Annotated in this window: 63 protein-coding genes (1 of these 63 running past the window's edge); 29 read left to right on the forward strand and 34 right to left on the reverse strand. The window is 64.3% G+C overall.

Translation table 11 applies throughout. The features are described 5' to 3' along the window. The coding region (locus tag B5D62_RS31475; RefSeq protein WP_139374197.1) for a tyrosine-type recombinase/integrase at positions 1–1215 on the forward strand (1215 nt) is incomplete at its 5' end. Here the strand turns inward: B5D62_RS31475 and B5D62_RS31480 are convergent. Then, the gene (locus B5D62_RS31480; RefSeq protein WP_085938065.1) at positions 1151–1366 is read right to left on the reverse strand and encodes a helix-turn-helix transcriptional regulator; all 216 of its coding nucleotides are present in this window, start codon (positions 1364–1366) and stop codon (positions 1151–1153) included. The genes B5D62_RS31475 and B5D62_RS31480 overlap by 65 nt on opposite strands. Positions 1367–1672: 306 nt before the next feature. Beyond that, positions 1673–1909, reverse strand: a complete 237-nt coding sequence (locus tag B5D62_RS31485) for a helix-turn-helix domain-containing protein (RefSeq protein WP_085938066.1) — start codon at positions 1907–1909, stop codon at positions 1673–1675. Between the two features lie 238 nt (positions 1910–2147). On the opposite strand from B5D62_RS31485, the gene B5D62_RS31490 reads away from it, so the two are divergent. The 22 genes from B5D62_RS31490 to B5D62_RS31595 all read left to right on the forward strand — a co-directional run bounded on the left by B5D62_RS31490 (position 2148) and on the right by B5D62_RS31595 (position 20085). Next, entirely contained in the window at positions 2148–2411 is a 264-nt protein-coding gene (locus B5D62_RS31490; protein WP_085938067.1) for a DNA -binding domain-containing protein, read from the forward strand. Positions 2412–2515: 104 nt separating this feature from the next. Continuing rightward, positions 2516–2794, forward strand: coding sequence for a transcriptional regulator domain-containing protein (locus B5D62_RS34445; protein WP_419188829.1), 279 nt, complete (start codon positions 2516–2518; stop codon positions 2792–2794). Further along, positions 2721–3296, forward strand: coding sequence for a DUF2285 domain-containing protein (locus tag B5D62_RS31500; protein ID WP_085938068.1), 576 nt, complete (start codon positions 2721–2723; stop codon positions 3294–3296). The genes B5D62_RS34445 and B5D62_RS31500 overlap by 74 nt, the downstream gene beginning before the upstream one ends. 114 nt (positions 3297–3410) lie before the next feature. Next, on the forward strand, positions 3411–3692 hold the full coding sequence (locus B5D62_RS31505; RefSeq protein WP_085938069.1) for a helix-turn-helix transcriptional regulator: 282 nt from the start codon (positions 3411–3413) through the stop codon (positions 3690–3692). Then, positions 3692–4579 (forward strand): replication initiator protein A, encoded by an 888-nt coding sequence (locus B5D62_RS31510; protein WP_085938070.1) that lies wholly within the window; start codon positions 3692–3694, stop codon positions 4577–4579. Before B5D62_RS31505 ends, B5D62_RS31510 begins: the two co-directional genes overlap by 1 nt. 32 nt (positions 4580–4611) lie before the next feature. Next, complete coding sequence (locus B5D62_RS31515) at positions 4612–6849, forward strand: type IA DNA topoisomerase (protein ID WP_231715016.1); 2238 nt, start codon at positions 4612–4614, stop codon at positions 6847–6849. Further along, positions 6846–7412 carry a hypothetical protein gene (locus B5D62_RS31520; RefSeq protein WP_085938072.1) on the forward strand — a complete coding sequence of 189 codons (567 nt, stop codon included), beginning with the start codon at positions 6846–6848 and terminating at the stop codon, positions 7410–7412. Before B5D62_RS31515 ends, B5D62_RS31520 begins: the two co-directional genes overlap by 4 nt. Positions 7413–7424: 12 nt before the next feature. Continuing rightward, positions 7425–8018, forward strand: a complete 594-nt coding sequence (locus B5D62_RS31525; protein ID WP_085938073.1) for a hypothetical protein — start codon at positions 7425–7427, stop codon at positions 8016–8018. Beyond that, entirely contained in the window at positions 8018–8665 is a 648-nt protein-coding gene (locus B5D62_RS31530; RefSeq protein WP_085938074.1) for a lytic transglycosylase domain-containing protein, read from the forward strand. The genes B5D62_RS31525 and B5D62_RS31530 overlap by 1 nt, the downstream gene beginning before the upstream one ends. Before the next feature lie 72 nt (positions 8666–8737). After that, positions 8738–9091, forward strand: a complete 354-nt coding sequence (locus B5D62_RS31535; RefSeq protein WP_085938075.1) for a TrbC/VirB2 family protein — start codon at positions 8738–8740, stop codon at positions 9089–9091. Beyond that, on the forward strand, positions 9088–9435 hold the full coding sequence (locus tag B5D62_RS31540) for a VirB3 family type IV secretion system protein (RefSeq protein ID WP_170921250.1): 348 nt from the start codon (positions 9088–9090) through the stop codon (positions 9433–9435). Before B5D62_RS31535 ends, B5D62_RS31540 begins: the two co-directional genes overlap by 4 nt. Beyond that, entirely contained in the window at positions 9428–11950 is a 2523-nt protein-coding gene (locus B5D62_RS31545; protein WP_139374198.1) for a VirB4 family type IV secretion/conjugal transfer ATPase, read from the forward strand. The genes B5D62_RS31540 and B5D62_RS31545 overlap by 8 nt, the downstream gene beginning before the upstream one ends. After that, complete coding sequence (locus tag B5D62_RS31550) at positions 11947–12456, forward strand: hypothetical protein (protein ID WP_085938078.1); 510 nt, start codon at positions 11947–11949, stop codon at positions 12454–12456. The genes B5D62_RS31545 and B5D62_RS31550 overlap by 4 nt, the downstream gene beginning before the upstream one ends. An 11-nt stretch (positions 12457–12467) precedes the next feature. Then, positions 12468–13187, forward strand: a complete 720-nt coding sequence (locus B5D62_RS31555; protein WP_085938079.1) for a type IV secretion system protein — start codon at positions 12468–12470, stop codon at positions 13185–13187. Between the two features lie 8 nt (positions 13188–13195). Beyond that, complete coding sequence (locus B5D62_RS31560) at positions 13196–14146, forward strand: TrbL/VirB6 family protein (RefSeq protein WP_170921251.1); 951 nt, start codon at positions 13196–13198, stop codon at positions 14144–14146. Next, positions 14143–14511, forward strand: coding sequence for a hypothetical protein (locus tag B5D62_RS31565; RefSeq protein WP_085938081.1), 369 nt, complete (start codon positions 14143–14145; stop codon positions 14509–14511). Before B5D62_RS31560 ends, B5D62_RS31565 begins: the two co-directional genes overlap by 4 nt. Further along, a complete protein-coding gene (locus B5D62_RS31570; RefSeq protein ID WP_085938082.1) occupies positions 14504–15199 on the forward strand; it encodes a VirB8 family type IV secretion system protein in 696 nt (231 codons plus the stop codon). The genes B5D62_RS31565 and B5D62_RS31570 overlap by 8 nt, the downstream gene beginning before the upstream one ends. Then, positions 15196–16038 (forward strand): TrbG/VirB9 family P-type conjugative transfer protein, encoded by an 843-nt coding sequence (locus tag B5D62_RS31575; protein WP_085938083.1) that lies wholly within the window; start codon positions 15196–15198, stop codon positions 16036–16038. The genes B5D62_RS31570 and B5D62_RS31575 overlap by 4 nt, the downstream gene beginning before the upstream one ends. Then, positions 16035–17345 (forward strand): type IV secretion system protein VirB10, encoded by a 1311-nt coding sequence (gene virB10 / locus B5D62_RS31580; protein ID WP_085938084.1) that lies wholly within the window; start codon positions 16035–16037, stop codon positions 17343–17345. Before B5D62_RS31575 ends, virB10 begins: the two co-directional genes overlap by 4 nt. A gap of 10 nt (positions 17346–17355) precedes the next feature. Further along, on the forward strand, positions 17356–18435 hold the full coding sequence (virB11, locus tag B5D62_RS31585) for a P-type DNA transfer ATPase VirB11 (protein WP_218191402.1): 1080 nt from the start codon (positions 17356–17358) through the stop codon (positions 18433–18435). A gap of 248 nt (positions 18436–18683) precedes the next feature. Next, complete coding sequence (locus tag B5D62_RS31590) at positions 18684–19079, forward strand: hypothetical protein (protein WP_085938085.1); 396 nt, start codon at positions 18684–18686, stop codon at positions 19077–19079. Positions 19080–19089: 10 nt separating this feature from the next. Continuing rightward, positions 19090–20085 (forward strand): hypothetical protein, encoded by a 996-nt coding sequence (locus B5D62_RS31595; RefSeq protein ID WP_139374199.1) that lies wholly within the window; start codon positions 19090–19092, stop codon positions 20083–20085. On the opposite strand, the gene B5D62_RS31600 is transcribed toward B5D62_RS31595, so the two are convergent. From B5D62_RS31600 to B5D62_RS31610, 3 genes are all read right to left on the reverse strand, one after another. Continuing rightward, positions 20082–20432 (reverse strand): hypothetical protein, encoded by a 351-nt coding sequence (locus B5D62_RS31600; RefSeq protein ID WP_085938087.1) that lies wholly within the window; start codon positions 20430–20432, stop codon positions 20082–20084. The genes B5D62_RS31595 and B5D62_RS31600 overlap by 4 nt on opposite strands. A 159-nt stretch (positions 20433–20591) precedes the next feature. Next, positions 20592–20900 carry a BrnA antitoxin family protein gene (locus B5D62_RS31605; RefSeq protein ID WP_085938088.1) on the reverse strand — a complete coding sequence of 103 codons (309 nt, stop codon included), beginning with the start codon at positions 20898–20900 and terminating at the stop codon, positions 20592–20594. Next, positions 20860–21132 carry a BrnT family toxin gene (locus tag B5D62_RS31610; protein ID WP_085938089.1) on the reverse strand — a complete coding sequence of 91 codons (273 nt, stop codon included), beginning with the start codon at positions 21130–21132 and terminating at the stop codon, positions 20860–20862. Before B5D62_RS31610 ends, B5D62_RS31605 begins: the two co-directional genes overlap by 41 nt. A 205-nt stretch (positions 21133–21337) precedes the next feature. Here B5D62_RS31610 and B5D62_RS31620 point away from each other — a divergent pair, with 205 nt between their 5' ends. Both B5D62_RS31620 and B5D62_RS31625 read left to right on the forward strand, forming a co-directional pair. Then, entirely contained in the window at positions 21338–22993 is a 1656-nt protein-coding gene (locus B5D62_RS31620; RefSeq protein WP_085938091.1) for a type IV secretion system DNA-binding domain-containing protein, read from the forward strand. Next, the gene (locus tag B5D62_RS31625) at positions 22990–23373 is read left to right on the forward strand and encodes a hypothetical protein (RefSeq protein ID WP_085938092.1); all 384 of its coding nucleotides are present in this window, start codon (positions 22990–22992) and stop codon (positions 23371–23373) included. Before B5D62_RS31620 ends, B5D62_RS31625 begins: the two co-directional genes overlap by 4 nt. 51 nt (positions 23374–23424) lie before the next feature. Here the strand turns inward: B5D62_RS31625 and B5D62_RS31630 are convergent, their stop codons facing one another. The 8 genes from B5D62_RS31630 to B5D62_RS31665 form a co-directional block, all read right to left on the reverse strand. Next, entirely contained in the window at positions 23425–23787 is a 363-nt protein-coding gene (locus B5D62_RS31630) for a hypothetical protein (protein ID WP_218191403.1), read from the reverse strand. A gap of 83 nt (positions 23788–23870) precedes the next feature. Then, a complete protein-coding gene (locus B5D62_RS31635) occupies positions 23871–24983 on the reverse strand; it encodes an ABC transporter permease (protein ID WP_085938094.1) in 1113 nt (370 codons plus the stop codon). Position 24984: 1 nt separating this feature from the next. Further along, positions 24985–27762 (reverse strand): ribosome-associated ATPase/putative transporter RbbA, encoded by a 2778-nt coding sequence (gene rbbA / locus B5D62_RS31640; protein ID WP_085938095.1) that lies wholly within the window; start codon positions 27760–27762, stop codon positions 24985–24987. Continuing rightward, entirely contained in the window at positions 27759–28829 is a 1071-nt protein-coding gene (locus B5D62_RS31645) for an HlyD family secretion protein (RefSeq protein WP_085938096.1), read from the reverse strand. The genes rbbA and B5D62_RS31645 overlap by 4 nt, the downstream gene beginning before the upstream one ends. Positions 28830–29087: 258 nt before the next feature. After that, positions 29088–29714 carry a PqiC family protein gene (locus B5D62_RS31650; protein ID WP_085938097.1) on the reverse strand — a complete coding sequence of 209 codons (627 nt, stop codon included), beginning with the start codon at positions 29712–29714 and terminating at the stop codon, positions 29088–29090. Continuing rightward, positions 29711–30682 carry an MlaD family protein gene (locus tag B5D62_RS31655; protein WP_085938098.1) on the reverse strand — a complete coding sequence of 324 codons (972 nt, stop codon included), beginning with the start codon at positions 30680–30682 and terminating at the stop codon, positions 29711–29713. The genes B5D62_RS31650 and B5D62_RS31655 overlap by 4 nt, the downstream gene beginning before the upstream one ends. Beyond that, positions 30679–31491 (reverse strand): ABC transporter ATP-binding protein, encoded by an 813-nt coding sequence (locus B5D62_RS31660; RefSeq protein WP_231715012.1) that lies wholly within the window; start codon positions 31489–31491, stop codon positions 30679–30681. Before B5D62_RS31660 ends, B5D62_RS31655 begins: the two co-directional genes overlap by 4 nt. Next, on the reverse strand, positions 31481–32572 hold the full coding sequence (locus B5D62_RS31665; RefSeq protein ID WP_231715013.1) for an MlaE family ABC transporter permease: 1092 nt from the start codon (positions 32570–32572) through the stop codon (positions 31481–31483). Before B5D62_RS31665 ends, B5D62_RS31660 begins: the two co-directional genes overlap by 11 nt. Before the next feature lie 278 nt (positions 32573–32850). Between B5D62_RS31665 and B5D62_RS31670 the strand changes: the two genes are divergently transcribed. Continuing rightward, positions 32851–33513: a TetR/AcrR family transcriptional regulator gene (locus B5D62_RS31670; protein WP_085938101.1), complete on the forward strand. Its 663-nt coding sequence runs from the start codon at positions 32851–32853 to the stop codon at positions 33511–33513. A 209-nt stretch (positions 33514–33722) separates the two neighbouring features. Here the strand turns inward: B5D62_RS31670 and mobQ are convergent, their stop codons facing one another. From mobQ to B5D62_RS31700, 7 genes are all read right to left on the reverse strand, one after another. Further along, positions 33723–38558 carry a MobQ family relaxase gene (gene mobQ / locus B5D62_RS31675; RefSeq protein ID WP_085938102.1) on the reverse strand — a complete coding sequence of 1612 codons (4836 nt, stop codon included), beginning with the start codon at positions 38556–38558 and terminating at the stop codon, positions 33723–33725. Between the two features lie 883 nt (positions 38559–39441). Beyond that, entirely contained in the window at positions 39442–39747 is a 306-nt protein-coding gene (locus tag B5D62_RS31680) for a hypothetical protein (RefSeq protein WP_085938103.1), read from the reverse strand. A gap of 101 nt (positions 39748–39848) precedes the next feature. Continuing rightward, the gene (locus B5D62_RS31685) at positions 39849–41342 is read right to left on the reverse strand and encodes a DUF4942 domain-containing protein (protein ID WP_139374200.1); all 1494 of its coding nucleotides are present in this window, start codon (positions 41340–41342) and stop codon (positions 39849–39851) included. Between the two features lie 40 nt (positions 41343–41382). Next, a complete protein-coding gene (locus B5D62_RS33160; protein ID WP_139374201.1) occupies positions 41383–41712 on the reverse strand; it encodes a hypothetical protein in 330 nt (109 codons plus the stop codon). A gap of 542 nt (positions 41713–42254) precedes the next feature. After that, positions 42255–42734 carry a GNAT family N-acetyltransferase gene (locus tag B5D62_RS31690; RefSeq protein WP_085938105.1) on the reverse strand — a complete coding sequence of 160 codons (480 nt, stop codon included), beginning with the start codon at positions 42732–42734 and terminating at the stop codon, positions 42255–42257. A gap of 27 nt (positions 42735–42761) precedes the next feature. Then, positions 42762–43100, reverse strand: a complete 339-nt coding sequence (locus tag B5D62_RS31695) for a hypothetical protein (protein WP_085938106.1) — start codon at positions 43098–43100, stop codon at positions 42762–42764. A 363-nt stretch (positions 43101–43463) separates the two neighbouring features. Continuing rightward, positions 43464–44210, reverse strand: coding sequence for an enoyl-CoA hydratase-related protein (locus B5D62_RS31700; RefSeq protein ID WP_085938107.1), 747 nt, complete (start codon positions 44208–44210; stop codon positions 43464–43466). A 93-nt stretch (positions 44211–44303) separates the two neighbouring features. Between B5D62_RS31700 and B5D62_RS31705 the strand changes: the two genes are divergently transcribed. Together B5D62_RS31705 and B5D62_RS31710 are read left to right on the forward strand one after the other, a co-directional pair. Further along, complete coding sequence (locus tag B5D62_RS31705) at positions 44304–45137, forward strand: LysR family transcriptional regulator (RefSeq protein WP_085938108.1); 834 nt, start codon at positions 44304–44306, stop codon at positions 45135–45137. A 959-nt stretch (positions 45138–46096) separates the two neighbouring features. Then, entirely contained in the window at positions 46097–46810 is a 714-nt protein-coding gene (locus B5D62_RS31710) for a DNA helicase (protein WP_085938109.1), read from the forward strand. 140 nt (positions 46811–46950) lie between these two features. Here B5D62_RS31710 and B5D62_RS31715 read toward each other — a convergent pair whose 3' ends face one another. The 12 genes from B5D62_RS31715 to B5D62_RS31770 all read right to left on the reverse strand — a co-directional run bounded on the left by B5D62_RS31715 (position 46951) and on the right by B5D62_RS31770 (position 53184). Then, positions 46951–47178, reverse strand: a complete 228-nt coding sequence (locus B5D62_RS31715) for a hypothetical protein (protein WP_085938110.1) — start codon at positions 47176–47178, stop codon at positions 46951–46953. Then, on the reverse strand, positions 47178–47366 hold the full coding sequence (locus tag B5D62_RS31720; protein ID WP_085938111.1) for a hypothetical protein: 189 nt from the start codon (positions 47364–47366) through the stop codon (positions 47178–47180). Before B5D62_RS31720 ends, B5D62_RS31715 begins: the two co-directional genes overlap by 1 nt. After that, complete coding sequence (locus tag B5D62_RS31725) at positions 47363–47572, reverse strand: hypothetical protein (protein ID WP_085938112.1); 210 nt, start codon at positions 47570–47572, stop codon at positions 47363–47365. Before B5D62_RS31725 ends, B5D62_RS31720 begins: the two co-directional genes overlap by 4 nt. Then, positions 47569–47826 carry a hypothetical protein gene (locus B5D62_RS31730; protein ID WP_085938113.1) on the reverse strand — a complete coding sequence of 86 codons (258 nt, stop codon included), beginning with the start codon at positions 47824–47826 and terminating at the stop codon, positions 47569–47571. The genes B5D62_RS31725 and B5D62_RS31730 overlap by 4 nt, the downstream gene beginning before the upstream one ends. A gap of 75 nt (positions 47827–47901) precedes the next feature. Then, positions 47902–49434: a ParB/RepB/Spo0J family partition protein gene (locus tag B5D62_RS31735; protein ID WP_085938114.1), complete on the reverse strand. Its 1533-nt coding sequence runs from the start codon at positions 49432–49434 to the stop codon at positions 47902–47904. A gap of 71 nt (positions 49435–49505) precedes the next feature. After that, positions 49506–49895: a hypothetical protein gene (locus B5D62_RS31740; RefSeq protein ID WP_085938115.1), complete on the reverse strand. Its 390-nt coding sequence runs from the start codon at positions 49893–49895 to the stop codon at positions 49506–49508. A 209-nt stretch (positions 49896–50104) separates the two neighbouring features. After that, on the reverse strand, positions 50105–50980 hold the full coding sequence (locus B5D62_RS31745; RefSeq protein WP_085938116.1) for an ArdC family protein: 876 nt from the start codon (positions 50978–50980) through the stop codon (positions 50105–50107). 91 nt (positions 50981–51071) lie between these two features. Continuing rightward, complete coding sequence (locus tag B5D62_RS31750; RefSeq protein ID WP_085938117.1) at positions 51072–51419, reverse strand: DUF3768 domain-containing protein; 348 nt, start codon at positions 51417–51419, stop codon at positions 51072–51074. 203 nt (positions 51420–51622) lie between these two features. Continuing rightward, positions 51623–51880, reverse strand: a complete 258-nt coding sequence (locus B5D62_RS31755; RefSeq protein ID WP_085938118.1) for a hypothetical protein — start codon at positions 51878–51880, stop codon at positions 51623–51625. A gap of 212 nt (positions 51881–52092) precedes the next feature. Continuing rightward, positions 52093–52401, reverse strand: coding sequence for an SDR family NAD(P)-dependent oxidoreductase (locus tag B5D62_RS31760; RefSeq protein ID WP_218191404.1), 309 nt, complete (start codon positions 52399–52401; stop codon positions 52093–52095). Continuing rightward, positions 52398–52667, reverse strand: a complete 270-nt coding sequence (locus B5D62_RS31765) for a hypothetical protein (protein WP_139374202.1) — start codon at positions 52665–52667, stop codon at positions 52398–52400. The genes B5D62_RS31760 and B5D62_RS31765 overlap by 4 nt, the downstream gene beginning before the upstream one ends. Positions 52668–52893: 226 nt before the next feature. After that, positions 52894–53184, reverse strand: a complete 291-nt coding sequence (locus B5D62_RS31770) for a DUF1330 domain-containing protein (RefSeq protein WP_085938120.1) — start codon at positions 53182–53184, stop codon at positions 52894–52896. 65 nt (positions 53185–53249) lie between these two features. On the opposite strand from B5D62_RS31770, the gene B5D62_RS31775 reads away from it, so the two are divergent. Then, a complete protein-coding gene (locus B5D62_RS31775; protein ID WP_085938121.1) occupies positions 53250–53717 on the forward strand; it encodes a MarR family winged helix-turn-helix transcriptional regulator in 468 nt (155 codons plus the stop codon). A 131-nt stretch (positions 53718–53848) separates the two neighbouring features. Here the strand turns inward: B5D62_RS31775 and B5D62_RS31780 are convergent, their stop codons facing one another. Beyond that, on the reverse strand, positions 53849–54067 hold the full coding sequence (locus tag B5D62_RS31780) for a hypothetical protein (protein WP_085938122.1): 219 nt from the start codon (positions 54065–54067) through the stop codon (positions 53849–53851). A 107-nt stretch (positions 54068–54174) separates the two neighbouring features. Further along, a protein-coding gene (locus B5D62_RS31785; protein WP_085938123.1) for an alpha/beta fold hydrolase crosses the window boundary here: on the reverse strand, positions 54175–54416 show its 3' end. Its footprint extends 658 nt past the window's final position; the window shows 242 of its 900 coding nt (coding positions 659–900); its start codon lies beyond the right edge, outside the window — the gene reads right to left on this strand; it ends in the stop codon at positions 54175–54177.

A 54416-nucleotide genomic window follows, 5' to 3' on the forward strand; every position in this document is an offset into this window, starting at 1 on the left:
CTGGTGAAGCCAAGCGGCTCGCGACTCTGGAACCAGGCGTACCGGTTCGGCGGGAAGCAGAAGAAGCTGTCCCACGGCGCCTATCCGTCGGTATCCCTTGCCACGGCGCGTCTGCTCCGCGACGAGGCCAGGAAGCTGTTGGCCTCAGGAGTTGACCCTGGGGCCAACAAGAAGGCTGCGAAACTGACCGCCGTCATCTCAGTCAACAACACCTTCGGGCGCATTGCCGAGGAGTATCTACAGCGCATCGAGGACGAGGGGGCTGCCGAGTCCACCGTTAAGAAGAACCGATGGATGCTTGTCGATCTTGCCGGTCCCGATCTTGGTACCCGACCAATCGCGGATATCACCCCGGCGGAAATTCTCGTGTTGCTCCAACGGATCGAACGCAGTGGGCGCCGAGAGACGGCGCGGCGGTTGCGCGGCTTGATCGGTACTGTCTTCCGGCTCGGTGTCTCGACGTTGCGAGCCGAGAACGATCCCACTCATTTGCTGCGCGGTGCCTTGAAGGCACCCAAGGTTCAGCATCGGGCCGCCATAACCGATGAAAAGCAACTTGGTGCTCTTCTGGCGGCCATAGACGCTTATGACGGTTGGTCGACGCTTCGGTGCGCCCTTCAGTTCACGGCGTTGACATTCGCGCGCCCCGGCGAGGTCCGCGGCGCAACGTGGGCAGAGATCGACCTGGAGGGAGCGATCTGGCGCATCGACGGCGCTCGCACCAAAGTGCGCCGGCCCCATGACGTGCCGCTGTCGCGGCAGGCGCTCGATGTGCTGCGCGATGTGAAAGAGATCGCGCCCAAGAGCCTGCTTGTGTTCCCCGCTATCCGCTCCAATGCACGCCCTCTCTCGGAAAACGCCATGAACGCCGCGCTGAGGCGCATGGGCTTTACGCAGGATGAGATGACCGCACACGGTTTCCGGGCGGCGGCGAGCTCGATATTGAATGAACGGGGTTTCCGGCCCGACGTCATTGAGGCCGCGCTCGGGCATCAGGATCAGAACGAAATCCGGCGTACCTACAATCGAGCGAGTTATTGGTCCGAGCGGATTGAGTTGATGCAGGCGTGGGCCAACTGTCTCGATCAATTGAAGCAAACGCCTGACGAAAAAACGTCAGTGGTAGGCTGGATGGACCAGCGCAGTGGCCTCAGCGGACGTCACCGACCTCTTCCGTCGGTCGCCACGTCACGGGGTTTGCGACCCAGCGATTGACGTCGGATTCCCTCCAGCCGGCGGCGTTGATGCTGATCCTGATCTGCGGCGGAAACGTACCGTCGGCGATCTTGCGATAGATGGTGGATCGGGACAGGCCCGTCCGGACGAGGAGAGTGTTCAGGCGGACGATACGGTCTGGTGCGGGCATGACGGTCCTGGCTCCTAGTGGGTGTTTATGACTGCGCCTGAGCCAGACAAAACAAGTGCTTACATGCGCGCAAGTGGGTTTAGGGTGTCATCGTAGTCTGCCGTACAGGCGGCGGAAAACAGGCGGGAATAAAGTCCGATGCCCGGCTGCTCCAAGGTCGGCGCCGTACTGAAGGCAAGTTCCTGATAATTTTCGCTGATGTTGGCACTCGATGGCGGAAGGTTAAGAGGTCTTGCCCGTGCGTCAGATTCAAGACGTCTCGAGCTAACTCAAGAACGAAACTCTGCAGGCACCAATGCCTGTAAGTCAGTTGCGAGACTTCGATTTGTGGCCTGACGGCATTTTCAGCAGGTCGGCTGGCTCGACCTTGAGTGCGTCTGCAAGGCGACCAATGACGTTGAGGCTGGCGTAGAATTCGCCCTTTTCGAGCTGACTCATGTAGCTGCGGCTAACGCTTGCCTGATGAGCTAGCTCTTCCTGAGATAACCCCTTTGCATTGCGCAATCGCCGCAAGTTGGCGGCGAACACGTCCCGCAAATCCATGTCGACAGCGAAGCCGACGGCTCGATATATGGCACCTCGATATATTGAACAAAATGAGCGATCCGGCCATTATTCGGCGCTGTTAGAGGAAGTCTGGCGGAGGCGTCTTTGGCAAGCGTCACAGCAGCAGCTTTAATGTGAGGCGCCGGATGGTGGCTTGAGTGGCCGCTATCACGATCTGACTTCCACACGAATGCGGAGGCACCAGAGCTCTGCGCTGGATTGAACGGAAACCTCCATGACCAAAGTTTCGTTCGACGATGTTCCACCCAAAAGTTCGACCGTCACTTCCTATGACGAGCGACATGCTGGAACGTATCTCCGCTTGCTGGACGCGGAGTCCGCCGGCGCCGATTGGCGTGAAGTCGTAATGGTTCTATTCGGCCTGGATCCTGTGAACGAGCCGGAGCGGTCGCGCCTCATTTACGATGGTCATCTCGCGCGCGCGCGGTGGATGCGTGATTCGGGCTTCAAGCACCTGCTTCGCCCCCAAGGGCATTGAACCCAAACGATTGATTTGGGGTGTCGTGCAATGCAAATTAGTGACTACCGAAGGTAGTGTTCCTGGTATAGATACGGAGCATATGTTGCGTGCTTGAGGAGCGTATGGCGGGGGAACCTGATTGGCGCGATGCCAGCGCCTACGATCTGAGCCAGCTTGACCGCCTTGCCATCGCCTGGGAATTCCTGCGCCGCAATCCCCGCTATAGAGACGACTATGAGAAGTTGATGGCCGAGCTCGACCTCGAGGCCCGTGCGGCCTTGGCTGAGCGCTGGGGGTTATCCTTTTGTAGTGGATCCGGACCTCAGTATGGCGAAGGCAGAAATAGTATGGCGGCCGGAGGTCGTCGGCATCAGCGTGGTCCTGGTCAATGCCCCCGCTGACTTTGTCGCCACGACGTTAGCCGGCAAGGTTCTGACACGCCGCGTCGCAGGGGAGAGGCTCGCCAGCAACCGTCGCCATCTCCATATCGAAGATGCCGGCGGCAGTCACCATGTCTGGCTGATAGAAGCATCTTCCGGTGCGTCACTGGCAGCGCTAGTGCCTTTGGATGACACGGCATCGTTGCGAATTGCGGGCCTCAGGCGCTTCCATCGTCTCATAGACGGGCAAAAATCGGGGCGCATGCCATCGGCCTGGCAACTGACGCCAAGGCTACGACGCAGATTGGTTCTGATGATCCGGGCCTTGGATGCCCTACCTGCCAAGGCCTCCTACCGCGATATGGCATTGGTGTTCTATGGGCCGGCCGCTGTCTCCAGAGATCCGTGGAAGACATCCTCGCTGCGCGGCCAGACCATCCGATTGGTCAAGGACGCAATCTCGATCAGAGATGGCGGCTATCGGCAATTGCTAAAGGGAGGCACCGGAACCGGGAGGGGGTGACGTTTCCGTTGTTGCGCCAGTCCGTCATCCCCGCTGCCGAATGTTGTTCGCCATCGTGATCGCCAACGCGCTGCTGATCTCTCCAGTAGCCCGGAGCATCATGGAGTATCTCCCATGGCCGATCCGATGGCGGGCTTGCCGCCGCGCTACTTGCGCACATCTGAGGCTGCCCGCTTTCTAAGCCTTTCTGACCGTACACTGGAGAAGCACCGCACGTACGGCACTGGCCCGAAGTATCGAAAGATCGGCGGCCGGGTCGTCTACACCGTCGAGGATTTGCAGACCTGGGCCAACCAAGGCACGCGCAGCTCGACCTCTGAAATTCTGACGACACCGGTACTGCCGGCAAAGCGTCATGCGGCACCCCCGCCCGCATTGAACAGGGGCCGCCCGTGATGGATGCGGTCTCCAGCATCCACCGTCGACCCGAGCGGAGTGCCGGGCGCGGCGAGCTCGATCTGTTCAGAGCACTGCCGGGCCTATTCGCGGTGCGCGATTCCCAGGAGCTGATGAGCTTTCCGTTCTTCTCGCTCGCAAAATCGAAGCGCGTAGTGCCGATCGACTATCAGACTAGTTCGGTCGTCATCCGCGTTGAAGCCGTTCCCGAACATGGCATGGCGACCATCTGGGATGCGGACGTCCTGATCTGGGCGGCATCGCAGATCGTTGAGGCTCGGGATGCCGGCCTCAAGACATCGCGTCTTATGGCGGCCACTCCTTACGAAATTCTCACGTTCGTACGCCGCGGTACAAGCACACGGGACTACACGCGCCTGAGAGCGGCTCTCGATCGGTTGCAATCCACCACCATCGTGACCTCGATACGACAACCACTCGAACGCCGACGCCACCGCTTCTCGTGGATCAACGAATGGAAGGAGATGGCCGACGCGCAAGGCCGGCCCCGCGGGCTCGAGTTGATCTTGCCTGATTGGTTCTATGCGGGTGTGATGGATGCATCGCTGGTGCTCACAATCGATCGAGCCTACTTCGATTTGACGGGCGGGCTGGAGCGCTGGCTTTACCGGTTGGTCCGGAAGCACGGCGGGCGACAGCCAGCTGGCTGGAGCTTCGATGTCGTATATCTCCACGCCAAATCCGGCAGCCTCTCTCCCCTAAAGCACTTCGCCTACGATCTGCGCGAAATTGTGCGCGGACAGCGTCTGCCCGGCTACCGCCTTGTCATGCAAAGGGGCCGCGATGGCGAACGTCTTCAGTTTGCGCCCGTTCGATCGGGAATGAGTTCTTATCGCCGGGCACATCTGCCTGGGGACAAGCTGTGAGCGCCCTCGTGCCATCGGGTACCACGACTGTCGTGCCATCGGGGACCCGACCTTCGTGCGATCGGGGACCGAATCCCGCCAAATTATACGGCGCTCCAAGGGTTTACGACGCTCCTAACTTAACTAACCAGGATTCCTTCGGAATCCGTCTAACGGAGCGCCACGACGGCTTATATGGGGGTAAACCTCTCCGAAGCGTCCGATCGGGCGAGGCCGCTCAAGGAGAGCGCCGCAAGCTCCTCATCATCGAATCGCCCGGGAAGCGCCGACGCCTTGCAGCCATCCTCGGTAGGGGGTGGTTGGTCGAGGCGACCGCGGGGCACGTCCGGGACTTGCCGAGCGAGGGAATGAGCGTCGAGGGGCCGCCCGACTTCATCCCGTCCTATCAGGTGATCCCGCGCAAGCACGACACACTGCGTCGGCTGTCGCGCCTCGTTGTCGGCGCCGAGGTCTACCTGGCAACAGACCCGGATCGGGAAGGCGAAAGCATCGCCTGGCACGTTGCCGACGTGCTGGGCCTGCAGGCGCCGAAGCGCGTCCGCTTCACCGAACTATCGGAGGCGACCGTCAAGGCCGCTGTCGCGAAGCCCGAGCGCATCGATATGGCGCTGGTCGAGGCGCAGGAAGTGCGCCGCGTCTGGGACCGGCTCGTTGGCTACACAGTGAGCCCGGCACTGTCCCGTCGCTACGGCGGGTCATGGTCGGCGGGACGGGTGCAGAGCCCGGCCGTTCGCCTCGTCGTCGAGCGCGAGCGCGAGATCCGCGACTTCCAGGCCGCGACCTACTTCAACGTTCGGCTGTATGGGCAGAGCGCAGAAGGGACCTGGTGGCTCGATCTCGTCGGCGACGGCACGCAACCGGACGGCCGATTGACGACACGGGCTGTCGCCGATCGCCTCGCCGTGCTGGAGAGCGTCGCCGTCACGCACTGCGCCGACGAGGTGGAGCGCGAGAATCCGCCGCCGCCGTTCACCACGTCGAGCCTTCAGCAGGCGGCCAGCGTCGAACTGAAGTTCGCGCCCGAGAAGACGATGGAGCTGGCCCAAGCGCTCTATGAGCACGGCCACATCACCTACCATCGGACCGACAACCCCAACCTGGGCGACGGGGTCCTTGGCGCCGTCACCGAAGTAGCGGAGGCGCTGGGTTTTCGCTGCGTGGGCACGTTGCGCCAGTTTCCAGTGCCGCGCTCGGCGCAGCGTGGGCACCTGGGCATCGCTCCCAGCGCCTGGGAGCGGCACGCCGCCGGCGAAACGGCGGATGAGCGCAAGCTCTACGCCATGATCTGGCGCCGCGCGCTCGCCTCGCAGCTCGAGGCCGCGGCCTATCTGGTGCGACGCGTCGAGGCCTCCGGCGTCGATCTGGGGAAGCGGGCGGTGCAGTTCGTCGGCCGCCGCCGCGTCCTCCAGTCGCCCGGTTGGCGGGCGCTCATGCTGCCCGGGGTCGAGGCGTTGTACGACGCCGAAGACCCGGAAACACCGCAAGCGGCAGAACGCGACTCCGACAATGCGCTGCCGCTGGTGAAGAAGGGCGGTTGGCTGCGCGTCGGTCGCGGCGAAGTGGAGGAGAAGAAGACCCGCGCGCCGCAGCGCTATTCGGAAGCCTCGTTGATCCGCCGCCTGGAGCGGGAAGGGGTTGGCCGTCCCGCGACCTATGCCGAGATCCTGCGGCGCATTCGGAATGCCGAGTATGTCGAGCTGAAGCGGCGTCGCCTGCATGCGACGCCGCGCGGCGAACAATTGATCGACGCCCTGGCGGGACGGTTCGGCTTCGTCGACCTGGCTTATACGCGCGAGGTCGAGGAACAGTTGGACGGTATCGCTGCCGGCGAGAAGCAGCGTAATGCCGTGCTCGGCGCCTTCTACGACCGGCTGATGGATGAAGTGAGCGGCTTCGACTTCGGATGTCCGGTCTGCCGCAAGCGCCCGCTGCGCCACATGGTCGGCGCCGATCGCGAGACCGGCGCGACCTATGACTATTGGGTGTGCCTCGGCGAGCGCAAAGGCGATTGCGATGGCGCGTTCGCCGACAAGGACGGCTCGCCGGACATCGATCGTCCATTGGAGCGCCGGGCTTCGGCCCCGGCACCATCGTCCGGCACGCCCTGCCCCAAATGCGGCGCGGCGAAGCTGCGCCTGATTCCTGGCGGCGTGAGCGCCGGAGGCAAGCGTTACGGCGCGTTCTGGCGCTGCGATGCGCCGCGCTGCGGCGAGAAGTTCTGGGACAAGCCGAACACACGGGCCAATGCGCCGAAGGAGGTTGTCAAATGACTCGCAATCGATCGGCGGCGCTTTGCGCGTCGCTGCTAGCATCGGCCCTTGCGAGCGGGCCGTGCTTCGCTCAATCGGCAGCACAGGCCGCATCGGCGGCACCGCCGCAGGCGGTCGTGCCGGCAGCCCCTGCGGCGCCGGCATCGTTCCAGGCGCCGCGTATCGCCCTCGATCGCGGTGCCACGAGTTGCGTCGGCCTGATGCAAGACGCGCTCAAGCTCACGGTCGAACCGGAGCATCAGGAGCTGTCGTCCTGGCATCCGACGCAACCGGACTCGCGCACCTTTTGGTCGGTCCAGGTCGATCGCGGCGGCGCGCGCGGGTCGTTCGTCGGCGTCACGCCGACGGAGGATCGTCACTGCGACGCTGAAACGGTCCGCGTCAGCTACCTCAAGCAGGACTGCAAGGCAGTCATTGCGGCGCAAGGCAAGTCGGCAGCGGCAGCGATGCCGATGGGCGAGGCGACGATCATCCAGCGCGACGTGAATGGACGGCTCGCGATGTTCCTGCCGGGCGGCCAGGGCTGCGTTCTGGTCGAAATGGCGACGCTTTACGGCCGCTGAATGGAGGGGGCGATGACACACGACAATAACGATCACAACGATCTCGAGCCCGTTCACGATGCCGGCGTCATGCCGATGCCGCACGTCGAGGAAAAGGCGCGGACGGAAATCGACGGGGCGGTGTTGGCGATCGTGCGGGCTTCGCGGCAGATCGCGGAAGCCGCCGAAATGGTCGTCGAAGATGCGAAGCGCAGCCTCAAAGCGGCGCACGATCTGAGGGAAGCGCACGCCGCCCAGACAGCGGCGCCGGCGCTCCCGCCGCCGGCCCCGCCGCCGCAACCGGCCGTGGCGGCTCAAGCGTCAGTTCGTCCGCAGGCCGCGCTAAGCGCGCCGCGCCGCGTCCAGGCGCCGGTCGAACCGGCGTTCCCGGCCGCGAGCGCCGTCTCCGTCATCGGACGCGCATCGGCCATTCCGCCCTGGGCGGTCGCGGCGGGGATCGGCTTCGTTGCTCTGCTGGGGCTCGGTGCTTTTGCTGTCGATCGCTTCACGTCCTCGCGGTCGCAGGACGTGTTGATGTCGGCGCCGCCGCCGGCTGCGGCAGCGCCGTTGCGGCTGCCGTCGCAGGACCAGATCCCGGATCGCTACCTGCCGCAGGAGCGCCGTTGATGGACGCGGCCGCCTTCTTGGCGCTGGCCGTAACCTGCGCGCCGCAGGTGGCGCCCGATACGTTGACCGCGATCGCGCGGCACGAGTCGGCGCTGAGCCCCTGGCTGGTACATGACAACACCAGCGGCGAGAGCCTGGCGCCACGCGACGCGGAAGCGGCGATTGCCGAAGCGCGTCGGCGCATCGCAGCCGGGCGCAGCGTCGATATGGGGCTGATGCAGATCAACTCCGGCAATCTCGGCTGGCTGGGATTGACGGTCGAGGCCGTCTTCGAGCCCTGCGCCAATGTCGCCGCCGGCGGGCGCGTCCTGATGAAGGCCTATGAAGCGGCGGCCGAGAAGGTAGGGCCGGGTCCGGAGGCGCTGCGGGCAGCGCTCAGTCTCTACAACACTGGCGATCGGCAAGCCGGCTTCCGCAACGGCTATGTCGGCCAGGTCGAGAACAAGGCGACGGCTTACGTCGTGCCGCCACTGACGCGGCAGGGCGCCGAAGCGAGCGCGGTCGTTCCGGTTCGGGTCGTCAAGGCGGCGCCGGCGCAAGCGCAAGCGCGTCCGTCCGAATCGTCCGCCGATCCGTTCGGCGCCGGCCGCAAGGCCGATCCATTCAATCAATCCGCGGCGAGCGTGTTGTTCGCGCGCGGCCAGTAGCCGGAGCCGGGGCAGCTCCAGGGACCACAGTGGCAGTCAAAAGGGGAATGTGAAGAGAACGGAGATAGAGAAGTGAATTCCTCTACGATCAAGGCCCGCGTGGCCCTTTGGAAGAGCCGCGTCCTGCGTTGGATGAACGCTCGGCCGCGCCTCAAGCGTGCCGGCGCCATCGCCGCGCAAACGACGTTGCTGGTTACAGGCTTCGCCATGCCCAGCATGGCGCAGGACCTGAACAACATCGCGCAGTCGATCTTGAACGAGCTCAACAGCACGTTCCTGCAGATGGTCGCCGGCATCGTCATCGTCGGCGTCGCGCTCATGTGGATGTTCGGCATGATGCGCATGGGCACCGCGGCCATCATCTTCGCTGGCGTCGGCGTGGCCGCGTCGGCGACCACGATTGCCGGGAAAATGTTCGGCTCGTGACCACGCCGGGGAAAGAGCCTCTGTTCCTGGCGATCACCCGACCAGCGCTCTACGGCGGCGTTCCGAGCGAGGCCGCCGTCGCGTGCCTGATGCTGGGGGTCGTCGGCAGCATGATCGTCGCAGGAACGATGATCCTGTTCTTCCCGATCTCCGTGGTCTTTTACGGGATCGCGCGCTTGGTCTCGGCGCGCGATCCCCTGATCTTCGCGGTGTTCTTCGCGTGGCTGCGCTCGCAGCCCCGCGGCCGCGTCTTCGGTCTCCATACCAGCACGAAGTGGTGGGGCGGCGTCTCGATGTCGCCGCTCAGCGCCGATATCAACGAAAGGAAACCCGGCCGTGGTTGACCTCTCCAACACTCCCATGGGCCGGCTGCTGAAAAGGCTGCCGGCCCTCAAGCAGGGGCGCGGCCTCGGCAAGCCGGTGAACGGCTCGGCCGTGAACGGCAAGGCGCTGAACGGCAAGCGGCCGGACTTCGCCCATGAAGTCCGGCGCGGCTCGCTGATCGAACGGACGGAGCTCCGGCCCGAGGCCTTCATTCCCTACGTCCGGCATGCCGATGAACAGACGGTCGTCCTCGAGTCGGGCGCCTTGCTGCGCATGTGGGTGGTCGAGGGCGCCGCCTTCGAGACCATCGAGCAACAGGTCCTCGACAACTACCACAATGCGCTCAACGAGGTCTGGCGCTCGCTGGATGACGATCGCGTCGGCATCTGGCACCACGTCGTGCGGTCGCTCGAGCGACCGCCGGCGGTGCGCGGCGTCGGCACGCCCTTCGGCCGCGCGCTCGAGGCGCGCTACGTCGCGCGGCTCTCCAAGGCCGGCCTGCGGCGCAACGAGCTGCTGCTGTCGCTAGTCGTCCTGCCCAAGCGCCTGGCGAAGCTCGGCCTGGCGGCCGCCTTCAAGAAGGTGCCGAAGGCCTTGAGCGTCGATCCGGCCGATCTCGAGCGGATGGAAGAGCTGGCGGCGCGTGTCAGCGCCGGCCTGCGAATCTATGGCCCCACGGCACTGCGCGCCTATGAAGAAGGCGGCGTCGTCTATTCGGGCGTCGGCGAGGCGCTGCACCTGGTGCTGAACGGCGAGCGGGCGCGCGTGCCGGTCCCGATGGGCGATCTCGGCCGCTCACTGCTGACGGTGCGGCCGATCTTCGGCCCGGAGGCGATCGAGCTGCGCGGCATAGCCGAGCGCCGCTATGCCGGCATGCTGTCGGTCGGCGAATATCCCTCCGAGACCTGGCCCGGCATGCTGGCCGGTCTTCTGTCCGCTCCCTTCGATTTCGTCCTGACGCAGAGCTTCGTGCGGCTCTCCAAGACCGCCGCGCGGACCTTGATGGGCCGCAAGCAGAATCAGTTCCGCACCTCCGGCGACAAGGCGCTGTCGCAGACCGAAGCGCTGTCGCAGGCGATGTCGGAGCTCGAGAACAATCGCTTTGCGATCGGACAACATCACCTCTCGCTGCTGGTCTACGGCGACACGCCGGAGCTGATGCGCCAGGCGATGGCCGATGGCCGCCGGGCGCTCAGCGATGGCGGCTTCCTGCCCAAGCGCGAGGATCTGTCTCTGATCCCGACCTTCTTCGCGCAACTGCCGGGCAACATGGCCTTTCGGGTACGCAAGGCGGAAGGGATCACCAGCCGCAACTTCGCGGCGCTCGCGCCGCTCTACAGCTATCCGCGTGGCCGCCGGCAGGGCCTTCATTGGGGCGCGCCGGTCGCGGAGCTCAAGACCGCTTCGGGCGGTCGCTATGCCTTCTCCTTCCATGTCCGGGACGTCGGCCACACGCTGATCGTCGGCATGTCGGGCTCGGGCAAGTCGGTTCTGCTGAACTTCGGCATGGCCGGCCTGCTGCGGCTCGGCACCAAGATCGTCATGTTCGACAAGGACCGGAGCTCGGAGCTTTTCGTCGGCATGATGGGCGGGCAATACAGCTCCGTCCGCGTCGGCCTGTCGTCGGGCGCGGCGCCGTTGAAGGCGATGGCCGAATACACGCCACGCTATGCCGCCTTCCTGCGCGGCCTGATCGCGCGTCTGGTCATGGGACCGAGCGGCGAACTGTCGCCGGTCGAGGCCGATGAGATCGAGCGCGGCATTGCGTCGATCGCGCTGATGCCGCGTGAGCAACGGACCATGGCCGCCCTGGCGGGCCAGTTGGGCCGCGAGCTGCGCCGGCGCCTGGCGCGCTGGATAGCGGGCGGCGAGCTCGGCTGGGTCCTCGATGCGGAGGAAGACCAGATCGCCGCCGGCTTCGATGACGACGCCATTCCCATGGTCGGCATCGACATCACCGAGCTTCTGCGCTCCGACGAGGCGCGCGAACCGCTGCTGATGTACCTGTTCGAGAAGCTGGATGCGACGGTCGGCACGCGGCGCATGGCCTGGGTCATCGAGGAGTTCCACGCCGCGCTGCATGATGCCTCGATCCGCCGCAAGGTGGACGATGCGCTGCGCACCTGGCGTAAGCGCAACGGCATGGCGATCCTGGTCACACAGTCGCCGTCCGATGCCGCGCATTCGGAGATCGCGGCGTCGCTCTTGCAGCAGACCGCCACCAAGATCTCGCTGCCGAACCCGGCCGCCAGTTGGGAAGACTACGAGCGGTTCAAGTTCACACGTCGGGAATACGACGTGATTTCGCACCTGAGCCCGCTGTCGCGGCGGTTCCTGGTCAAGCAGGTCGATCCCGACGACAGCGGCAAGATCGTAAGCGGCATCGTCTGCGAGCTGGATCTCCACGGCATGAAGGAAGAGCTGGCGATCCTCTCGCCCTCGGCCGAGGCCGGCGACTTCAGCCTATGGGACGCGGTCAAGCACCTGCCGATCGACTCGCGCTGGGATGCGTTCAAACGGCGGAGGCGGACATGACCCGCAACGTCGTCAAGCAGGCGTTCATGCTGCTGCTCGCCAGCATCTTCATGGCCGTCGTCGCCTGGCCGACTGCCTATCGCTACGGATGGGGCACCGCGATCCTCGGGCTCGAGGTGGCGCCGGCCGGGCAGGAGCTGCAGGCGGTTGGCACCTTCATCCGCGAGAAGGCCTCGATCTGGTGGATCGCGGCCAACAGTCATCCGCCGCAGTCGGTCGCCGAATGGATCTTGCTCGTCGCGCTCTCGGCGTTCGCGGCCTTTGCGTTGTTGATCGTCATCGCCAAGGTCGCGCTCGTTGCCCTGGCCGCGGCCTTCGCCTTCGGCGCCGGCGTTGGCGTTCTCGCCAGCGGCCGCGCGCCCCTGGCGGATCGGCAACATGCGCTTCGGCGCCTGGCGCAGCTCCTGCGCCTGCAAGCGCGCTTCTGGTTGTCGGAAATCCTGCTCGTCATCGCAGGCGTGGTCGCGCTGGAAGCGGCCGCGCTTGCCTTGCGGGTCCATAGCTGAAGGAGGCAAGGATGGTCGTCGCTAAATTCTTCCGGCCAGCGCGTGGCACCGCCCTCGCGCTCGTCATGGCGCTGGCGCTCCATGGGGCGCCGGCGCGGGCGCAGGTCCCGGTGGAGGACGCCGCTGCCTATGCGCAGCTGGTCCAGCAGCTGCAGCAGCTTCAGCAGCAACTCCAGCAGTTGCAGCAGCTCTATAACCAGGCGCAGGCGACCTATTCGGCGATCACGGGCGGCCGGGCGATGGATGTCATCGCGCCGACGCTCAACACCATCCGCACGTCGGTTCCCGATGACTACGCCAACAACATGGTGTTGCCGAGCGCCTTGCAGGCATTCGGCGACATCGCCAATGGCGCGGCCTCGGTGATCCGGCAGGGCATGCAGATCACGACCTTCCCCGGCAACGACTTCTACAACAAGGAAGTCGTGCGCCATGGCGATCGCATCGCCGGCGAACTGGCGGCGGCGCAAGCGATCTACAACACCGCCGTGCAGCGGCGCGCCAATCTCGACGTGCTGCGCCAGAAGCTTGCCAGCACGACCGATCAAGCCACGGTCCTGCAGCTCAATGCCCGCATCGCCTCGGAGACCACGCAAGGCATCAACGATCTGAACCAGATCAATGCCATGCAGATGATGCAGCGGTCGAACGGCGATATCGACCAGCAACGCGCGCTTGAGGCGGAGAAGTCGACACGAGACACGGCCATCCAAGGCCTGCGCGGCAAATGAGGCAGACGATGAAGCGGACGGTTCCCCTCCTGGTCGGAGCTCTTGCGGGCGGGCTGCTCTGGGCGCCCGCCGCCTGGGCGCAGACGACAACCGGCTCGAGCACGGTCTTCGGACGGCTGCTAGCCTCGCTTCTGTCGGCGGTGAACTCGGCGATCGCCGGGCCGATCGGCAACCTCGTGACCTATGTCGGCACGGCGGGGGCCACCTTCGCGGTGGTCTATGTCGCCGTGACGGGCATTCGCGCCATGCTGGGCTTGATGGCCGCGGGCCAGTTCTTTCCGGCCGCGATAAAGGTCGGGCTGGTCGGGCTCGTGATCGGCCCCTCGGCCTATTACCAGAAGTGGGTCGTCAACGCCTGGCTGATCGGCAACGGCGGCGTTCCTGACTCGATTGCTGCCGTGGTCGGCGGGACGTTCGGCGCGAGCGCGCTGGACGCCCTCTGGGGCCAGGTCGTCGACCAGATCGGGGCGCTTTGGGACCTGGTGACGATCCTCAATCCTGCACAGGCCGTCGTCCTGGGCTTCGCCATCATTGGCCTGTTCTTCCTGGGTGTGATCTGTTGCAGTGTCGCCTTCATCGAGATTGCGATGACGCAAGTCGGCATGGCCATGGTCTTGATGGTTGGGCCGCTGTTCATCGTCTGCGCGCTGTTCGGCGTCACGCAACGCTGGTTCTACGCCTGGGCCGGCGAGGTCATCCACTACGCCATTCGTTACGTCCTGATCGTCGTCGCCGGCACGCTTTCCAACCTCCTGATCTCGGCCTGGACAACCTTCCTGGTCGGCAAGGTCGGCGGCACGTTCCTCAATCAACTGGTCTTCGTGATGTACGTCGCCGTGGGCTGCGTCGTCATCGTCTTCATCTACCTGCAAGCCGGAAGAATCAGCCGCTCGGTTGGCGGCGGCAGCGCCATGAGCGGCCTCGAGGCCGGCGTCAGCTTCGCGAGGAGGTTAATTTGAGACGGAGCGTCATCATCGCCGGCACCTTGTGCCTGGCGTTAATCGCGAGCGGCTGCGCCACGGGCGTGAGCCGCCCGCTCGGAAAATGCTCGTCCACAGCGGACCGGCGCCCGCTCAATCCGCAGCGTTGGCCGGGCGGCTTGAAGCAGGTGCAAGGCCTGGTCGCCGAGGGCGAGGTCAGGCAAGCGCCGGCGCCGGTCGCTTCGCCGGCTCGGCCGGCGGCGCGCCCCGCAAGCCGAGCGGTGATACTGGAGCCGGTGCCCCCGCCGCGCTCGCTCGAGATCAATCCGACCACGCCGACCTCGGATCAACGGGCGGAGAAGCCGGCCGGCGCGCAAATCGTCGAGGTGGCCTGCAATGGTTGAAGCGGTCAAAGGCCCCGAATGGGCGGCCTACGTTGCGGAGGCGTCGTCCTTCGATGACGACCGGGTCCAGCGCTATCAGCGATCGGAGCGGCGCGCCTGGCGCGTCGCCATGGCGATGACCGGCGTTGCCGTCCTGGGCTTCCTCGGCATGGCGCTGCTGGCCCCGCTCAAGACGGTCATGCCGCCGGTGGTCGTGCGAGTCGACCAGACCGGCGCTGTCGATGTTCTGACGACGTTGAACGGGCAGAAGCAGGTCCCGGTCGAGGATGCCGAGCGCAAATACTGGCTCGGCAAATACGTCACCTTCCGCGAGAGCTACACCTGGGCCGATCGCGCGGCGAACTTCCATGCCGTTTCGATCATGTCGGACAAGCGCGAACAGGAGCGCTACGCGGCCTGGTTCGCGCAATCCAATGCGCAGTCACCGCAGCAGCTCTATGGCGATCGCGATTGGGTCCAGATCGACATTCTGTCGGTCGCGCTCGGCACGACGCCGGACGCTTCGGCCAACGTCCGCTTTCTCAAGATCGTGCACGAGCGCAACGGAACGACGCGGCCGGCGGAGCGGATGGTGGCGACAGTCACCTATCGCTTCGTGGATCGGCCGCTCAAGGAAAGCGACCGCTTCATCAGCGCCCGCGGCTTCGAGGTAACGGCCTATCGCGTCGATGAGGAGGTGCCGAAGTGAAGAAAGGGGTCATCCTGGCGGCCGTGTCCGCCTTTGCGCTCGCGGCGCCGGCGACGGTGTCGTGGCGCGCCTATGCCAACGAGACGCCGCGCTCCGGCGCGCTCGATTCGCGAGTCCGCTACGTCAACTACAACGAATGGCAGGTCTACACGATCACAACGTCACTGCGCTGGGTCCAGACGATCGAGATTGCGTCTGACGAGACCATTCGCAACGTGGCGATGGGCGACACCGTCTCGTGGGAAGTGGCACCCACGGGCAACATCCTGTTCGTCAAGCAGCGCGAGGAAGCCAAGCGCACCAATGCCGTCGTGACAGCGGTCACGCCGGATGGGTCGCTGCGCACCTATCAGTTCGAGTTCCAGTCGGAGGCGGGCGAGCCTTCGATGGTCAAGGTCAAGTTCCTCTATCCCGGCGTGGAAGCGGCGAAGAAGAAGGCGGAAGCGGAGAAGGAGCGCCAGGCCAATTTCGGCGCAGCCATGGCCACGCAAGCCTTCTCCGGCACCCTCAACTATCGCTACACGCTCACCGGCACGGCGAACTACGCGCCAACGGACGCGTGGGACAACGGCCAGGTGACGGCGTTCCGCTTCGCCGGCCAAACCGAGATCCCGTCGATCTACGCCGTCGACGGCGCCGGCGAGGAGCGCATCGTCCAGGTCAACATGCAGGGCGATGTCGCGGTGCTGGGCACCGTGGCGGCGGCCTGGCGCCTGCGCATCGGGCCGCAGGTGATCTGCATCTACAACGAGGCTTACGCGCCGGCGGCCGCGCCGCGCGGCAACGGCACGGTCGGCGAGGGCTACGTGCGGCAGATCAAGATCGGGAGCGACCAATGACCAAACTCGGCAAGGGCGGCGGCTTCTACGACCGCGAGGACGCGCAGGGCGAGCCGGCCGCCGGCACCCCGCAACCGGGCGACACCTTCGATCACGCCGCGGCCGGGCAGCTCCCGCCCGAAGACTTGCCGCCATTGCCGGAAGGCGAGGAGACGGCTGCGATCGAGTCTGCCCCAGAAGTGGAAACCGCGGTGCCGGCGACGCCGACCCTGGGAGCTCCCGGCCTTCGGCCTGGCGCTGCCGAGGAAGCGCCGGCCAGCGCGATCTCGGCGATCGCGAAGAAGGGCCGTATTCCGCTTGCCGTCGCTGCCGGCGGCACTGCCGTGGTCCTCGTGCTGACCATGCTCTATTTCAACATCCGGGCGAACAATCAGCCGGCAACGCCGCCCGAGGCACCGCCGACCGCGCCGGTCGTGCGGCCGCCGGATCTGATGGAACCCAAGCAGCCGCCAGTGCAGGCGGCAACGCCCACGCCGTTGCAGCCGGCCGCCATGGTCCCGCCGCCGAAGTCGAAAGCCGACGATCTGGCCGAGAAGGTGCAGCGCGCGCCGCTGATGGCGATGGCGACGCAAGGCCAGCAGAACCCCAATGCGAACGCGCGTCCGGTGTCCGCTGCGAACGCCGATCGGCCCATGGGCCAAACCGAGATCAGCCGCAACCTGGCCACCACGCCAATCATGAAGGTCAAGGCGCGCAACCTCGGCGACCCGACCTTGCGTCTGTCGGCCGGCACGCTCGTGCCCTGCATCCTCGACACGGCGATGGACACCACGACGGCGGGCTTCGTGCGCTGCCACCTCGAGCATGATGTCTACAGCGCCAATGGCACCGTCGTGCTGCTCGATGCCGGAACCATAGTCCTCGGCGAATACAATAGCGGCCTGCAGCAAGGCCAGGAGCGGATCGGCGTGGTGTGGAGCCGCGCCGAGACGCCCAACTCGGTCGTCATCGATCTCTCATCGCCGGCGGCGGACTCGCTCGGCCGGGGTGGCATGGACGGCCAGATCGAGACGTATTTCTGGACCCGCTTTGGCGCGGCCATGATGTTTTCGTTGCTGTCGGATGCCGGCTCGATCGCGCGAGCCTGGGCGCAGTCGCAGTTCCAGCAGCAGGGCGGCAACAGCACCTACATCTACGGCAACATGGGCTCCACGACCCAGCAGATGGCGAACCAGGTCGGCATGGAGACCCTGCGCCAAACGCTGTCGATCAAGCCCGTGTTGAAGAAGAACCAGGGCGAGCGCGTCGATATCTTCGTGCGCAACGACCTCGACTTCTCCGGCGTCTACAGCGTCTCGGCGCGCTGACGGTCCGATTGTGCTCGACGCGCCTCCTCCTGCAATCACACCGGCCCAGCCAGCCGATAGCGCCGCGCGAGCGCTGCTCTCGCTGCTCGAGCCGCTGCAGCCGTTGCTGGCGCGGGAGGACGTGACCGATATCGTCATCAATCGGCCGGGCGAGATCGGAATCGAGGTGCGCGGCAAGTGGGAATGGATCGAGGACGACCGCCTCACGCTCGCCAAGCTGGAAGCCATTTGCCGCGGCCTGGCTGCGCAGGCGAAGCAGGAGATCAACGAGAAGCTGCCGATCTGCTCGGCCGTCCTGCCGGGCGGGCAACGCGTGCAGCTGCTCATGCCGCCGGCGACGCTGCCGGGCACGATATCGATCACGATCCGGCGCCCGCCCGATCGCGTGTGGAAGCTCGATGAGCTGAGACAGGCTGGACTGTTCCACTACACCCGCGGCGCCGAACAGGCGGGCATGGCAACGTGGGCGCGCGAGGATCTGACCGATCTTTACCGCAAGAGAGAGTGGGCGGAGTTCCTGCGCCTGGCTGTCCTGTACAAGCAGAACATCGTGATCTCCGGCGCAACCGGGTCGGGCAAGACCTCGCTCGCCCGGGCGCTGCTCGAGGGCGTCCCGCCCGATGAAAGGATCATCACCGGCGAGGATACGCACGAGCTGGTGGGATTGCCGCAGCGAAACAAGGTTCACCTGCTCTATCCGCAGGACAAGAGCCAGGCCATGGCCCAGATCAGCGCCAAGGAGCTGATGACGGCCGCGCTTCGCATGCGGCCAGATCGCATCATCTTCCCCGAGCTGCGAGACGGCACCGCCTATTACTTCCTGCGCTCGGTGGTGTCCGGGCACCCCGGCGTCATCACCACGGTCCACGCCTCCAACGTCTGGGCCGCGCTCGAGGCCATGACCTTGCTGATGCGCGAATGCGAGGAGGCGCAAGGCCTCGCTCGCGAGGACGTGCGCAGCCTCCTCGAGGAGACCGTGGATGTCGTGGTCCAGATGGAACGTCGCGGCGGCCGCTATGAGGCGACCGAACTGCTCTACACGCGACTCAACAACAACGTCGTGAGAACGAACGATGTCGGCGCGCTCTAAACCCCTTTCGGGCGCGTCGGTGGGTGAGGCCGGGTGCCACCCCGGCCTCACTGGCGGCGGCGGAGCCCCTGAGTATGTCCATTCCGCCGCCGCCATCCCCGATTCCAGATCGGACCGGGCCGAGGATATCCCTCGCCCGCGCCGATGGGCGAGACCGCTATCCACTCCCTCGGTCTCGCCGGCGGCGACGGCTCAACCCACCTTCACCCCGCCCGTCGCCGCCTTCCCTTCACCGACAGGAGAGGCCGATGATCCGCCGACTCATCCTCCTGCTTGCCGCAGCTCTCGCGCCTGGCGCGGCGTCGGCCGCCGATTGCCAATCCATGCGGGTCAAGGTCTCGCCCTTCGGCATGGCCTGGGAACCGCGCGGCTTCGCGCGCTGCACCGCGAGCGAGACGATCGTCCAGGTCTGCGTCGAACAGAACGGCGTCAACCTGCGCGGCGAGGGCGAGCCGCAAGGCACCAACGTGCCGTTCTGGCAGGGCTTCGCGCCGGGCGGATATCAGGCCCGGCTTCGAGGGCGCGACATGCTCGTGGTCGCGCGGCGCACGGACACCGAGGTGCCCGTGCTGGTCGTCAGGATCTTCGATGAGGTCACACGGTGCGAGTACCTGGCCATGCCGGAGAAAGCTTCACATCCCTAAGGAGGGTTACATGCAGAGGAGAACTAGACAGGCGATCGTGAGCGCGACACTGGCGGTCACGATCGCGGGCCTGATGGTGAGCCCGGCGGCAGCGCAGAGCACCATCACTCAAGGGCAGCTGCCGGCGAACGGCAATTACACGATCGTCAGCACGGACGCGTCCGGCAATCGCGTCGTGCAGACGCAGGACAAGTCGATCCTGACGACGAAGGACTATGCCTGGAACTTCAATACCAACGGCAACCTCGGGGCGACGGACAACCTGGCCAACGCCCCGTCGACTCAGCAGAATTACAACACCGGCAACACCTCGTTGCAGCTGCAGAACCCCAGCAAGATCACCAATGGCGGCCATATCGACGGCGTCGATGACCAGACGGCCGCCAACATCGCGATCAATCAGGACGCTGGCTGCGCCGTCGAGCTCTGCATGGCCGGACAGAATCAGCCCAGCATGGCCGCGGCCTGCGGCTTCGTCCTGGACTGGCTGAACAGCCTCCAGAAGGCCGGCAAGCAGGCGCCGAGCTGCAAGGGCAGCACCTACACCTACACGCCTCCGAAGTGCACGGCGCCCTGGACGTTGGTCACGCTCTCGAATGGATCAGCTGCCTGCCAGGCGACGCTTCCGCCCGACAATCAAGCGCCGACGATCTCGCAGAATGTCGTCAACCAATGCAACAACATGAGCATTGGCGGACTGTCCGCTTATCCGGTTGGCGGAGGCAGTTGGGCAGTCTCGGGCAGCGGTCAGTTCAACGGCAACCAGTACATGAACTGGCAGTTCGATCTCACCGTCTACCCTAACGGCGGCACCAACTACTCATCGCCCTGGTGGCAGCTTTGGACATGCACCGGAGACGGCGCGTGCGTCTACATCGCACACGTCGCCTCCTGCCCTGATCTGCAGGGCTTGATCCAATCGTCGTCACAGAACGGCTGCAACGTCGGGGGCTTCTCCGGCGGTTGCGATGGGGGCAGTGCCGGCGCCGGGGCAAGCGGAGGTTAACTCCGCTGCAAGGTCACAGTACCGCCGCCACACTCCCCTCCCGGAGGTATTTGGAAGGTGGGCAGGTTGCCGGTGACGTTTCTTCGCACGAACGTGCCGGCACCGCCCACCCAGGCATCGAAGTGGCCATTGGCCGCCACGGGCACATCGAAAGTGAAGGGCGCGGTGTTACCAAAGGATCCGTTGCACTGCAGGGTCAGCGTGGCGTTGGCACCTTGCACCAAGAGCTCGACCTGCCAGCTACCTGCGCTCCCTTTCCATTTCCCATCGAACTCGCCGGCGTGGGCGGCGATCGGCGCCGCCACGATCGCGAGGGCGGCGAGAGCTCGAGCAGTAAAGCGACGCATGACGGATCTCCTTCTTATTCTTGACCGAACGCTACTCCAGGACTGCGGCCCTTTGAGGGCGCCGCAATCGTGCCGCGCATTGTGGCGCCAGGCACAACCCCCGGCAATAGGCGCGAAACGCGCGCCCGATAGCGCGTCCCTTGGAGTGGGCAAGAGTCCTTATCGGCCGGCCTGGCGGGCCGGTAAGCGCGCGGCTTTGCGCAGCGCCGTATTGATACGGGTTTGCCAGCCTGGCCCACTCGCTCGAAAGTGCGCCAGCAGGTCGGCATCCAACCGTAGCTTGATCGCCTGCTTCGGATTGGCCATGCGGGGACGGCCCCGCCGGTCGTTCACGAGAACACCATCGGCCGGCCGGACGATCTTGCCGCCCACGGCGATTTGCCCACGTCGCACCATCTCCTTGGTTAACGGCGGGCCGTCGTCAGGGTCAATCCAGGGCGCCTTTGAAGGCTTCCGCTTCCTTTGCATGACAATGCCTCATGGAAATAATCCGCCGGCCACCAGGTCGTGCCGTCCAAACGACGTTCACGAGACGATCATCCAGATAGCCATAAGTCAGGTAGCGCACCTCGCCGTAGTCGAATCGATCGTCTTCCACGGTAACGTGCCGCCGCATGAAGACCTGCCTCGCATCCTCGAAATCAAGCCCGCGCTCGCTGAGCGTTCTGGCCCGCTTACGGGGATCGTAGGTTATCTTCACTCCTTTTTTGTACCCCCACTAAAAAGAATGGTCAACTCGACCGATTGCGCGAAGCGCGCCCAGCCGATGCCCGCCTCAAAGACCGGAATCCGATCGCTGAGGCTTCCGCCTTTCGACCGCTCCCCGACACCCTGCCGAGCAAACGGCCGGCGCCCTGGTGCGCCGGCCTTCTTCTCTCCATCGACCACTTCCTGACGAGGCCGCAATGAACAATTCCGTTTTCGCCAAAGGAATCCCGAAACCAGTTCGGATCATCGGCGCGGTCCTGGCCGCGCTGATCGTGGCGCCGCTGGCCGTCGCCGTATTCTCCGGCGCGGCCGTCTGGTGGTCGATCGGCAGCCCCAGCCTTCTCGAATGGATGGCGCTGCATCCGGCCGAGGCCTTGGGGCGACTGCCGACACTCTTCCTGCAGGTCCCTAAAGACTTACGCAACGTCGTCGGATTGCTCTGCATCCTGGCGCCGATGCTTGCCGCCGGCGGCGTCTGGAAGGGCACCGGGCGGCTCAATGCCGCCGCCTGGAACGACGCCTCGCTCCGCGGCGCTCGTCTCGAGGAACAGAGCCGCAAGGCGGGCCGCAAATTCAAGGACCACCTGCAGGTCGGCGGCGTGCCGATCGACCGGCCGGCCGAGGTCGAGCATATCCTGATCTCCGGCGCGACCGGCACCGGCAAGTCGCAGATCATGGATGGCTTCTTGCGCACGATCCGGCCGCGCGGCGATCGCTGCCTGATCATCGATCACAGCGGCGCCTTCATGGCCAGACACGGCCGGGAAGGGGACATGCTGCTCAATCCCTTCGACGCGCGAAGCGTGGCCTGGTCGCCCTTCGCGGAGATCTTCACTGATTACGATTATCGCCGGATCGCCAATGCAATGATCCCGGAACCAATCGACGGCGGCGCCGACAAGGCGGAGTGGATTCGCTACGGACAGATATTCCTTGCCGACATGCTGCGGGTCTTGCACATGCGCAATAAGCGGTCGTCGGCGGAGCTGCATCGCTACTTGACGGCCGCCACGCCGTCAGAGCTGCGCGCCGAACTGCAGGGCACCACGTCGGCGATCTTCAGCGATCGCGCCAATGCCCGCCTGCTGGGCAGCGTGCGCGGTGTCATCACGCCCTACGTCCGATTCCTCGACTATCTGCCGGAGAGTTCGGCGCCATTCTCGGTGCGGCGCTGGATCAAGGACGAGTCGCTGCGCAACTGGCTATTCCTCACCTATCGCGAGGACCAGATGGACGATCTGCGTCAGTTCCTGTCCTGCGTCGCGGCGATCGGCATGCTGGAGGCCTTGACGCTGCCCGAGAGCACGACGCGTAGGCTGTTCTTCTTCCTGGATGAACTCGCCTCGCTCGGCCACCTCGGCCGCGTTCCCGATCTCCTGACCAAGCTGCGCAAGCTCGGCGGCTCAGTCGTGCTGGCGGTCCAGGTCCTGGCGCAGCTGCGCGCCGTCTACGGCCGCGATGTCTCGCAGGCGATCATCGGCAACGCCGCCACCAAGATCATCCTGCGCCAGGGCGATGCCGAGACCGCCAAGGCCTGGGAAGCGCAACTTGGCGAGCGAGAGGTCCGCCGCGAGCTCACCTCGACCACTGAAAGCCGTGAGTCGATCTGGAAGGTGAAGAGCCGAGGCAAGACCATCAACACGCAGATCGTGCGCGAATCGGTGATGCTGGCGGCCGAGCTGATGGAACTGCCGAATCTCAGCGGCGTCATGATCCGGCCCGGCCATCCGCATACGCGGTTTGCGCTCAAGTATGTCGAAATGCCGGGGCTCTATGCCGGCTTCCTTTCTGGTCCAATCAGGCGTGTCCGGCGACGCGCCGTGCGGCCTGCGATGGTGGAGGGCGAGCCATGAGCGAGGAGTTTAAGTACGATCCCTACAAGGACCCTGTTCTGGCAGAGGTCGAGGCCCGGATGGGGAAAGGGCAAGCACCTTACGACACGCGCCCGCCGCAGCGCGTCGCGTGTACCTCGTGTCCACGGGCGAACTGGACCTGGGTGGTGTTGTCCGACACGGCGAGGAAGAACGCCATGCGCGGACATGAGAAGAAGGGAGGATGGCGCTGCGACTGCCTCGAGCTCAGGCGCGCCACTTACGATGAGTTCGGCAGTCTGGTTGATCCGGATGGATGGTCGCTGGTTTGCACGACGCGCGAGAAGGCGCTGAAAGCGGAGCGCGACCGGCAGTTTGCCGAATGGCAGGAAGCGCAGACCCAAGGGACGTCTGCGGAGTAGTTGAGAAAGGCTCAGTGCCGCTTTCGGCGACGGTACGGCTTTCGGGCAAGCTCAACCGTTGAGATCTCGACGGCATGCCTCGCTGAAGCTGCGGAGAATATCCATGTCGCGCGCCGTGGGGCCATTCAATATTACCTGGAGGTCCTTTTGCGGATTCAGGTAAGTTTCCATGATTCGTTGGAGGACCACATCCGCCTGCGAGAGTACCGTGGCCGATGCAAACAGCCTCAGCTTGCTCTGCAGCGCATAAAGGCGGACGAACTTCGACATGTCGCCGAGTTCGTGGACGAGAGCGTCTGTGTAAAGCTTCGACGATTCCTCTATGAACTCGCCATAGAGGTTTTCTCGGCGGGCAGTCGTTCGGGCGGCCTGATTGGCTCGCTCCTGAGCATTCAACGTGACTACGGTCGTCATGAATGATGCCAGCGCCCCAACTGCCGATCCTCCAAGTGCGGCCAGTGCCGATATATAAGCGGCGTCCATAGTAGTGCCCCGATTTATTTTAGGAACGCACGGAATTGCCTCAACGAAATGGCAAACAAGACGGCCCCGATTGCCGCAAGAGCTAGGAACTGAGGCCACACAACCTCGAAGCCGGCGCCTCTGAACAGGATGGACTGGGCCAGAGTAACGAAATGCGTGTTCGGTGCGGCAAGCATGATGGTGCGGACGAATTCCGGCATGCTCTCCCGCGGCGACAGGCTCCCGGAGAGGACCTGTAGCGGCAAGAGCACGAGAACCATGAGGAGGCCGAACCGCGGCATCGAGCCGGCCAGTGTGGCGAGCGCGATGCCAAGCCCGGTGGTTGCGAACACGTCCAAAGCGGCCGCAAGCGCGAAGAGGCCGATTGATCCTTGTATAGGTACGGCCATCACGCCCTGAACTACTACGACGAGCGACAGGCAGGAAACCAGGAACACGACAAGGCCCATCGACCAGATCTTGCTCAACATGATCTCGACTGGCGTGACCGGCATGACCAGAAGATGCTCTATCGTGCCGTGCTCCCGCTCTCGGATGAGAGCGGCGCCGGTCAGCACCACCGCAAGCATCGTCACGTTATTGATGATGCTCGTCACCGCGCCGAACCAGGACTTCGTGAGGTTGGCGTTGAAGCGCATGCGCAAGTCCAGGTCGACCTGCTCGGAGGCGGCGGAGTGATATCGGCGCGAGAAGTCGCGGACTTCGCCGGCAATGATGCTTTGTATGTAGCCGCTGCCACTGAAGGCCTGAGTCATCCGCGTAGCATCGACATTGAGTTGGATCGTCGGCGACCGGCCAGCAAGCAGGTCTCTCTGAAAGTTCGGCGGTATGTCCAGGGCGAATGTGTCGAGGCCAGCGTCCATCCTTCGATCCATCTCCGTCGGCGTGATGCGGACCGGTATGGTGAAATAAGGAGGATAGAAGACCCCGGTGATCCGGGCCGAGAGTGGCGATTGATCCTCATCGACGATGGCGATCGCTGCCTTGTTGAGCGCTTCGGGTGTGGCCGTCGCCTCCGTGTAGACGGCGACAGTGAACGCGTAGGCCACCAGGAACAGCATCATCGGATCACGCGCGAGACCGCGCAGTTCCTTGACACCGAGTTGGAGGATATTGGTGAGCCGCATGTCACCCGGCCTGCTTCTTCAGCAAGGCCGTGCTCATGAGGAGCAGGACTATGATGGCGATCGCCAGAGGGATAAAGTGAGGCCATAAATCGTGCACGCCGAGCCCCTTCGAAAAGGCACCGCGTGCCATCGTCACGAAATAGGTCGTTGGATAGATTCGGCCGATCCAACTGCCGATGCCTTCGAGGGAGGAGACCGGGTCGATGACGCCGGAGAAATTCACCGCTGGCAGAAGCGTAACGATGGCTGTGCCGAATATTGCGGCGACCTGACTGGTTATGAAACTGGAGACAAGTAGGCCGAGCTCGACCGCGGCCACCACGTAGAATAGTGCTCCCAGCGCCAAGGCAGGGAAGCTTCCCGTGAAAGGCACACCGAACAGGAACACCGCGACCACCCACAACAGCAGGAAGCTGACCATGGACAGGACAATGTACGGGATCTGCTTGCCGAGGAGGAATTCGAGCCGGGTGACGGGTGTCACGTACAGGTTTACGATGGATCCCAGTTCCTTCTCGCGTACCACGCTCAGCGCTGCCAGCATCGCCGGGATGAGCATGAGCAACAGCGGAATTACCGCCGGGACCATGGCGACCAGGCTTTCTATGCCGGGGTTGTATCGATAGCGAACTTCGAGCCGGAACTGTCCAGCAACACTTCGCTTCCCGAGTTGGACGCGAGCCTGCTCGGCGAGCCACCCGGCATGCATACCTTCCACATAGCCGCGGATTGTTTCGGCGCGTTGCGGCATTGCCCCGTCGATCCAGGCCGCAATCTGAACATTGCGTCCGCGCACTGCGTCACGCGCGAAATTGGGCGGGATCTCAATGGCAAGGCTGATCTCGCCGCTACGCATGCGTCGATCGAGGTCATTGTAGTCTACTATAGGTGCCTTCTGCGTGAAGTAGCGTGATCCGGCAATGTTGAGGATGTAGTTCTCGCTTGTCGCTGTGCCGTCGCGATCGAGGACCGCGAAGGTGAGATTATCGACATCGAGATTTATGCCGTAGCCGACCACGAACATCAGCAGGACGCTGCCCAGCAGGGCCAGGGCCAGGCGAATGGGGTCGCGTTGCAGCTCGAGGGATTCGCGACGCGCATAGCTCATCACTCGCCGCAAGTCGAAGCCGCTGGTCATTGAGGAGGTGCGCCGGTTCGGGGCAGCATTGGGGATTGCGCCCGGCATCACCGGAGCCGCGCTCTGATCTTGCGCGGGCCGACGATCCGCCTCTTCGAGATAGCGGATGAAAGCGTCCTCGAGCGTGGCGCAGCCACGGGAACTGGTGATGTTTCGAGGCGTATCGGTCGTCAATACCTTGCCGGCATGCATCAGCGAGATACGATCGCAGCGCTCCGCCTCATTCATGAAGTGAGTCGAGATGAAGATGGTCACGCCGTCGTCGCGGGCGAGGTCGATGAGCATTTGCCACAACACGTCGCGGGCGACTGGATCGACGCCCGATGTTGGCTCGTCGAGGATCAGCATCTCGGGCGCATGGATTACCGCGACCGCGAGCGACAGCCGCTGGCGAATGCCGAGGGGCAGAGCGTCCGGCAGCTCATCCATGACGCAAACCAGATCGAAGCGCTCGACCACCTCCTGGATCCGTGCCGGCATTGATGCGCGCGGCAGCTTGAACAACCGGGCATGCAGATCGAGATTCTGCGCGACGGTCAGCTCGGAATAGAGCGAGAAGGATTGCGACATGTAACCGACGCGCCGGCGAATCCCGATGTCCTCCGGGTCCACTGGTTGGCCGAACAACGTGGCTCGCCCCTCACTGGAGGCCAGCAGTCCGGTCAGCATCTTCATGGTGGTGGTTTTGCCGCAGCCGTTCGATCCCAGAAACCCGAAGATCTCTCCCTTGCCGATGCGGAAGCTCACATGATCGACGGCCACGAAGTCGCCGAACCGCATAGTCAGACCTTCGGCCTGGATGGCGACCTCGGCCTGGGCCGTCTGCGCACGCGGCACGATACGCACGGGGCGATGAAGCTTGCGCTTCTCCTCGGGCAGGAGCGCAATGAACGCGGCATCGAGCGAGGCGGCGGCCGTGCGCGCGAGCAACTCCGAGGGAGTGCCTTCAGCCAGGATACGCCCGTCGTCCATGGCGACCAGCCAGTCGAACCGGGCCGCTTCTTCCATATAGGCGGTCGCCACGATCACACTCATGCCCGGCCGGGTCGCGCGAATTTCATCGATCAAGGTCCAGAACTGGCGGCGCGACAGCGGGTCGACACCCGTGGTGGGCTCGTCGAGGATCAGCAGGTCCGGATCGTGGATAAGGGCGCAGCAGAGACCGAGCTTTTGCTTCATGCCGCCGGAGAGCTTTCCGGCCGGGCGGTCGGCGAACGGAGAGAGGCCCGTGCTGTGCAGCAAGTCGTGGATGCGTCGCTCGCGCTCTCGCCGGCCATGACCGAAGAGACGGCCGAAGAAATCGGCGTTCTCGAAGACGGACAGCGTCGGATAGAGATTCTTGCCCAGGCCCTGGGGCATGTAGGCGATCCGCGGGCAGGCGGTCCGGCGTTGACCGGCGTCCGCCATATCGCCGCCCAACACCTCCACGCTGCCGTCCTGTATCGCGTGCGCGCCGGCGATCAGGGAAAGCAAGCTCGACTTGCCTACGCCGTCCGGGCCGATCAGCCCAATCATGCAGCCGGCGGGGAGATCGAGAGTCATGGCGTCCAGAGCACGCGTTCGGCCGTAGGAGAGGCCGACATCACGTAGGCGAACCACTATTGGCTGGCTGTCGGATGCGCGACTGGGAGCAATGCTCATTGCGGCAAGGCGCTTTGAAGGAAGGAAGGCCATTCGGCGTTTGGCTCAAGCTGTACGTAGGCCATTCCCGGCAAGCCCGTCTTTACCTGCCGGATGTACTTGCGTAGCAACTCTGGTGCTATCCGCGCCTTGATCCGGAACATCAGCTTCTGGCGTTCCTCCGCTGTTTCCACGGTCTTCGGTGTGAATTGGGCAACGTCAGAAACATAGGAGATCGTGGCGGGGGCAACATACTGTGGGGCCGCGTCGAGTATGATGCGGGCTTGAGCCCCGAGGGCAACGCGCCCGGCCTGCTCCGTGGGGAGATAGAATGTCATGTACACGTCGCTTAGATCGACGAAGTTGAGGACCCGCCCTCCGGCCGGAAGGACCTCCCCAGGCTGGGCCACGCGATACTGTATCCTGCCATCGCGAGGTGAAGTCAGCGTGCTGTCCTTGATGTCCGCCTCGATACGCTCGATGGTTGCCTGTGCCGCCACAACCGCTGCGTTCGCATCCACGACCTGCGACTTCGCGGCACCGATGGCAGCTTCCGTCGCCGCGACTGCCGCTTGTGCGGCGCTTACCGCAGCCTTGGCACCTTCGAACCTGGCCCGATCGTCATCCAGTGTCTGGACCGCAGCTGCGCCGCGGGGCACCAATTGGCCAGACCGTTCGAAGTGGCGCTGTGCGCCATCGAGTTCGGCTTGGCGCTGGGCTACCATGGCAATCGCGGCCACTCGTTCTGCTTCGCGTTCCCTGACGGTGCTTTCCGCGGTTTGCACTGCGATCGTTGCCCGCTGCAATTGAGCTTGCGCCTCGCGCTTCTGAGCCTCGAGCTGGTCCGTGTCCATGTGGGCGAGCACCTGGCCCGCTTTTACGAAGTCCCCCTCGTCAGCAAGGATGTCTTTGATTCTGCCGGGAATCTTGGTGGCGATATCGATCTCGACGGCTTCGATGCGACCATTGCCAGCGGCGATGCCTGGCGGCAGTCCGGCGGGCCTGAGATACAGCCAGGCGGCATAGACGCCGCCAGCCAGAACCAGGACGATCACCGCGACGATCCACGGCCGGCGGAGACGTTTCATCTCGCCAAGATGTCCAGGACGGGAATGCTCTCGAATTCACTTGGCGTCATCGCGGCTCCTTCTTCCGGCAAATAGGAATATTTTATGGAGCGAGTGCTCACGAGGAATGATCCATGTCAGCTTGGGCGTCAACAATTGTTGACCAACCGCTGGAATTCCTTCAACGGCGAGAAAACTCTCTCGGAGTCGCCGGTCTGGTTGGTATGACTAGCGCGACTGGGCGGACGATCCCAAGGTCGCTCCCTTATTGCGATGCGGTCAGCGCGGTCGGAGACTATTGTCGACCGTGGGGGCGATCTTCGCCGCGAGATCCGAGACGGCGCGAGACATTGCTGCCACGAGTGCATTGTCGTCCTGGCTGCTGAGAGCCTCCACGATGGCCGCCCGCTCCGCCGTCTGAGTCCTGGAATCCGATCCGTCGGTTATTGTCCAGGTCGCTGTCAGAATCAGCTGGTGATCCGTGATTTCGAAGGTGGCAACATCGACCGATAGCTGCCGTGTCGGGCGTTCGGGCGGCGAAGCTGTCGAGACGAAGATGCCCGGCAGCCGGGTGCCGAGCGAGGCCGCGAGCGCGCGGGTCAGGCCTAACGAAAGACGTTCGCCCCAGCGAGCCTTCTCGTGGACGACAATCCGGCCGCCGCTCGTCGTGACGACGTCCTTGGTGTCGAGGTAGTCGGGCACCCGGACCCGGAGCAGCTCGACGACGGGCAGCCCGAGCAAGGATCCTGCCGCCGGCGGAGCGGTTGTCCCGCCAAGGACGTATTGCGTGGGCATTCTGGGCGCCGTGGCGCAGCTGGCGAGCGCACAGGCGGCTCCGGCGGCGAGAACAAGGCGGGCTGCAAAGCAGCAGACGCGCACATCCACGAGCAGGAGGCCGGATTTCATCGGCCTCGACCCAGAAGCAGGACGTTCGGATCGCGTTCAACGGTTTCCGCGAAGCCGCGCAGAGCGCTGGCGGCGGATGAGAGGTCGCGGACAGTCGATTCCAGGTTCTCACGAAGCGGCGACCGCCGCTCGGTAAGGTTGTTTAAGTTGCTCAACAGGGCTTCGGCTTGGCGTGCTGCCCGGTCAGCCGACGCGAGCGTGTGGCTGAGCTCGCCGCCACGCAGGCCCAACTGACGATGTGCCTCGCCAGCGAGCGCGTCGAAATCGCGGAGCGCTTTCGTAGCTTCTCCCTGAAGGTTGCGCACGGCTTCATCAGTCGTCTCCATGGTCCGACTGAAGGCGCGCAGCGCCTGCCCGCCGCTATCCATCAACGGGTCAATCACGGTGTTGACGTGGTCGGCCAGGCGCGTGACCGATATGAACGCGGCCTGCGCTGAGTGGGCCAGCTGCTGCAGATCGAGCCCCTCTAGCTTGTTCCGCATCTGACCGATCTCGGACGGCAGCGTCGGCAGTTCCGGAATGCCAAGATCAAGACCAACGAGATTCACGGGAGTGTTTGGCCGGAAGTCCATTTCGACGCGGAGCTGTCCGGTGACGAAGCTCTGCATGGCCAACTGGGCTCGCAGCCCGGCGCTAATCAGCCTGTCATATTCGGCAGGGGCATCGCTCAATCTCCGGCCATCCCAGACTACGCTGTCTTCCTGGAGCTCGAGCAAGACCGGTACTTGGGCAGACAGTATGTGCTCCGTCGAGAAGCGAACGCTGATGGACTTCACTGAGCCGACTCGTACGCCATGGAAAGTGACCGGGGCTCCGGGCTCCAATCCGGCGACAGACTCGTCGAAGAAGGTAACGACTGACGAAGTCTTGGCGAATAGTCGCATTCCACCGAAGAACAGGATCAGGAGAATACCCAATACGAACGCGCCGACGACGAAGGTGCCCACGACGGCAGGTCGGGTGGTCATGGCGCTCCCGCTGTGGAAGGACGTGGGGCGTTCTGACCTCGCGCCATGAAGGCCCGCACTGTGGGATGGTCGTTATGGTCTCTCAATGCTCTGGGGGCGCCGTGAGCGATGGCGGTCTTGCTCTCGGCATCGAGAAAGATACCGTCGTCGCAGATCCCCAATAGGCTCGGCAGTTCATGGCTGACGATCACGACCGTGGCGCCGAGGCCATTGCTCAGCTCCAGTATCAGTTCGTCGAGGCGGTTGGATGTGATCGGGTCGAGCCCTGCCGACGGTTCATCGAAGAACAAGATTCCGGGATCGAGCGCGAGCGCGCGGGCCAAGGCGGCACGTTTGCGCATTCCACCCGAGAGTTCGGAGGGCATGCTGCGTGAAGCTGCTGACAAGCCGACTAACGACAGCTTTAGTTCGACGAGAATGGCAATCTCGGGGGGAGTGAGCCGGGTGAACATCTGCAGCGGCAGGGCCACGTTATCCGCCACCGTCATGGAACTCCACAACGCGCCGCTTTGAAACAGAACGCCAAACCCGCGCCGCATTTCGGTCTGTCGGAAGTCAGAGGCGATCCAGTAATCCTCGCCATTAACCAACACCTGGCCGGCCAGTGGCCGGAGCAAGCCGACCATCGCCTTCAGGACCGTGCTCTTGCCGCAGCCGCTTCCGCCCATGATGGCGAAGATGGAACCACGTCGAATACTGAAGTTGAGGTCGCGTTGGATGGCCCGTTCGCCGAAGCCGACCGTAAGGTTCCTTATAACCAGTGGCTCGTCCGCGATGGAGCGCTCGGCGCCTGCGGTATCAGAGGCCAAGGGCATCGGTGCAAACCGCAAACACGGCATCGAGGGCAATGATGCCGATAATTCCGGCGACAACGGCGGCGGTCGCGGCTCGGCCGACCTCGGCAGCGCTGCGGCCCGCTCTCAGGCCGATATGGGCTCCAAGCAAGGAGACAACAGCCCCGAAAACGATGCTCTTGGTCAAGCCGATGGCGAACTGCCTTCCGGCGATCCCTTCCTGAAGCTCGATGAGGAAAGTAGCCGGACCGAGGTCGAGCGTCAGAACGCCCACCACGAAGCCGCCGGCAAGCCCGATGACGCAGGCATAGAGGTAGAGCAACGGCATCATGGCCACGAGTGCCGCAATCCTTGGAAGGACCAGGAAGCCGAAGACCGGAATGCCGAATGACTTCAAGGCGTCGATCTCTTCATTGCCTTGCATCGTCGCAAGGTGCGCGGCGTAGGCGCCGCCTGTCCGTCCGGCCATCACGATTGCGGTCATCACCGCCGCCATCTCGCGGACCATGGCGATGCCCACAAGGTCTGCCACATAGATTTCGGCTCCGAAGCGACGCAGCTGCACGGCGCCGACGAAGGCCAGGATCGCGCCGACGAGACCGTTCACGATCGTGACGATCAATAGCGCTCGAGCCCCCGCTTCCTGCATGAGCTGGAGGATGTCGGTGCTTCGCACCCGCGTACGACCGACGATGGCTGCGCCGGCGCCAATCGCCGTTTCTCCGACAAGTGTGACGAGCGAGCAGGCCTCCGTCCAAACTCTGATGACTGCTTCGCCGGCACGTGTCACGAATGGGCTGTGGACGACCGACCGTTTCGCTTCCAGCCTCGCCTCGATGTGTGCCAGCGAGAGCAATCGGCGTACGGGAAGGGGCAGGGCCGAGTCATCGATTGGTACCGCCCGGCTTTGCTTCGACGCGGAAGCCGCATGGTAGATCATGCCGAGAAAGGCGATCAGCGCGCTGTCCCAGCGAACGACGGCCGAAGCGTCAATGCGTATCCGGCGGCTGCGTTGTGCCTTGTCGACTACGCTGCGCGCCTCGTCGGCACTGCGGACGCCGGTTTCGCGGGCGATCCAGTCGCCTGTCAGCTGCAATTCGAGGACGCCATTGCGCGGCGAGACGGACCAACAGGCCGGCCTTACCCGCGTCACTGCGCGTGACCCATGCGTCCGTGGCGCGATAGCTCCCGCGAGCGCCGGGATGAGGCCTCGACCGTCGGGCAGGAACACGCCAGTTTGCTTCGCCGGCGCGAACCAAGCCCGGCGAGGGATGTCGGGAACCATCTCAGCATCTGTTACAGATATGAATTAGCTTGCCGTCTCTGTCAACGGCTGTTGACTAGCAGGTGGCCTAGCAGAGTAGAGGGAATTTGATGACTGGCAGTAAACCGTCGAAGTCAACGCTTCCTGCTAAAGTTCGCATAATTGAGGCCGCAGCTGCGAGATTCTCTCGGTATTCCTACGAGGAAACGGGGCTGCGCGACATCGCGGCCGATGCAAAAGTAGATGTAGCTTACGTCCATCGGTGCTTCGGCTCTAAAGAGCGGCTGTTCGCGCAGGCGCTAGCCGCAGTCAGTTCGCAGGAGCAGATGGTCTCGAGCTCTCGCGATTTCATGGCGCAAGCTTTCACCGAAGAATTCTTCAGAAAACGACGGCGTGGCGACGGCGACGCTCATCCCCTGAGCATTTTCATCAGGTCTCTGACTTCCGCCGAGGCACGCAGAGTTCTGCGAAAGTCGCTTGCTGAGGACTACGTTCGCCCACTTAGTGAGAGGCTCGAAGATTCGACGTCGCTACGTGCAGCGTTGATCCTCGCATTCCTCGCGGGCGTAGGGATCTTTCGCGACGCGCTTGAAGTCGATGCTTTCCAGGAGCCGAGGGGTGGTCGATTCGAGAGACTGTTCCACGACATCATTACGCGGATTATCGAGATGGATGTTGCTCCTCCGAAAGGGAGGGAACTCGTCGGGTCAAGGATTTCGGGCGTGCAAAAGCGCCGCCGCCCTCGTCGCCGGGCCGATCTCGACAGCGAGTAACCACGTCCCCAAATGATAATGTGGCGTTCGTTCGTGCGAGCGCTAAACCGGACTGACAGTTTGCCGAAGTGGCACGAGGTGCGCGCTAACGCCGAGTGGAGGACCAGCGTGTGGCCACAAAGTGACCGCCGAGCGCGACGATGCGTCTTTAGAGGGTGTGATATGCCCGGAGTTCCGCTCTGCCCTCCGCGCGGGTGCTTCACCGGACTCTAGCGCTCGCGGCTGTTGTCGATATCTCGGCGAGGCTGCGTCGGTTGCTGATCGGAGCTACGTGACGCATTCTGTTGCCGCATGTCGTCGTCGAACTTCCGTTCTGCCTTCTGAAGATACTCAGGCCGCGTGTCGCCATGACGCGGATCGCGATTGCCGAAGAGCTCGCTGATGTCTTGGACCCGCTGCTGCCGTTGCGCCGACGACCGCCGGGCCTCCTGGGCTGGGTGCTCGGCTTGCCTAGAGCTCGAGCGGGAAGGTTTGGCTTGGCGCTCGCTCGAGCTCAAGGGAGCGGGCTGCAGGCGATTGGCGCCGGCGGGCTCTCTAGTCGACTGCTCCTGGGGCGCCCGGCCCTGGGCCGGCCTTGCCTCGGCCGAGCTTTTGACAGCTTCGCCGGCGCGCGTCTCTGCAACGGCCGGAGCGCTTTGCACACTGGTCGCCTCAGCCGCCGGCGCTGGCCGCTCGGCGCGATCGGCCTGGCTCAGAGTCGGCATCGCTGCCGATGTCTTCTCGTCGCGTTGTCGCGTATCGGCGGCATCGGTCGGCTGTCGATCGGCCACCGGCGCGGGCACGGGCTGACGGGGTTCCTTGCCAGCGCTCGGCGCTTCGGCAAGGAGCGCCTGGCGCCGCTCGGCAACTTCAGCCCGATTGATCTCGGCGCCTTGGGAGCTGTAGCGCACGATGCTGGCCGCCATGTCGCTATTGAGCGCATGCGCGGCCGCCTGAGGCTGCGCCAGGACGGCATCGGCATGCTGGCGCAGCTCGTCCCGCATTCCCTTCAATTCCGAACGATGCTCGGCTTGGCTCGAGCTCGAGGCCTCGGCCGAGGCGGACTGCCGGCTTGCCGAATAGGCCTCGTAATAGCGGCCAAGCGATTCGCGGAACGACTGGATCTTGGCGGCGCTGTCCTGCTGGGCGGTGCGATCGTCGGCCTGCTGCGCGGGGATCACGCCCCGGATGCCGGCGACGTAGTTGAAGCCGTCGGCCGCCGGCGCCTGGAGGGCGTCGCGATCGGCCGGCACGGCGAGCGCCACATTGCGACGGCTCGCGACCTCGGCCGATTCGGCCTGCTTGTAGAGCGAGGAATGGGTCTCGGCGCGATCGTAGAGCCGTTGCTCGCGTGCCACCTGGCGCGCGGCCGGATCGGCCAGCACGCGATCGGCCTGACGGCCAAGGGCGTCACGCAACGCCTGGCGCTGCTCGCGGAGCTCGGCCGACGCCTTGTCCTGGGCCGCCGGCGCCGAATAAGAGGCGCGCCAGTCGGCATGCGCCTGCTTGAAGGAGTCGACGAGCTGCCGGGCATTGGACCGCTGCTCGGCCGTGAGCGCCATGGGTTGCCGCAAGGATTGATGCAGCATGGCATCGCGGGCGGCGTGACGGATATCGTCGCGCTGCTCGCGGGCAATGGTCCGGTCGAGGATCTGCACCGCCTGGTGCCAGCTCGCCCGGTCGCTGACGGCTTTGAGGTATTGAGCGGCATGCGCCTTGTCGAACGCGGTCGTGCGATCGGCCCGCGCGCGATCGAGGGCGGCCTGGGTCTGAGGCGTCGGATCGGCGACATGCCGCTTATGGGCCTGCTCCACGATAGCCGACGCGGCCCGCACCGCCGGATCGGCGGCAACGGAATCCGGCGTCGGCAAGCTCGGCTGCCGCTCCTTCAGGGCTTGCGCCAGGTCGGCGGCCGACATGCCGCGATAACTGCGCAGGATCTCGGCCCGGCTGCCGGTCGAACCGGCGCGCAGCTCGCGGGCAATGGCCGAATCGAGCGCCTTGATCGTGTAATCGTAGCGCCCGCGCTGCACGGCGGCCTTCTGCTCGAGCTGGCGCTGCGTCGCCGATCGCGTCTGTTCCTCGCGCCGCTCCGCCCGCATCAGATCCATCTCGAGGGAGGTTTTCAGCGGTTGCAGGCGGGCGACCGTCGCGGCGGCGGCCGGATCGCCGGCACGCTGCGCGGCAATCGCTGCCGCATAGTCGCGGGCCACGTCGGCGAGTCTCGTCTCGAGTTGCACGACGCCGGCGACGGCCCGTTTCACGTCGGGATGAGCGTCAACGTCTGAGGGCCTGACCGGCGCCGGCGTCAGCGCCTTGGCGGCGGCAGCAAGGGCCGCAGAGCTCATCGACCGATAAGCCACCTTGGCTTTCTCCCAGCCCGCATTGTCGAGCAACACCGCCCGCTGGGCACGATCGGCCTCCTGGCGCGCGGTCGTCTCGTTGGCAACCCAAGTCCGATGCGCGTTCTGCCCCTTGGAGAAGAAGCCCTGCGCATAGTCGAGGGTGGATTGCTTAAAACTCCAGCGGCCAAGGCCTTCCTTCAAGCCCGCGATATCCTTGAACTCGTCTCGGCCGGCATAGACGGCAACCGAATCGCGATGCCGGCTCAAGCCGACATATGCGAGGCTGCGATCGAGCGTCGGGGAGGCGAGAAGCATGACCCGATCGGCCGTCGCGCCCTGGGCCTTATGGACCGTCACGGCATAGCCATGGTCGATCGCCTGATAGGCCGCTTGGCTGATGACGACGGCCGGGCGCGGCCCGCCGCCTGGCGCGGTGCCGTCGAGCTGCACGACCAGTCGGCCCGGCGCGGCCTCCAGCACCGTGCCGAGGTCGCTGTTCCGAACATCATGCAGAATCGGACGGCCGCGCCCGTCGAGCTGCCCGCCCTGGATCTCGAGGCGGCCATTGGCGAGGAGCTGCACCCGATCCCCGGCCGCATACAGACGGTTGCCGTTGCGGCCGCTGAACAGAACGCCGGGCTCGATCTCGCCCTTGGCGAGCCGCGCCTCGCGAATCCCTGAGTTGAGCGCCGCCACGTCGGCATTGCGATGCGCCAGGACCAGCGGCGCCGCCGCGCCAGGCTCCGCGGCGCGCTGGGCCATATAGTCGGCCACCACGGCCTCGCGGGCGGATTGCAGATCGGCCGTCAACTCGATCGCGCCATGGGCGGCATAGGCGCCCAAAGCGGCCCCGACACGCCCGCGCGAAAGATCCATGGTCGCCTGCCGTTGCCACTCCTCGCGCTGGCGATAGACGGTCGCGATCTCGGCAAATCCCACGCGCTCGGCCATGGCCCGGAACGCGGCGCCGGCGCCGATCGCCGGCAGCTGGTCCGGATCTCCGACCAGTACGAGCTTGGCCCCGGTCTTGTGCACCTCGTCGACCAGCCGGGCCATCTTCGCACTCTCGATCATGCCGGCCTCGTCGACGACCAGGACCGATTGCGGCCCGAGCTGCACCAGGTTCCGGGGCGGCGGCGTGGGACCGCCATAGGCGGCCCGCTGCTCGGCCGACATCGTCGAAAGCAGACTCTCGAGATTGGCCCGCTCGCCTGGGCTCACTGCATTCCACGCGTCGCGGCGCTGCCACCCCAGCAGCAGAGAATCGACGGTCCGGCTGCCGATGCCGGACGACTCCGCCAGGTTGCCCGCCGCGGTGGCGGCAAGCGCCGCGCCGATCACCTGATAGCCGGCGCCTTCCCAAGTGCGCCGGGCCGCCTCGAGCATGGTGCTCTTGCCGGCGCCGGCGACGCCGACCACGAGGGCGAGCCGGTCGCTCTGCGTTACATGCTTCAAGGCCGCCGCCTGCTCGGCGGTCAGCGCAAAGGCGCGACCGTCCGCCCCGCGCCGCGCCTCGGCCAAAGCCTCCAAGGCGCTTTGCCGGGCCGCCGCAAGCGGGTCTTCACTTTGCCCTGCCGCCACGCCGGCCGACGCCTGCGTGCGCGCCGCGAGCTGCACCGCCTGCGCCGCCATGCCGGCCTCGAGGGCGACCATGTCGGAAGTGGAGAAACGCGCCACGTCCACGAGCGGATCGCTCGAGCTCACTTGCAAGGCGGGGTCTCGCACCTCGGCGCCCTGACGATCGACCTGGCGGCCGTCCTGAATCTCGATCTCGCGCCCGTCGGCATGCCGGCGGATATCGCCCTGGAGCTGCACGAGCTCCGGGCTGGTCATCACCGCCGCCAGCGCTGCGGCAAATCCTTCATGGCTGCCGACGTAACGATGGACGGCGCGCGCAATATCCTGGCGGGTGAAGACCGCTTCATGGTCCGTCAGGATCTTCAAAACCTGGCTCGGGTCGTTGCGGATGACATCGACGTTATGGGCTTCGGCCTCGGGGCTGAGCGCCTGGTTGCCAATCAGGATTCCGCGCCGCTGCATTTCGGTGGCATTGGGGCCGACATGCTGGGTCGGCGCCACGTCCAGCCCGCGCTCCTTGAACGATCTTGCGTCAATCCGGGTCTCGAACCCGGCCGCCGCCAGATGCAGATTGGCCATATGCGCCCATTCGGTCCGCAGGTCCTTGATCTGCTGATGCACGGGCACCATGCCGAGCGCCTTGCGGTTCGTGCTGTTGATCGCGAAGTCGTAGCGCTCGCCGAAACCTTGCTCCGTCACCTTGAGCGACGTGAGCATGATATGGACGTGATGATTGCGCTGGTCGCCCTCGCGGCTCGGCGCATGGATCGCCAAATCGGCGGCGACGCCGAGCTTGTCGGCCAGGAGCTGCGTGTATTCCCGAGCGAGCGCATGGCGCTCGGCCTCCGACAATTCGGCAGGAAGGGCGATCGTGAACTGCGTGGCGAGGCGCGCGTTTTTGCGCGGATGGGCGGCCTCGAGCCGGTTCCACAACTCTTGTCTGTCCTGCATCCAAGTTGGCGCAGCGATCCCGGTCGGCGTGAAAATCTCGGTATGGAGGACGCCGGCCTTCCTCTCGTAACTGAAGAATTGCTGCGTGCGGTCACTGTAGAGGGTGTTGGCCGCTTGATACGCCGCCGATGCCACGCTCGACCGGCCGGCCCCTCTCGAAATGTCAGACTTGGCAAAGTGGCAGATGGCCATGGTCTGCGCGCACCGCAATTTGCCGAAGGCAAAATTGCGCTAGTGCGCCCTCCCGGTCATCTGCGGTTTGACAACAGAGTCGAACCGCCCGAAAAAACGAAGTGCGGGCATACCCAAGAGTGTAGCTACCCAAGGGGGTAGTGCAAGACAATGGCACAACCGACTTCCAGCCGAAAGCCGCCGATTGCCGCCCTCGTCGTAGAGGCGGCGACCGAGCTTGGCGCGTGCCGCGACCATGGCGCCCTCGGCGCCTGGGCGGCCGCCAATGGCATTCGCACGCGCCAAGCTTTCACTGCTTTCAAGCGGGCGCTGGCCGCCATCGGGATCGATTGCGACGCGCTTCGTCGCGGCGAACGCGAGGCGGCCTTGGCCGCTCTCGCCGGCACACCGCGAGTCAAATTGGCTCTCTGCGCGGCGGCCAGTTCATTCCGCGGGCGGTTTTCGATTTGCGCGAGGGAGGGGGAGCCACTTTGGTTTGGGCGGTTCTTCAAGAGGGACAATCGGGAATCGAAAGCCCTTCAGACGCATGCCGAGCTGGACGTCCTGCGCAAAGCGATCTGGCTGGCGGCGAAGGGCGCGGCGCTCGTCGGCGAGCCCGCGATCGCCGTTTCAATCGGCCTGACCGGCAAGGCCTGGTCAGCCGTCAATCTCATGATGTCGGTCGAATCGGCGGACCGCCTCGCGCGCAAATCATTCGAGCATCAGCTCGTATCCTACGCGCTCAAGCATCAGGTCAGATTGCGGATAGAGGAAATGGGAAGCGGGGGAAACCCGGCTTCCGATCTGCTCGCCGGCGACGGCTATAAAGCCTGGTCGCCGGCCGAGCTGCGCGCCCTGGTCCGGCCGGCGCGTCTGACGCGCTCGGCCGGCCGCCCATGCTGCATTAGGCAGCGGGCGCCGGCGCCTCCGGCACTGCGGCCGCCTCGAAGAACTCGGGGAACAACCCTTCATTGGCTTCCCCGAGAAACCCGCGAAAATCATCCAACTGACCGCGCAGGGCGACGGTCAGGGGATGCTCGGGATTCTTGGTCAGGCAATCGAGGACATAGGCTCCCGTCATGACCTTGCGCCGGGTGTCCGTCTTACGGTTCACCTGCGCAAGACGCGCCCGCTTGTCGGCAATCCTCGCTTGTAGGGCTTGCAGCTTCTCAAGGTCCGCCTTGAGGCTGCTTTGCAGATCCTTAGCCATGTCTCACGCTCTCCACTCACCCCGCGGCCGCACTCTATCACGACCGCGAGCCTCGGGGCAGGGCGCGCGGCTCGGCCGCTGCGCGCCCGTCTCGGTGCCGCTCACCAACGGCGCGAGCTGCGACCGTCCTTCCACACCCGCAGCATGCGCGTATTCGCATACGTCCCGACAGAGGCGAAGGACCCGGCCGGAAGATCCTCCCATTCGGCATTCATGCTCTCCATCAGGGCGCGGAACGCAATCGACTTCCGGGTTTCCCGAAACTCCGTCCCGGCCGACATGATCGCGACAAGGCATCCGTCCGGCTTCAGAAACTCAAGCGCATGCAGGACATGGTCGATATCGCGCTCGCGATCAAAGGGCGGGTTCATCAACACGCGGTCGTAGAGCGCGCCGGGGTTCGGCTTCAGCGCCAGGAAGTCGATGCACTGCACCCGCCGGAACAGACCGCAGACCTTCAAGGCCTCGGCAAGAGCCGGCTGATACTCGACGCAATCGACGACATGGCCGCGCTTCGCGGCAGGGCCGGCCAGGTTGCCGGTGCCGGCGCTCGGCTCCAGGATCGTCAACGGGCCATCTTCATCACGCCTCCACAGGGGCGCGAAGTTGAAGAACCGCTGGGCCGCATCGTCCGGCGTCGGATAGAAGCCGTAGCGCTTCGCAAGGCTGGTCTTGGGATCGTGCAGGCCCGTATCCGGGTCCGGCTCGCGATCCTCGGGGATCGGGGCGCCGTAGTATTCGCCCAGGAGCGCATTGACCTTTTCAACGAGGTCATCGCGCTTGAACCAGATATGCAGGTTGCCGTTCATGAAAACGCGGACCTTGAAATAGTCGCTCTCGACCTCCGTCTGACGGGCGCCCCAACCGCCCTGTCGCGCTTGCTCCACGGCATGGACGATGCCGCCGACCAGATGGGGGTTCTGGCGACCATCGAGCACGTTGAACGTGCGGTCGATGTCATGCAGCGTGTCGCGCTCGCTCCGGTAAAAGTTCCAATGGCCAGTGTCGCCGAAGGCACGGGACAGGATCACACGGCTGCCGATCTTCCAGCCATCATGCGACCGGAACCGCCGATCGAGGCTGGTAAAGCAATTGGCGATGCCGCGCTTGAAAATCACATCGGCGTCCAACATGAGCTGCTGCAACGTCGCATAGACGTTGCTCTCGATCGCTTCCGGCACTTCCTCCTGCAACTGCCGGTGCAGCTGGTCCTTGGCCTGCTTGTCCATTAGGCGCTCAAGATCGGTCATTTCGACGAGGACGGCCCACATGCGCCGGTCCACCATCTTGCGCGCCGCCTCGGTGAAGGTCTCGAGCTCGGGCACCTCCAAGCCGGCCAGGAAATGCGCCTGCTCCTGCTCGTTGAAATGCGTGAACCGATCCGACCGTCCGCGCTGGTCGATGGCGAAGAAAGCGGCCTTGGCCTGGTCGAGGGCTTCGGCCGCTGTCGTCAGAACGGTGAAGGCCTGCCCGAACAGGTCGAGCGCATGTTGCCGGCGCCGGCACATATCGCGGATCGTGGCACGCGGCAGGATGGCATTCGGCGTTGCCGCGTCGGTATCTTCACCGGGGGCATAAATCGAAACGTTGTCCATTGGTCGACTCGGAAGAAGGATCGGAAGGAAAGGGGACAGGTCAGAACGGGCGCGGCGGTCCCCAGATCGCCAGCGACGTGCCGAGCGAGACCATGGCCTCGCAGGCTTTGAAGAAATCGAGGAAGTCGGCGAGCCACACTTCGACGGTCGAACCATCATCCAGGACGGCGACCGCGCAGAGGGCGTAGGCATCGGCCGCGGTCAGCTCGCAGGGGACGGCATCGCCCCTTGAGTTGAATTGAACGGGATGAACATCGAAGGACCGGGCTCGAGCGATAGCCTCGCGGGCGTCACCGGCCGGGGCGCGATCGACGATCCCCAGCGGCGAGACATCGGAGCCTCGGGCCGCACTGGCGGCAGCAAATGCCATGGCACACCTCTCCTGGTCCTGGCCGAAGGAAGCGAGGGCTTCAGGCCCCGCCTTCCTTCGGCATGGATGCCGAAGAGCCGGGGGTGGGCGGTCAGGACGGACGGGCGCGGAGGGGGATCACCCACGACGCAACGCGTCGCGGCGCAGCCGTCTCGCAGCGCTTGCGCGAGAGATGGGGAGACCGCGCCCGTCCCCCGGAGGGCTTGGTCTTGACCGCCACGGGGGCGGCAGGCCCCCTTGGGAATGCGATAGGGATGGAAGCCCGAAGGGCGGAGACCGGCATAGCCGGGCTCCGTTTACGACAGCCTGGGCCGGCGCCTGGCGCCGGCATTGCTCGGGATCAGCGGCAGATTTGGAGAACCAGTCCCGTATGACGGTCGGGCTGCCTATTGATCGAGCTAAGTGACCACGGTGGGATCACGGTATTAGGCTAACATTTGCAACAAGAAGCGAACCTAAGCCGATCACGAGAAGGACGATGGGCCCTGGCGATGCCCTGTTGCGGCACGCTCCTTTCTCTCTGAAGATTCCCCGGCACCCCGCTACAGGAACTTCCGGAGTTCGAGCGAATATGGCGCGTAGCCGGCCCGAGCATAGATGTCCGCCGCGCGCACATTGTTGGCAAGCACACCGATCATGAGCTGGCGCAGGCCAAGATGGCGTGCTTCGGCTTCGCAGCGATCAATGAGGGCGCGCCCGATGCCGAGACTGCGCGCTTGTTCCTCGACAAAGAGGTCCGCGATATAGCCAAAGGTCCGACAATCTTCGGCAACGAAGAGCGGATGTTGTTCAATCAAGAACACCGCCCACCCCACAGGCCGGCTGTTTTGCTCCGCTATGAAGATGCGACCTCCATTTATCGCCACACGCTCGACCAACTGCGCCAAGTGCTCGCTCGCCACGGCATCATCAAGCCTACGATCCGGTTCGATCGCGTATTCGTAACGCTGCGTACCGTCGATGAACGAAAGTGCGGTGCCTCGCTCCTCCGGCAATATGATGTCGCGAATGCTAAAGCTCATGGAAAAAGCATAACGGGGCCGGGCAACCTAGTCGATCATGCCCCGCGCAATGGAAGCGGCTTCGGCGGCGGGTTCTTCGCCAGGATAGACAGGAATGATGCGCAGCCCTTCGGGCGCGCGCTCGACCACGCGTCGAATGGCGGCGAGGTGCGCGCCCGGCGTAGGCCAGCCCAAGCGGTCGGCATCCTCCTGCGTTCGGGAAAGCCTGATGACAATCTCGCGCGGGTCCTCGCCGTACTCCGCCACCAGCTTGCGGATAAGCGCCAACTGCTCCTCGGCGGCGCGATCCTGCTGGTCGCACAAGGTTTGGAGCTTCTGCCAATGGTGCGCCGGGATCTCGAACTCACCGGAAAGCCAGCGCCGCACAACGCGCTGCTCGGTCGGCTCGCCGGTCGAGGGGCTAATAAGAAAGACGCCGGCATCGGCCGCGCTTAGCCCGCAACGATGCAGTTCATGATGCCCTCCTCTGGTCGGTGCGGGCGATGCGATGGTGCATGTGCCGGCGCGCTCCCTCGCGGAGCGAAGGGCACGGCGCACTGCGGCGGCATCGTCTGACCGGAACGGCAGGATAGAGATGGAGGTCATCGTCAGGCGGTCCTGATCTGCCTGTCTGTCGCGATGCCAACCTTATCGTCGTTCCAGCGTACCACCCATGAGCAGACACTACTAGCAGTCGGTGTCCAACCGCAGATGGCAGGAAGTGGTGAAGTGCGTGGCGATGAGGGCGGTTCACTGATTGTTGCGGGTGGAGAGAAATTTGCGCATGCCATCATGCAATTCACCCGTTGCAAAACTCTGGTGGAATAGTCGGCGCTCGAGCCTCAACCCTTCGGCCAGGCCGACGGATACAGCGACGTTGACTGCCTCTTTGGCAAAGCGCGCCGCCATCACGGGGCGGGACGCGACTGCCTTGGCAATGACCGTGGCCTCGGCGACCGCTTGGCCCGCTGGAACGACGCGGCTTATGAGTCCAATCCGCTCTGCTTCCTGCGCATCGATGAAACGGCCGCTAAGGATCAGATCCATTGCCTTGGCTCGCCCCACCGCGCGAGCCAGACGTTGCGTTCCGCCGCCTCCCGAAAGTGTACCGAGCGTGATCTCGGGGTGGCCGAAATGGGCATCCTCCGCAGCGATAACGATGTCGCACATCTCGATCAGCTCGCACCCGCCGCCGAGAGCATACCCCTCGATGGCGGCGATGACAGGCTTTCTGCAACTTCCGAGGCGGTCGCAACAGCCGGAGAAGTCCTCGTCCAGCGCATCCGCCAGCGACATGTCCTTCATTTCCGCTATGTCAGCACCGGCACAGAATGGTGGTCCGCCGGTCAACAGGATGACGCGCACGTCCGCATTGCTCTCCAGATCCTCGACCGCCTTGCCGATCGCTGAGATCATTTCGCGCGACAGGGCGTTCCGCGCCGCCGCTCGGGCCAGCGTTATCCGTCCCACGCCTTCGTGGATGTCGAGATTGATCATCGGTCTCCGCCTCTACCACCTCATCCGACATGGGTAGCGCTGGCATTCCCATTGGTCTATTTAATTGACGTCGGCGACTCATAGAGAAGCACTATGAATATCCAGCATCTTCGCTACTTCCTGGCCGTGATGGACACCGGCTCCATCTCCCACGCGGCCGAGACCTTGGGTGTGACCCAGCCGACGCTCTCGGTGGCGCTCAAGAGGATTGAGCAGGAGTTCGCCACGCGCCTATTCGTGCCCGATGGCCGAGGGATCATGCCATTGCCTGAGGCGAAAAGGCTTGAGCAACGAGTGCGACCGCTTGTGAACGCTCTCATGGATATCCGACGAGAGCTTGCATCTAATCCTTCGCCACGCACTCGGCTCGGTATCGCGCAAAGTTTGAGCGAGCCGTGGGCATCGCGGCTGGTGAGCTGGTGTGGCAGCCGCGTCGAGATTGTCGAAGGACTTCCCGACGAACTAGAGAAAAAAGTCGCTGAAGGATCATTGGATATCGCGTTCACGATATTGCCTACCAAGCGGAAGTTGCCCCAAAAGGCTCTATTCCACGATGCCTACCAGCTATTCGTCGGCCCAACGCATCAATTCGTTGGCCGGCCCCGAATGTTAATCAGGGAGCTCGATCGGCAACCGTTCGTGATGCGGCTAGGTTGTGAATTTCTCGGATCCGGACGCAAGCTCCTCGATGAGGCGCGGGTAAGGGTCGCTGTCGTCGCGAGAACAAGGCAGGAATCGACAGCAGCGGCGCTCGTCGCCGCGGGTATCGGTTGTACGATCGCGCCCGACAGCTGGGCCCGACCAGGGCTTCATTCCATCGCCTTTGCCGATTTCTCAATGGAGCGCACGGTGGGAGTTGCATGGAAATCGGTTCGTTACGCATCGACAGCAAATACGATCGGCAAGCACTTGGGGGCAATGCGTTGAGAGATGCGTGGTCCCAAAAGGCGCGCTGATCTGCGATCACGGGATTGCTCGTCGTGCCGCTGACGGCCGCCTTCAGCTCGCAGGCGACCGCATCGCCGCTCGAGGTGAATTGAACGGGGCGCACATCGAAGGACCGCGCTCGAGCGATGGCCTCACGGGCGTCATCGGCCGGGGCGCGATCGACGATCCCAAGCGGCGAGACATTGGAGCCTCGGGCTGCACTGGCGGCAGCAAATGCCATGGCAAACCTCTCCTGGTCCTGGCCGAAGGAAGCGAGGCCTTCAGGCCCCGCCTTCCTTCGGCATGGATGCCGAAGAGCGGGGGGGGCGGTCAGGACGGCCGGGCGCGGAGGGGGATCACCCACGACGCAACGCGTCGCGGCGCAGCCGTCTCGCAGCGCGTGCGCGAGAGATGGGGATACCGCGCAGGCCCCCGCAGGGCTTGGTCTTGACCGCCAAGGGGGCGGCAGGCCCCCCTTCAGAATGCGATGGGGATGGAAGCCCGAAGGGCGGAGACCGGCGCAGCCGGGCTCCGTTCACGACAGCCCGGGCCGGCGCGCGCGCCGGTATCGCCCGAGGGCGGACGATCCTACGACAGCGGTTCGTCCTCCGGCCACTCAACGCCGGTTTCGGCCTTATGCGGCGCACCGCATAACACCGATTATGTGTAGCAGGTGATTATGCCAAGTCTGGTGGCGAGAGTGTCAGTTTTCCGCCGCCTTTGTCGTCCTCGCGCTCCACATAATATCGTAGCCTTAGCCGAAGCGGCATCGCCGTAAACGGCTCGTGAGCTTGATAGCGAGAAGGTGGCCTGCTAATGCTGCGGCCTGGCACGGCCCGTGCCTCCCCCCACCGTTGGGGAAGCATACGACATGCGGGGCGTCCTGTTTTTCGAACCATCCCGTTCGAGCATGCGCATAAGGTGGGATTGCGAACATCGCTCGAAAGAGGAGGTTCTCAATGAAGCTATCTGCTCCAATCTTCAAGCTGAAGCGCCAGGCCAAGTTGCTTGCGCGCGAGTCCGACATTCCACTTCATGCAGCCCTTGATCAGACGGCCCGAAATGAGGGCTTTCGTGCCTGGAGTCATCTCGCGGCATCCGCATCCGACCATAGGCCGGCACATGAAATGCTGGCGCAGCTCAGTCCGGGTGATCTGGTGCTGCTGGGCGCGCGGCCCGGCCACGGCAAAACGCTCATGGGCCTCGAACTCGCTATCGAGGCCGTCCGAACCGATCGATCGGCCTTCTTCTTCACCCTCGAAGACAATGAAGGCGTCGTGTTCGATCGACTTCAGATGCTTGGTACTGACAGGAAAGTGGTCGAGGCCAAGCTGACCGTCGATACATCCGACGACATCTGCGCCGACTACATAATCGATCGGATCGGCCATGGGAGCTCCGGCGCCTTAGCGATCATCGACTATCTTCAGCTGCTGGACCAGCGACGCCGCAATCCGGAACTCGATGTCCAGATGAAGGCGCTGAGGACGTTCGCGAGCGCGACAGGGTCGATCATAGTGGCGCTGTCACAGATCGATCGGGCCTTCGAAACGACAGGTAGAAGCATCCCCGGACTGGAGGATATCCGCTTGCCCAATCCTCTCGACATGAGCCTCTTCACAAAGGCCTGCTTCATGCACGGCGGCGAAGCTCATCTTGAGAAAATAGCCTGAAGCCTTCGATGTAGAAGCCCGCGGCGCCCCGCCACCCGGCGAGGCGCCGCGGCACCACCACTGATATTATGTGGAGCGCGAACAAGGCAAAAGCGGCGGACAACCGCCACTCCTCACACCCAACTCCGCATAATCACGCGCTACGCATAATCAGCGGCACGCTGCGCTTGCTTCAGCAGACGGAACTTGCGGGTAAACGATCGGGCGATGACGTAGTACGGCCGAAGCGCGGTCATGTGCCCGCAGTGATGCACTGCGATGCCGGGGAGCTGCGGCGAGGTCCATAGCATGTTGAGCTCACGCCCGAGCTTGTCGCCGATCCGGATCACCGGACCGGCGGACGAAACCTTGTGAAGGGGCTGACCCATCAGAACACCTGCCTTTCGATATCCTCGGCGATCTCCTTCGCCTCGGCCGCCATGCGCTGAAACTCAGCAGTGGTGCGCCGAAGATGCGCGGTTTCCTTGGCGTCCGGTTCATAGACCTGGGCGGCCACTCCCAGGTGATGCACGGCGGCAACCGCCGTGCTGAGTGACGCAAAGCGATAGGAGGTCATGACGCACCTCTCTCACCCGAGCGTGCAACGCGATGGTCCATGTGCCGGCGTGCCCCTTCGGCGGAGCGAAGGGCACGGCGAACGGCGGCCGCGGCCTTGGGCGACGCGGTCTGCACCAGCACCGCGCGCGCCCGTCTCAAGTCATCGATGGCCTGCGCGATGAGCTTGGCGCCCTCCACCGGCGCCGATCGGATCGGCCGGCTCATGTCAGGCCCTCCTCGCTGGCAAGCGCGCGTGCCGGCGCGAAGCCGATGAACTGACCGGCGCAATGCGCCAGCTCGTCCCAGTCGCCGATGGTGTCGCGGCAGAAGATGCGATAGCCGGGATGGAGCGAGTTGATTTCGCAGCACACGGCCTCGGCATCGTTGGTGACGGAGCGGGGACCGTCCTGGTCCTCGATCCACACGCGGCGCCGGTCGTGATCGATCCGGCGATAGATGAATTGCGCAAGCACGCGCATGACAACTCTCCGATGTTGACGACTGAGAAGGGAGGGGAGGCAGGCCCCGGCGCTCGGCCGAGGCCTGCGGCTGAGTTAGTCGCGCTTCAAGGGCACGACCGATGCAGCGCCCTCGTGCTGGGCGATGCGCTCGACCAGCTCGCGCTTCTTCAAGCCGGCGCTGTCGATCTTGAGTTGCTTCGCAAGGTCCTGCAGGGCGTCGAGCCGATACCGCCGCAGAAAGCCGGTGTCGTAGCGGAACCATGTCGTCCCGCTGGCCTTCAACTCCTTCACCGCCTCGTCGTTCGGACTATAGAGAAGCGTGAGCGAGCGAAGCGCGGCTGCCCGGACAAACTCCATCACCTTATCCCAAGGCATCTTCTCGAACGCTGCTCGGCTCGGGAATGGCGTCTCTGCCACTTCCGGCAACTCGACCTTGGTATCGAACATCACGTTGACGCCGATGAAGTTGGGAAAGGACGGGCGCACCCCGGCCCACGCGGGATGCGATAGGACTTCGCCCAACATCGGGGAAAGCAAGGTCTTGAGCGCGAGCCACGTATCGCCATTGGCGATTGCGCGGGCGAGAGCTTCGGTCTGGAGTGCGCCGAGCATTTCAACCTGCGACTTGCTCAAGTCGTAAAGGGTCTGCGCCTTCACCTCCTCGGCATCGGCGCTGTCGTCCTTCGGATGCTTGCCCTTTTTGGCCTTCTTGGCTTCTTGGCGCGTGATCCAACCGCGCTCGATCTTCACCTCGCCCGACGCGGGGTTGTAGATGACGAAGGCGTGCATGCTGGCGCGCTTGGCCTTGCCGATCTTGCCCTCAACCCGGACGTAGCTGTCCCAGAGGTAAGGTTGGCCTTCCAACAGCTCGACCGCACCCCAGCCCTCGGACTGAAGCGATTCGACATCAAGTTGCAGATGCTCGCGTTGCAGGCGGTCGAAGGCCTCGCGGTCCGTCAGCCAGATTTCTTCACCGAACAGATCGCGCGTAACGGCGGAAGCCGGATACTTGTCGAGGTCGAAGATCGCGAAGTGCGAGGGAATGGCTTGATTGGTCAAGGCACGTCGGATTTCCGCAGCGTTCAACTGCCACTCTGTGCGGACAGACTTGAGATAGGTGTCCTGCTGGCTCTTGGTGCTGAGCGTGAAGGCCTCGGCGGCTGCGAGCGTGATGTCGCCGGCCCGGAACACCTTCTTGGCCTTGTCGGACAGGCCGTCGAGCTTCAAGCGCTGCTCGGCCCACCGAGCCGGATGACCGAACCGAGCGGCCACATTCTCCGCCGTGTCGCCATCAGCAATCGCGCGGGCGATGACCCGCGCCTCGTCGAGCGGATGCATCGGTGCCCGCATCATGTTGGCGACGGTGCCCAGCTCGTCGCCGGCAATGCTGCCAGCGTAAACGTCGCCCTCCAGCCCCAAGAGACCGGCTTCCTTCGCAGCGGCAAAGCGGCGGCCGCCGTCGATGATCTCGTAATGATCGGGCTTGCCGTTTGCGCGAATGATGATCGGCACGAGCTGGCCGTGGGCTCTCATCGAGGCGACAAGCCGGTCATGCGCGGCCTTCTCGGCCGGCGTCGTACGTGGGTTCTCGGCAGCGACAGACAGCTTTGAGATTTCAATAAACATTACAGTTCTCCAATCGAGTGGATTACCCGGCAGTCGATCCGCGCCGGGCGGGCGGAATGGGATGGGACGGCTCAACCGCGCGATGCGGCTCGCCGTTCACGTTCGGCCTCGCGCCACTGGCGGGACCGCTCTTTGTCGCGAGATCGTTGCTGCTCATGGGCGGTGCGATCCGCGATGAAGCGATCAACGGCGTTGCGGCGGTCAACGTCGGTGCTGAAGGACCGGACGAAGCGGGCATGGCTGCCCTTGCCGATGTAGGCGGCGGTGCACTTCAAGCCTTCGCTGTCGCCCTCGCCGTCGAACAGGTAGATCACGGCGCGCGCGGCATCGTTGCGAACGATCACCACGTCCTCGCGCTTCTCCAGATGGGCGCGGGCGGCGCGTTCCTCGCGCTCTTTGGGTCGGCGGCGGAAGCTCACCGAACCGACTACGAAATTGCCATTCACATAGGCGTCTGACATTTGGCTCTCCTTTCAAAATCGAGCTTCGGGTGCGCGCTCTACGCATCCGATGGATGCCCAGAGCCGGGGTGAGCGCGTCACGACTGGCGGGGGCGGAGGGGGATCACCCGTCTCGCAGCAAAGCGAGAGACGGGGAGACCGCCCCCGTCACCCGGAGGGCTTGGTCTTGACGCGCGAGGGGGTGCAGCCCCCTTCAGGGAAGGCGATCGCTACGCGGCGAGCTGCTGCGGCGCCGACAGTCGATTCATCAGCCAGTCGCTTGCGCGCTGGGCGGCGGAAGCCGCAGCGGTGAAGGCGTTGGGATTGGCTTTCAGGATCGTCAGCCACGACGCCACATAGGACGCGTGATCGGGCCGCGGCTCGTTGTGGATGCCGAGCCTGGCGCAGCAGAAGGCAGCGCCCAGCTCGGCCACCAGCTCCTCGAAGGCGCGGGCCTCGTCGCCGAACTTTTCCGGGAACTTGCGATCGCAGCGCCTCGGCGCGCCGGTCGCATGGCAGAGCTCGTGCAGCAGAACGGCGTAGTAGTTCTGGGTGGCGGTGCCCGAGGTCGTGCGCCGGAAGCGCCATTGCTCGGGCATGACCACTTCGTCTTTGGCGGGGACGTAATGGGCTGAGTCGCCGCGATGGGCGATCGGCACGCCCGACGCCGTCGCGATGGCATCGGCCGCGGCGATCGCTTCGACCTCGTTCGGCTTGGTCGGAACTGAGGGCGACGTATATCCGTCGACCTGGTCGGCGTTGAAGACGGTGAAGCCGAGCGGGATGAAGCGCTTGGCTTCGTCGTCGCCGTCGCCGGCGGCGATATCCTTCCACTTCACGCAGGCCGTCCCGTGTTCGCCCTTGCGAACCTGGGCGCCGAGCGCCGCCCATTGCTTGTAGGTCGCCCAGCTGCCGGTGCTGAACCGGCGCTTGTCGACGGCGGACCACAGCAGCAGCACATTCAAGCCGCGATAGGCGACGCCGGTCGTTGCATTGGTCGGCATGCCGAACTTCGCGGCGCTCGCATGCCAGGGCATTTGAAACTCGCCGGCGCCGGTCTCGATCGCAGCGAGGATGGCGGCCGTTACGTCCTGATAGACAGACATGGGACTCTCCGATTGCAGACAACAAAAAGCCGCCTCGAGGGCGGCGGATGGGGACTGACCAGGCGCCGATCGCCTGGGGAATTGGGGCGGTTCAGTATTCGTCGGCGCGCAGCAGAGTTAGAACGCGCGCGGTGCGGGCCGGATCGGAAGGATCGGCAGATGCGTATTCGAGCGACAGATCGTAGTAATCGATTTTGAAGAAGTAGGTCTCACCGTTGAGACGCAGCGCGCCGAAATCATGCTCCTCCTCGGGATCGTTATCGGCGCTGAAATCGCTGAAGCTTTGCAGCAGCTTGAACAGGGTGGAACGATCGGCCGCGCTCAAGGCCTGAACGCCTCGCGTGAGGGCGACCTGGCCGCCGACGAACGTCTGACGGAGCTGATCGTTGAGCGCACGAATGCGGGCCTTGTCGGCCGCGATGGATTGGGCATTGTCCATGGTGGAACTCCAGAAGGAAGAACGATGAGAGAAGGGCGGCCCGGCCGCCCGGGAGGATGACGAAGCGGCCGGGCCAGGTGGGCGCGCCGGCTCTTGCCGGACGCGCGGGGTCCGCCGGTTCATTTCCGGCTGACCTTATCGAGGCGCACAAACGGAAACGGCCGCCTCAGGGGCGGCCGCGTTGGGTGCGATGAAAGGGCGTGTTAGTGGAGGAAGGTCTTGGTCGCGATGGCGAGCAGGATTGCCAAGGCGAAACCGGCCATCCATTTGACGACGGCAATGTCGGCCTTAACCTCGGTTTTGAGTTCCGCCAGCTGGAGGCGCAGCTCGGGCTTGGTGACGATCTCATCGCGCAAGGCCTTGTCCAGGCCCTCGGCCATGGCGCGGGCCTGCGCGTCGGAAATGCCCGCCGCTTTGAGGCCGTCCACATAGGTGAGCTTGTCGAAGGTCATGGTCGCCATATGGTGTCCTTTCTAACATAGACCGGAATTGGGGCGAAGGAAGGGGGAGGAACCACCCTTGTGGGGTGGTTCCTCGAGGTTTGGGCTGGTAGGCAGGGAGGTTCGTAGGTCTCGAACTCTTCTTCTTGGACAGAATCAAAAGCACTCTGCCGAAGTCTTGGCCGATTCCACGGACCTACATCGATCGCGCCGTACTTTCCGGTTCGGGCCGTTCATGCTTGTCCTGCTTGAGCACCGCAGTGCCGCCGGCTTACGGTTTCGCTCGTATGCACCTTGCCGTAGCGGGCATTCGTGGCTTCCGCAGCCGTCGCGAGTTCGGCTTTGAGTGAAACGTCCGCTTTCACGGCGTCGACATCGACGTTGGTGAGCCTCAGTTGCTTGAGCGCTGCGGACAGAGCGGCCTCTTCGATGTCGCAAAGCATGACCTTGACCCCCGCCTGGGCGAAGGCGGTCGCGATTCCTAGTCCGATGCCCGACGCTGCACCGGTCACGAACGCGGTCTTTCCGGCAAGTTCCTTCAAGCGCTTTCTCCCGTGTGCAAGCGGACATAACAGAGCAGCGCGACCTGCCGATTGAGGCGGCGATAGTGCTCGGCGGCAGTGACCAGATTGCCCGGAGAGGGCTTAACGCAGGCCTTGCGGACCAGGAGCGCAAGCACCCCGACGACCGCGATGGTCGATGCGACATTGAAATATGATGCCGACCTTTGCGATGAAACTTGAAAGACACGATGTTTTCCCGAACCGATGAAAGAGGCCGACATCAGGCCCTGATCCGGTAAAATCACCCTCTTCGCCTATCCGTGCACCAAAGCCGGCTGGGTCAAGGCCGCGTGAGCGGCGGCGCGGAGCGCCAGCCTTGAGGCAGCGGCGGCGGACCGGCACCCTGGTTCTCGCGGAAGCTCTCACCTGAGCCACCGATCCGAAGACCTACGAGGCATATTGAGTGACAGAGAGGCGGACGGGCATCGCTTTACCGCGATCTTTGCGCTCGGCTTAGGACCTTGACGCCCGTCAGCCTGCATCGACGACAAACATGCGCGCCTCTTGAGCCGCATCGCGCTCGACTTTGATCGGCGCGTATTCTGACGAGTTGTAAAATGCCAGAGCGTCGGACAACGTCGCAAACTCAAAAATGCCGGCTAGAGGCAACGGCTCCACGTTTCCTTCCAACACCTGAGCGACAGGTCCGAAATGGAGGATGCGCCCCCCGGCGGCTGTGAGGGCCGCCTGAAAGCGCGGGGCCAAGTCCGCTTGCTTAGCAGCATCCTTAACCCGGAGGTTGACGTGGACATAGGCTGGCATGGTGCTTTTCCTTGAAATAATGCATATACATTATTCGCCTTCTCAAAGCTTGTCGAGGCCGACATATGACGGACGCTTCAGATCTCTATCGCCTCATCGAAACCGAATGCCCGGCATTCCAGGCGCGAGCGACCGCACGAGCGCTCACGCGCTTTTACAATGCTTGCTTCCTCTCGCTAGGGATCACCGCTGAGCAGTTCAGCCTTCTGGTAGGAATTGGTGGCAGCCACGAGCCGACGCTCGTGGAACTGGCCGCGCGAGCGGGAGTGGACGCCACCACTCTCAGCCGCAACGTCAAGAGTCTTGAGCAAAGGGGTCTCGCATACAGCCAAGGAGGTCTCGGTCGCGCCGGGAAGCGCTTGGTGCTTACCGACGAAGGTCGCAGGTTGATGGGTGCAGCCATCGTCGTTTGGGAGCGAGCTAGAGCTAGATTGAGAGATATTCTCGGTGAGGAAGCGTCGTACGTTGCGCGTAATATCATGTCTCGGCTTACTCAGGCCGCGCAGACCGCCGCATCGGAAAGCTCTGAATGAACCGCCCGCCGGTTCCGCTGGAGCGCCGGCAGTGTTGCATTGCCAATCGCGCGCGCGCCAGTCCATCCTGGCTACTTCCGATGCTAGGCTTCCATCCTTCCCGCTTTCCGACTGGGTCGCTGCACGCGGCCCTATGTGGTCGATTCAGCCACGACACGAAGCGCCTGCAGAAACAGGGCGCCATAACAGAGCAAAGCGATCTGCCGATTGAGGCGGCGATAGTGCTCGGCGGCAGTGACCAGATTGCCCGGCGAGGGCTGAACGCGGGCCTTGCGGACCAGGAGCACAAGCACCCCGACGGCCGCGACGGCCGATGCGACATTGAAAGTGAAGCAGAGCCAACCAAGCATTTCCAAGCATTCCTGCCGACATGAGACGGGACGCGGTGGTCAATCCGACTGCGTGGGCTGGGCTCCGGACTGAATGAGGCAAGGACCGGGGTCTCTGACCCACTCAACTACATAGTTCTGGCCCAGAAGACTTCCAGTGCGTGAGCCAAATCCCGGGGATTGTCCTCCTGGACGTTGTGGCCTGCGTTCTCGACATTGATCCATCGGCCGTCGGGGAATCGCCTGACAAAATCGTCGGCTGCCTCTTCACTGACGACCCGACTATTACCACCCCTCGCTAGCAAGAACGGATGCGCCATGTCCGGCACACGCGCCTCGAAGCCCGCCAGATGATGCAGGAGCACGGCAT

The sequence above is a fragment of the Enhydrobacter aerosaccus genome, assembly GCF_900167455.1.
GTDB lineage: Bacteria > Pseudomonadota > Alphaproteobacteria > Reyranellales > Reyranellaceae > Reyranella > Reyranella aerosaccus.

Excerpts from the sequence above, each read along its gene's own strand:
- B5D62_RS31480 (WP_085938065.1), bottom strand. The coding sequence starts at position 1,366 with ATGCCCGCACCAGACCGTATCGTCCGCCTGAACACTCTCCTCGTCCGG.
- B5D62_RS31485 (WP_085938066.1), bottom strand. The coding sequence starts at position 1,909 with ATGGATTTGCGGGACGTGTTCGCCGCCAACTTGCGGCGATTGCGCAAT.
- B5D62_RS31490 (WP_085938067.1), top strand. The coding sequence starts at position 2,148 with ATGACCAAAGTTTCGTTCGACGATGTTCCACCCAAAAGTTCGACCGTC.
- B5D62_RS34445 (WP_419188829.1), top strand. The coding sequence starts at position 2,516 with ATGGCGGGGGAACCTGATTGGCGCGATGCCAGCGCCTACGATCTGAGC.
- B5D62_RS31500 (WP_085938068.1), top strand. The coding sequence starts at position 2,721 with ATGGCGAAGGCAGAAATAGTATGGCGGCCGGAGGTCGTCGGCATCAGC.
- B5D62_RS31505 (WP_085938069.1), top strand. The coding sequence starts at position 3,411 with ATGGCCGATCCGATGGCGGGCTTGCCGCCGCGCTACTTGCGCACATCT.
- B5D62_RS31510 (WP_085938070.1), top strand. The coding sequence starts at position 3,692 with ATGGATGCGGTCTCCAGCATCCACCGTCGACCCGAGCGGAGTGCCGGG.
- B5D62_RS31520 (WP_085938072.1), top strand. The coding sequence starts at position 6,846 with ATGACTCGCAATCGATCGGCGGCGCTTTGCGCGTCGCTGCTAGCATCG.
- B5D62_RS31525 (WP_085938073.1), top strand. The coding sequence starts at position 7,425 with ATGACACACGACAATAACGATCACAACGATCTCGAGCCCGTTCACGAT.
- B5D62_RS31530 (WP_085938074.1), top strand. The coding sequence starts at position 8,018 with ATGGACGCGGCCGCCTTCTTGGCGCTGGCCGTAACCTGCGCGCCGCAG.
- B5D62_RS31550 (WP_085938078.1), top strand. The coding sequence starts at position 11,947 with ATGACCCGCAACGTCGTCAAGCAGGCGTTCATGCTGCTGCTCGCCAGC.
- B5D62_RS31555 (WP_085938079.1), top strand. The coding sequence starts at position 12,468 with ATGGTCGTCGCTAAATTCTTCCGGCCAGCGCGTGGCACCGCCCTCGCG.
- B5D62_RS31560 (WP_170921251.1), top strand. The coding sequence starts at position 13,196 with ATGAAGCGGACGGTTCCCCTCCTGGTCGGAGCTCTTGCGGGCGGGCTG.
- B5D62_RS31570 (WP_085938082.1), top strand. The coding sequence starts at position 14,504 with ATGGTTGAAGCGGTCAAAGGCCCCGAATGGGCGGCCTACGTTGCGGAG.
- virB10 (WP_085938084.1), top strand. The coding sequence starts at position 16,035 with ATGACCAAACTCGGCAAGGGCGGCGGCTTCTACGACCGCGAGGACGCG.
- B5D62_RS31590 (WP_085938085.1), top strand. The coding sequence starts at position 18,684 with ATGATCCGCCGACTCATCCTCCTGCTTGCCGCAGCTCTCGCGCCTGGC.
- B5D62_RS31595 (WP_139374199.1), top strand. The coding sequence starts at position 19,090 with ATGCAGAGGAGAACTAGACAGGCGATCGTGAGCGCGACACTGGCGGTC.
- B5D62_RS31600 (WP_085938087.1), bottom strand. The coding sequence starts at position 20,432 with ATGCGTCGCTTTACTGCTCGAGCTCTCGCCGCCCTCGCGATCGTGGCG.
- B5D62_RS31605 (WP_085938088.1), bottom strand. The coding sequence starts at position 20,900 with ATGCAAAGGAAGCGGAAGCCTTCAAAGGCGCCCTGGATTGACCCTGAC.
- B5D62_RS31620 (WP_085938091.1), top strand. The coding sequence starts at position 21,338 with ATGAACAATTCCGTTTTCGCCAAAGGAATCCCGAAACCAGTTCGGATC.
- B5D62_RS31625 (WP_085938092.1), top strand. The coding sequence starts at position 22,990 with ATGAGCGAGGAGTTTAAGTACGATCCCTACAAGGACCCTGTTCTGGCA.
- B5D62_RS31630 (WP_218191403.1), bottom strand. The coding sequence starts at position 23,787 with ATGACGACCGTAGTCACGTTGAATGCTCAGGAGCGAGCCAATCAGGCC.
- B5D62_RS31635 (WP_085938094.1), bottom strand. The coding sequence starts at position 24,983 with ATGCGGCTCACCAATATCCTCCAACTCGGTGTCAAGGAACTGCGCGGT.
- rbbA (WP_085938095.1), bottom strand. The coding sequence starts at position 27,762 with ATGAGCATTGCTCCCAGTCGCGCATCCGACAGCCAGCCAATAGTGGTT.
- B5D62_RS31645 (WP_085938096.1), bottom strand. The coding sequence starts at position 28,829 with ATGAAACGTCTCCGCCGGCCGTGGATCGTCGCGGTGATCGTCCTGGTT.
- B5D62_RS31650 (WP_085938097.1), bottom strand. The coding sequence starts at position 29,714 with ATGAAATCCGGCCTCCTGCTCGTGGATGTGCGCGTCTGCTGCTTTGCA.
- B5D62_RS31655 (WP_085938098.1), bottom strand. The coding sequence starts at position 30,682 with ATGACCACCCGACCTGCCGTCGTGGGCACCTTCGTCGTCGGCGCGTTC.
- B5D62_RS31670 (WP_085938101.1), top strand. The coding sequence starts at position 32,851 with ATGACTGGCAGTAAACCGTCGAAGTCAACGCTTCCTGCTAAAGTTCGC.
- mobQ (WP_085938102.1), bottom strand. The coding sequence starts at position 38,558 with ATGGCCATCTGCCACTTTGCCAAGTCTGACATTTCGAGAGGGGCCGGC.
- B5D62_RS31680 (WP_085938103.1), bottom strand. The coding sequence starts at position 39,747 with ATGGCTAAGGATCTGCAAAGCAGCCTCAAGGCGGACCTTGAGAAGCTG.
- B5D62_RS31685 (WP_139374200.1), bottom strand. The coding sequence starts at position 41,342 with ATGGACAACGTTTCGATTTATGCCCCCGGTGAAGATACCGACGCGGCA.
- B5D62_RS33160 (WP_139374201.1), bottom strand. The coding sequence starts at position 41,712 with ATGGCATTTGCTGCCGCCAGTGCGGCCCGAGGCTCCGATGTCTCGCCG.
- B5D62_RS31690 (WP_085938105.1), bottom strand. The coding sequence starts at position 42,734 with ATGAGCTTTAGCATTCGCGACATCATATTGCCGGAGGAGCGAGGCACC.
- B5D62_RS31700 (WP_085938107.1), bottom strand. The coding sequence starts at position 44,210 with ATGATCAATCTCGACATCCACGAAGGCGTGGGACGGATAACGCTGGCC.
- B5D62_RS31705 (WP_085938108.1), top strand. The coding sequence starts at position 44,304 with ATGAATATCCAGCATCTTCGCTACTTCCTGGCCGTGATGGACACCGGC.
- B5D62_RS31710 (WP_085938109.1), top strand. The coding sequence starts at position 46,097 with ATGAAGCTATCTGCTCCAATCTTCAAGCTGAAGCGCCAGGCCAAGTTG.
- B5D62_RS31715 (WP_085938110.1), bottom strand. The coding sequence starts at position 47,178 with ATGGGTCAGCCCCTTCACAAGGTTTCGTCCGCCGGTCCGGTGATCCGG.
- B5D62_RS31720 (WP_085938111.1), bottom strand. The coding sequence starts at position 47,366 with ATGACCTCCTATCGCTTTGCGTCACTCAGCACGGCGGTTGCCGCCGTG.
- B5D62_RS31725 (WP_085938112.1), bottom strand. The coding sequence starts at position 47,572 with ATGAGCCGGCCGATCCGATCGGCGCCGGTGGAGGGCGCCAAGCTCATC.
- B5D62_RS31730 (WP_085938113.1), bottom strand. The coding sequence starts at position 47,826 with ATGCGCGTGCTTGCGCAATTCATCTATCGCCGGATCGATCACGACCGG.
- B5D62_RS31735 (WP_085938114.1), bottom strand. The coding sequence starts at position 49,434 with ATGTTTATTGAAATCTCAAAGCTGTCTGTCGCTGCCGAGAACCCACGT.
- B5D62_RS31740 (WP_085938115.1), bottom strand. The coding sequence starts at position 49,895 with ATGTCAGACGCCTATGTGAATGGCAATTTCGTAGTCGGTTCGGTGAGC.
- B5D62_RS31745 (WP_085938116.1), bottom strand. The coding sequence starts at position 50,980 with ATGTCTGTCTATCAGGACGTAACGGCCGCCATCCTCGCTGCGATCGAG.
- B5D62_RS31750 (WP_085938117.1), bottom strand. The coding sequence starts at position 51,419 with ATGGACAATGCCCAATCCATCGCGGCCGACAAGGCCCGCATTCGTGCG.
- B5D62_RS31755 (WP_085938118.1), bottom strand. The coding sequence starts at position 51,880 with ATGGCGACCATGACCTTCGACAAGCTCACCTATGTGGACGGCCTCAAA.
- B5D62_RS31770 (WP_085938120.1), bottom strand. The coding sequence starts at position 53,184 with ATGCCAGCCTATGTCCACGTCAACCTCCGGGTTAAGGATGCTGCTAAG.
- B5D62_RS31775 (WP_085938121.1), top strand. The coding sequence starts at position 53,250 with ATGACGGACGCTTCAGATCTCTATCGCCTCATCGAAACCGAATGCCCG.
- B5D62_RS31780 (WP_085938122.1), bottom strand. The coding sequence starts at position 54,067 with ATGCTTGGTTGGCTCTGCTTCACTTTCAATGTCGCATCGGCCGTCGCG.